The 55955-nt window shown below is 57.0% G+C and carries 55 protein-coding genes, 3 tRNA genes and 1 pseudogene (2 of these 59 running past the window's edge); 24 read left to right on the forward strand and 35 right to left on the reverse strand.

Going from position 1 to position 55955, the window contains the following annotated elements:
* The 5 genes from ACTWLJ_RS20590 to ACTWLJ_RS20610 form a co-directional block, all read right to left on the reverse strand.
* Positions 1-242: the beginning of an ABC transporter permease gene (locus ACTWLJ_RS20590; protein WP_445178230.1), read on the reverse strand. Its footprint begins 781 nt before the window's first position; 242 of the gene's 1023 nt are visible here — the first part of the coding sequence; the start codon lies at positions 240-242; its stop codon lies beyond the left edge, outside the window.
* Positions 242-1303: a microcin C ABC transporter permease YejB gene (locus tag ACTWLJ_RS20595; RefSeq protein ID WP_445178231.1), complete on the reverse strand. Its 1062-nt coding sequence runs from the start codon at positions 1301-1303 to the stop codon at positions 242-244. Before ACTWLJ_RS20595 ends, ACTWLJ_RS20590 begins: the two co-directional genes overlap by 1 nt.
* Complete coding sequence (locus tag ACTWLJ_RS20600; protein WP_445178232.1) at positions 1303-3171, reverse strand: extracellular solute-binding protein; 1869 nt, start codon at positions 3169-3171, stop codon at positions 1303-1305. Before ACTWLJ_RS20600 ends, ACTWLJ_RS20595 begins: the two co-directional genes overlap by 1 nt.
* 135 nt (positions 3172-3306) lie before the next feature.
* Positions 3307-3588 (reverse strand): peptidylprolyl isomerase, encoded by a 282-nt coding sequence (locus ACTWLJ_RS20605; RefSeq protein WP_007912303.1) that lies wholly within the window; start codon positions 3586-3588, stop codon positions 3307-3309.
* Positions 3589-3686: 98 nt separating this feature from the next.
* Positions 3687-4556 (reverse strand): lipase family alpha/beta hydrolase, encoded by an 870-nt coding sequence (locus ACTWLJ_RS20610; RefSeq protein ID WP_445178233.1) that lies wholly within the window; start codon positions 4554-4556, stop codon positions 3687-3689.
* Positions 4557-4894: 338 nt separating this feature from the next.
* Here ACTWLJ_RS20610 and ACTWLJ_RS20615 point away from each other — a divergent pair, with 338 nt between their 5' ends.
* A complete protein-coding gene (locus ACTWLJ_RS20615) occupies positions 4895-6073 on the forward strand; it encodes a hypothetical protein (RefSeq protein ID WP_445178234.1) in 1179 nt (392 codons plus the stop codon).
* Positions 6074-6141: 68 nt separating this feature from the next.
* On the opposite strand, the gene ACTWLJ_RS20620 is transcribed toward ACTWLJ_RS20615, so the two are convergent.
* Positions 6142-7212, reverse strand: coding sequence for a 3-deoxy-7-phosphoheptulonate synthase (locus ACTWLJ_RS20620; RefSeq protein WP_445178235.1), 1071 nt, complete (start codon positions 7210-7212; stop codon positions 6142-6144).
* Between the two features lie 618 nt (positions 7213-7830).
* Between ACTWLJ_RS20620 and ACTWLJ_RS20625 the strand changes: the two are divergent.
* The 9 genes and pseudogenes from ACTWLJ_RS20625 to ACTWLJ_RS20665 all read left to right on the forward strand — a co-directional run.
* A pseudogene (locus ACTWLJ_RS20625) lies at positions 7831-8586 on the forward strand (carbon-nitrogen hydrolase family protein); the annotation flags it as partial.
* A gap of 156 nt (positions 8587-8742) precedes the next feature.
* Positions 8743-9036, forward strand: coding sequence for a GNAT family N-acetyltransferase (locus ACTWLJ_RS20630; RefSeq protein WP_445181390.1), 294 nt, complete (start codon positions 8743-8745; stop codon positions 9034-9036).
* Positions 9037-9163: 127 nt separating this feature from the next.
* The gene (gene gacA / locus ACTWLJ_RS20635; RefSeq protein WP_016984198.1) at positions 9164-9805 is read left to right on the forward strand and encodes a response regulator transcription factor GacA; all 642 of its coding nucleotides are present in this window, start codon (positions 9164-9166) and stop codon (positions 9803-9805) included.
* Positions 9806-9807: 2 nt separating this feature from the next.
* The gene (gene uvrC / locus ACTWLJ_RS20640) at positions 9808-11631 is read left to right on the forward strand and encodes an excinuclease ABC subunit UvrC (RefSeq protein ID WP_445178236.1); all 1824 of its coding nucleotides are present in this window, start codon (positions 9808-9810) and stop codon (positions 11629-11631) included.
* 32 nt (positions 11632-11663) lie between these two features.
* Positions 11664-12224 carry a CDP-diacylglycerol--glycerol-3-phosphate 3-phosphatidyltransferase gene (pgsA, locus tag ACTWLJ_RS20645; protein WP_401209526.1) on the forward strand — a complete coding sequence of 187 codons (561 nt, stop codon included), beginning with the start codon at positions 11664-11666 and terminating at the stop codon, positions 12222-12224.
* Between the two features lie 60 nt (positions 12225-12284).
* Positions 12285-12360: transfer RNA gene (locus ACTWLJ_RS20650), tRNA-Gly, on the forward strand.
* A gap of 45 nt (positions 12361-12405) precedes the next feature.
* Positions 12406-12479: transfer RNA gene (locus tag ACTWLJ_RS20655), tRNA-Cys, on the forward strand.
* Between the two features lie 949 nt (positions 12480-13428).
* On the forward strand, positions 13429-16830 hold the full coding sequence (locus ACTWLJ_RS20660) for a glycosyltransferase (protein ID WP_445178237.1): 3402 nt from the start codon (positions 13429-13431) through the stop codon (positions 16828-16830).
* A 319-nt stretch (positions 16831-17149) separates the two neighbouring features.
* Positions 17150-17236 (forward strand) — tRNA-Leu (locus ACTWLJ_RS20665).
* A 238-nt stretch (positions 17237-17474) separates the two neighbouring features.
* Here the strand turns inward: ACTWLJ_RS20665 and ACTWLJ_RS20670 are convergent.
* The gene (locus ACTWLJ_RS20670) at positions 17475-17936 is read right to left on the reverse strand and encodes a hypothetical protein (RefSeq protein WP_445178238.1); all 462 of its coding nucleotides are present in this window, start codon (positions 17934-17936) and stop codon (positions 17475-17477) included.
* 261 nt (positions 17937-18197) lie between these two features.
* Between ACTWLJ_RS20670 and ACTWLJ_RS20675 the strand changes: the two genes are divergently transcribed.
* Together ACTWLJ_RS20675 and ACTWLJ_RS20680 are read left to right on the forward strand one after the other, a co-directional pair.
* Complete coding sequence (locus ACTWLJ_RS20675; protein ID WP_445178239.1) at positions 18198-19325, forward strand: saccharopine dehydrogenase family protein; 1128 nt, start codon at positions 18198-18200, stop codon at positions 19323-19325.
* A 1-nt stretch (position 19326) separates the two neighbouring features.
* Positions 19327-19818, forward strand: coding sequence for a DUF2269 family protein (locus ACTWLJ_RS20680; protein ID WP_445178240.1), 492 nt, complete (start codon positions 19327-19329; stop codon positions 19816-19818).
* Here ACTWLJ_RS20680 and ACTWLJ_RS20685 read toward each other — a convergent pair.
* From ACTWLJ_RS20685 to ACTWLJ_RS20715, 7 genes are all read right to left on the reverse strand, one after another.
* Positions 19803-20462, reverse strand: coding sequence for a paraquat-inducible protein A (locus ACTWLJ_RS20685; RefSeq protein WP_445178241.1), 660 nt, complete (start codon positions 20460-20462; stop codon positions 19803-19805). The two genes, ACTWLJ_RS20680 and ACTWLJ_RS20685, sit on opposite strands and share 16 nt — an antisense overlap.
* Complete coding sequence (locus tag ACTWLJ_RS20690) at positions 20459-21055, reverse strand: paraquat-inducible protein A (protein WP_445178242.1); 597 nt, start codon at positions 21053-21055, stop codon at positions 20459-20461. The genes ACTWLJ_RS20685 and ACTWLJ_RS20690 overlap by 4 nt, the downstream gene beginning before the upstream one ends.
* 74 nt (positions 21056-21129) lie before the next feature.
* Positions 21130-23745, reverse strand: a complete 2616-nt coding sequence (locus tag ACTWLJ_RS20695) for a bifunctional diguanylate cyclase/phosphodiesterase (protein WP_445178243.1) — start codon at positions 23743-23745, stop codon at positions 21130-21132.
* A gap of 149 nt (positions 23746-23894) precedes the next feature.
* Positions 23895-24116, reverse strand: a complete 222-nt coding sequence (locus ACTWLJ_RS20700) for a hypothetical protein (RefSeq protein ID WP_445178244.1) — start codon at positions 24114-24116, stop codon at positions 23895-23897.
* A gap of 83 nt (positions 24117-24199) precedes the next feature.
* On the reverse strand, positions 24200-24388 hold the full coding sequence (locus ACTWLJ_RS20705; RefSeq protein WP_445178245.1) for a hypothetical protein: 189 nt from the start codon (positions 24386-24388) through the stop codon (positions 24200-24202).
* A gap of 39 nt (positions 24389-24427) precedes the next feature.
* Entirely contained in the window at positions 24428-25108 is a 681-nt protein-coding gene (locus tag ACTWLJ_RS20710; RefSeq protein WP_445178246.1) for a polysaccharide lyase family 7 protein, read from the reverse strand.
* 113 nt (positions 25109-25221) lie between these two features.
* Entirely contained in the window at positions 25222-26196 is a 975-nt protein-coding gene (locus ACTWLJ_RS20715) for a ribonuclease Z (protein WP_445178247.1), read from the reverse strand.
* A gap of 249 nt (positions 26197-26445) precedes the next feature.
* Between ACTWLJ_RS20715 and ACTWLJ_RS20720 the strand changes: the two genes are divergently transcribed.
* On the forward strand, positions 26446-27585 hold the full coding sequence (locus tag ACTWLJ_RS20720; protein WP_401209552.1) for a glutathione-independent formaldehyde dehydrogenase: 1140 nt from the start codon (positions 26446-26448) through the stop codon (positions 27583-27585).
* Here the strand turns inward: ACTWLJ_RS20720 and ACTWLJ_RS20725 are convergent.
* Positions 27569-27757: a hypothetical protein gene (locus tag ACTWLJ_RS20725; protein WP_445178248.1), complete on the reverse strand. Its 189-nt coding sequence runs from the start codon at positions 27755-27757 to the stop codon at positions 27569-27571. The two genes, ACTWLJ_RS20720 and ACTWLJ_RS20725, sit on opposite strands and share 17 nt — an antisense overlap.
* A 122-nt stretch (positions 27758-27879) precedes the next feature.
* Here ACTWLJ_RS20725 and ACTWLJ_RS20730 point away from each other — a divergent pair, with 122 nt between their 5' ends.
* Both ACTWLJ_RS20730 and ACTWLJ_RS20735 read left to right on the forward strand, forming a co-directional pair.
* Positions 27880-29250: an iron-containing redox enzyme family protein gene (locus ACTWLJ_RS20730; protein ID WP_445178249.1), complete on the forward strand. Its 1371-nt coding sequence runs from the start codon at positions 27880-27882 to the stop codon at positions 29248-29250.
* A 14-nt stretch (positions 29251-29264) separates the two neighbouring features.
* Entirely contained in the window at positions 29265-30209 is a 945-nt protein-coding gene (locus ACTWLJ_RS20735; protein WP_445178250.1) for a methyltransferase, read from the forward strand.
* Positions 30210-30294: 85 nt separating this feature from the next.
* Here the strand turns inward: ACTWLJ_RS20735 and ACTWLJ_RS20740 are convergent, their stop codons facing one another.
* The 10 genes from ACTWLJ_RS20740 to ACTWLJ_RS20785 form a co-directional block, all read right to left on the reverse strand.
* Positions 30295-30579, reverse strand: coding sequence for a hypothetical protein (locus ACTWLJ_RS20740; protein WP_401209563.1), 285 nt, complete (start codon positions 30577-30579; stop codon positions 30295-30297).
* Between the two features lie 107 nt (positions 30580-30686).
* Positions 30687-30917, reverse strand: coding sequence for a hypothetical protein (locus ACTWLJ_RS20745; RefSeq protein WP_401209565.1), 231 nt, complete (start codon positions 30915-30917; stop codon positions 30687-30689).
* 119 nt (positions 30918-31036) lie between these two features.
* Positions 31037-31270 (reverse strand): hypothetical protein, encoded by a 234-nt coding sequence (locus tag ACTWLJ_RS20750; RefSeq protein WP_401209567.1) that lies wholly within the window; start codon positions 31268-31270, stop codon positions 31037-31039.
* Between the two features lie 71 nt (positions 31271-31341).
* Positions 31342-32967: an ATP-binding cassette domain-containing protein gene (locus ACTWLJ_RS20755; protein WP_445178251.1), complete on the reverse strand. Its 1626-nt coding sequence runs from the start codon at positions 32965-32967 to the stop codon at positions 31342-31344.
* A 143-nt stretch (positions 32968-33110) separates the two neighbouring features.
* The gene (locus ACTWLJ_RS20760; protein ID WP_445178252.1) at positions 33111-34139 is read right to left on the reverse strand and encodes a DNA topoisomerase IB; all 1029 of its coding nucleotides are present in this window, start codon (positions 34137-34139) and stop codon (positions 33111-33113) included.
* 72 nt (positions 34140-34211) lie between these two features.
* On the reverse strand, positions 34212-35291 hold the full coding sequence (gene modC / locus ACTWLJ_RS20765; protein ID WP_445178253.1) for a molybdenum ABC transporter ATP-binding protein: 1080 nt from the start codon (positions 35289-35291) through the stop codon (positions 34212-34214).
* A 3-nt stretch (positions 35292-35294) separates the two neighbouring features.
* Entirely contained in the window at positions 35295-35975 is a 681-nt protein-coding gene (gene modB, locus ACTWLJ_RS20770) for a molybdate ABC transporter permease subunit (protein ID WP_401209577.1), read from the reverse strand.
* Positions 35976-36743, reverse strand: a complete 768-nt coding sequence (modA, locus tag ACTWLJ_RS20775; protein WP_401209580.1) for a molybdate ABC transporter substrate-binding protein — start codon at positions 36741-36743, stop codon at positions 35976-35978.
* A gap of 228 nt (positions 36744-36971) precedes the next feature.
* On the reverse strand, positions 36972-38042 hold the full coding sequence (locus ACTWLJ_RS20780; protein ID WP_445178254.1) for an NAD(P)H-dependent flavin oxidoreductase: 1071 nt from the start codon (positions 38040-38042) through the stop codon (positions 36972-36974).
* Positions 38043-38153: 111 nt separating this feature from the next.
* The gene (locus ACTWLJ_RS20785) at positions 38154-40607 is read right to left on the reverse strand and encodes an autotransporter (protein ID WP_445178255.1); all 2454 of its coding nucleotides are present in this window, start codon (positions 40605-40607) and stop codon (positions 38154-38156) included.
* Between the two features lie 189 nt (positions 40608-40796).
* On the opposite strand from ACTWLJ_RS20785, the gene acuI reads away from it, so the two are divergent.
* Positions 40797-41780, forward strand: a complete 984-nt coding sequence (gene acuI, locus ACTWLJ_RS20790) for an acrylyl-CoA reductase (NADPH) (RefSeq protein ID WP_445178256.1) — start codon at positions 40797-40799, stop codon at positions 41778-41780.
* Positions 41781-41800: 20 nt separating this feature from the next.
* Here acuI and ada read toward each other — a convergent pair whose 3' ends face one another.
* From ada to ACTWLJ_RS20810, 4 genes are all read right to left on the reverse strand, one after another.
* A complete protein-coding gene (gene ada / locus ACTWLJ_RS20795) occupies positions 41801-42868 on the reverse strand; it encodes a bifunctional DNA-binding transcriptional regulator/O6-methylguanine-DNA methyltransferase Ada (RefSeq protein ID WP_445178257.1) in 1068 nt (355 codons plus the stop codon).
* An 87-nt stretch (positions 42869-42955) separates the two neighbouring features.
* Complete coding sequence (gene alkB, locus ACTWLJ_RS20800) at positions 42956-43621, reverse strand: DNA oxidative demethylase AlkB (RefSeq protein ID WP_445178258.1); 666 nt, start codon at positions 43619-43621, stop codon at positions 42956-42958.
* A gap of 17 nt (positions 43622-43638) precedes the next feature.
* Positions 43639-43815: a hypothetical protein gene (locus tag ACTWLJ_RS20805; RefSeq protein ID WP_445178259.1), complete on the reverse strand. Its 177-nt coding sequence runs from the start codon at positions 43813-43815 to the stop codon at positions 43639-43641.
* A 28-nt stretch (positions 43816-43843) separates the two neighbouring features.
* Complete coding sequence (locus tag ACTWLJ_RS20810) at positions 43844-44146, reverse strand: DUF1883 domain-containing protein (protein ID WP_401209599.1); 303 nt, start codon at positions 44144-44146, stop codon at positions 43844-43846.
* Between the two features lie 211 nt (positions 44147-44357).
* Between ACTWLJ_RS20810 and ACTWLJ_RS20815 the strand changes: the two genes are divergently transcribed.
* The gene (locus ACTWLJ_RS20815) at positions 44358-44714 is read left to right on the forward strand and encodes a hypothetical protein (RefSeq protein WP_401209602.1); all 357 of its coding nucleotides are present in this window, start codon (positions 44358-44360) and stop codon (positions 44712-44714) included.
* Between the two features lie 71 nt (positions 44715-44785).
* Entirely contained in the window at positions 44786-45016 is a 231-nt protein-coding gene (locus ACTWLJ_RS20820) for a hypothetical protein (protein WP_445178260.1), read from the forward strand.
* Between the two features lie 3 nt (positions 45017-45019).
* Here ACTWLJ_RS20820 and ACTWLJ_RS20825 read toward each other — a convergent pair whose 3' ends face one another.
* Both ACTWLJ_RS20825 and ACTWLJ_RS20830 read right to left on the reverse strand, forming a co-directional pair.
* Positions 45020-45301: a hypothetical protein gene (locus ACTWLJ_RS20825; protein WP_401209607.1), complete on the reverse strand. Its 282-nt coding sequence runs from the start codon at positions 45299-45301 to the stop codon at positions 45020-45022.
* Between the two features lie 138 nt (positions 45302-45439).
* Positions 45440-45628 carry a hypothetical protein gene (locus tag ACTWLJ_RS20830; protein WP_401209609.1) on the reverse strand — a complete coding sequence of 63 codons (189 nt, stop codon included), beginning with the start codon at positions 45626-45628 and terminating at the stop codon, positions 45440-45442.
* Positions 45629-45886: 258 nt separating this feature from the next.
* Between ACTWLJ_RS20830 and galU the strand changes: the two genes are divergently transcribed.
* Positions 45887-46726 carry a UTP--glucose-1-phosphate uridylyltransferase GalU gene (gene galU, locus ACTWLJ_RS20835; protein ID WP_401209611.1) on the forward strand — a complete coding sequence of 280 codons (840 nt, stop codon included), beginning with the start codon at positions 45887-45889 and terminating at the stop codon, positions 46724-46726.
* A gap of 128 nt (positions 46727-46854) precedes the next feature.
* Complete coding sequence (gene gorA, locus ACTWLJ_RS20840) at positions 46855-48213, forward strand: glutathione-disulfide reductase (RefSeq protein WP_445178261.1); 1359 nt, start codon at positions 46855-46857, stop codon at positions 48211-48213.
* Here the strand turns inward: gorA and ACTWLJ_RS20845 are convergent.
* Entirely contained in the window at positions 48210-49226 is a 1017-nt protein-coding gene (locus tag ACTWLJ_RS20845) for a DNA-binding protein (protein ID WP_445178262.1), read from the reverse strand. The genes gorA and ACTWLJ_RS20845 overlap by 4 nt on opposite strands.
* A gap of 177 nt (positions 49227-49403) precedes the next feature.
* Here ACTWLJ_RS20845 and ACTWLJ_RS20850 point away from each other — a divergent pair, with 177 nt between their 5' ends.
* The 3 genes from ACTWLJ_RS20850 (at position 49404) to ahpF (ending at position 52734) form a co-directional block, all read left to right on the forward strand.
* Entirely contained in the window at positions 49404-50342 is a 939-nt protein-coding gene (locus ACTWLJ_RS20850) for a site-specific integrase (RefSeq protein ID WP_401209619.1), read from the forward strand.
* 138 nt (positions 50343-50480) lie between these two features.
* Positions 50481-51044 carry an alkyl hydroperoxide reductase subunit C gene (ahpC, locus tag ACTWLJ_RS20855; RefSeq protein WP_007958941.1) on the forward strand — a complete coding sequence of 188 codons (564 nt, stop codon included), beginning with the start codon at positions 50481-50483 and terminating at the stop codon, positions 51042-51044.
* Positions 51045-51171: 127 nt separating this feature from the next.
* On the forward strand, positions 51172-52734 hold the full coding sequence (ahpF, locus tag ACTWLJ_RS20860; protein ID WP_445178263.1) for an alkyl hydroperoxide reductase subunit F: 1563 nt from the start codon (positions 51172-51174) through the stop codon (positions 52732-52734).
* A 173-nt stretch (positions 52735-52907) separates the two neighbouring features.
* Here the strand turns inward: ahpF and gloA are convergent, their stop codons facing one another.
* A complete protein-coding gene (gloA, locus tag ACTWLJ_RS20865; protein ID WP_445178264.1) occupies positions 52908-53429 on the reverse strand; it encodes a lactoylglutathione lyase in 522 nt (173 codons plus the stop codon).
* A gap of 139 nt (positions 53430-53568) precedes the next feature.
* Between gloA and ACTWLJ_RS20870 the strand changes: the two genes are divergently transcribed.
* The gene (locus ACTWLJ_RS20870; RefSeq protein WP_445181391.1) at positions 53569-54087 is read left to right on the forward strand and encodes a DUF4946 domain-containing protein; all 519 of its coding nucleotides are present in this window, start codon (positions 53569-53571) and stop codon (positions 54085-54087) included.
* A 210-nt stretch (positions 54088-54297) separates the two neighbouring features.
* Here ACTWLJ_RS20870 and ACTWLJ_RS20875 read toward each other — a convergent pair whose 3' ends face one another.
* Together ACTWLJ_RS20875 and ACTWLJ_RS20880 are read right to left on the reverse strand one after the other, a co-directional pair.
* Entirely contained in the window at positions 54298-54663 is a 366-nt protein-coding gene (locus ACTWLJ_RS20875; protein WP_401209627.1) for a histone-like nucleoid-structuring protein, MvaT/MvaU family, read from the reverse strand.
* Between the two features lie 234 nt (positions 54664-54897).
* Positions 54898-55955: the 3' portion of an EAL domain-containing protein gene (locus tag ACTWLJ_RS20880; RefSeq protein WP_445178265.1), read on the reverse strand. It continues 481 nt past the right edge of the window; 1058 of the gene's 1539 nt are visible here — the last part of the coding sequence; its start codon lies off the right edge, out of view; its stop codon occupies positions 54898-54900.

The following is a 55955-nucleotide window of genomic DNA, read 5'->3' on the forward strand; positions in this document are numbered from 1 at the left end:
TCGCTGCGGTAATCGGCCTGGAACGGCAGCTGTCCGCCGAACTCCTGCTCGGTGTGGCGCTTGAATACCGGGAAATACCATTGGCCCTGATAGCTGACGACCAGCGGTTTGTCGTTGGCGATCATTTCGCCGCCGAGGCTCAACAGAAACAGGCCGATGAACAGCCACAGCGACCACCAGCCGCGACGGTTTTTCTTGAATCGCTCGAATCGGCGACGCCCAAGAGGCGAGAGCTTGAACATCAGGCGTTCCTCGCGGCGAAGTCGATACGCGGATCGACCAGCGTGTAGCACAGGTCGCCGATCAGTTTTATCAGCAGGCCGAACAGGGTGAAGATGAACAACGAGCCGAATACCACCGGGTAGTCACGCGAGACCGCAGCTTCGTAGCTCATGCGTCCAAGGCCGTCGAGGGAGAAAATCACTTCGATCAACAGTGAACCAGCGAAGAACACACTGATGAACGCCTGAGGAATTCCGGAAACCACTAAAAGCATCGCGTTGCGGAATACGTGTCCGTAGAGCACGCGGCGCTCGCTCAAACCTTTCGCTCGGGCAGTCACCACGTACTGGCGGGTGATTTCGTTGAGGAACGAGTTCTTGGTCAAAATTGTCAGGGTCGCGAAACCGCCGATCACCAACGCAGTTACCGGGAGCACCAGATGCCAGAAGTAGTCGGCGATCTTGCCGAGGGTTGATAGTGATTCAAAGTTATCCGAAACCAGTCCGCGCACCGGGAACCAGTTCAGCGACGTGCCGCCGGCAAATACCACGATCAGGAACATCGCAAACAGAAACGCCGGCATCGCATAGCCGATGATGATCGCCGTGCTGCTCCAGATGTCGAAATGGCTACCGTGGCGCACGGCTTTGCGGATGCCCAACGGGATCGACACCAGATAGGTGATCAACGTCGCCCACAGGCCGAGGGAGATGGTCACCGGCATTTTTTCGAGGATCAGGTCGGTGACCGTAGCACCGCGAAAGAAGCTTTTGCCGAAATCCAGCTGCGCGTAGTTCTTCAGCATCAGCCACAAGCGTTCGTGGGCCGGTTTGTCGAAGCCGTATTGTTTTTCGATGTCCTTGATCAGTTGCGGATCGAGGCCGCGGCTGGCGCGGGAAGTGCTGCTCATGGTCTCGCTGGAACTGCCGCCGACACTGGCGCCGCCAATCCCTTGCAAATGGGCGATGGCCTGTTCGACCGGGCCACCGGGTGCGGCCTGGATGATCACGAAGTTGACCAGCAAAATGATCACCAGCGTCGGGATGATCAGCAGCAGGCGCCGCAGTATATAAGCCCACATCAGTGAGGCCCTCCGGGTCTGCCACGGCCGATTTTTTCGGCGGTCATCTGCTGGTTGGTCAGCGGAGTACTGCTGATTTCCCACCAGCTCTCGATGGCTTCGTCATTACTGGCCTGAGTCGCCGGCATGCCGAAACGATTCCACCAGACGGTCGAGGTGCCCGGCGGGTAATAGTTGGGAATCCAGTAGTAATTCCATTGCAGCACCCGATCCAGCGCATGGGCGTAGTGCAGCATGTCGCTCTGGGTCGAGGCGCGGATCAGGCCGTTGATCAAGGTATCGACCGCTGGATTCTTTAGCACCATGTAGTTGTTGGCGCCGGGATCGTTGGCTGAAACCGAGCCGAAGTAGTTGAGCAGCTCACCGCCCGGTGACGTGGTGACCGGATAGCCGGTGACGATCATGTCGTAATCCCGGCTCATCAGGCGATTGACGTATTGCGAGGAGTCGATGCGACGAATGTTGAGGTCGATGCCGATCTGCTTCAACGAGCGTTTGTACGGCAGCAGCATGCGGTCGAGACCATTTTGGCTGACCAGAAAGGTGAAGCTCAATGGCTCACCCTGGGCGTTGACCAATTGGTCGCCATCGGGTTTCCAGCCAGCCTGCTCGAGTAGCTCCAGCGCCTGCAATTGCTTGTCGCGGATCAGCCCAGAGCCATCGGTTTTCGGCGCTTCGAAGACTTTGTTGAAAACTTCCTCGGGTACCTGTCCGCGCAGCGGTTCAAGGATGCTCAGCTCAGCCGCGTCGGGCAGTTCCCGGGCAGCAAGTTCGGAGTTGGAAAAGTAGCTCTGCTGGCGGATGTACATGTTGCGCATCATCTGCCGGTTGGTCCACTCGAAATCCCAGAGCATGGCTAGCGCCTGGCGTACGCGGCGATCCTGGAACAATGGCTTTTGCGTGTTGAACACAAAACCTTGGGCCGATTGTGGCGCCTCGGTCGCCAAGTGAGCTTTCTGCAAGCGGCCGTCGCTCAGCGCCGGGCTGTCGTAACCGATGGAATAGCCGGTGGCCGAGAACTCACGGTTGTAATCGTAGGCACCGCCGCGCAGCACCTGCCGGGCGACGTCGGTATCGCCGAAGTACTCGATGCTGAAATGGTCGAAGTTGTACAGGCCGCGACTGACAGGCAAATCCTTGCCCCACCAGTCGGGATTACGTTCGAAGGTGATGCTGCGCCCGGAGTCGACCTTGCCAACCCGGTAAGGGCCACTGCCGAGCGGCGGTTCATAGCCGCCACCGCCGGCGAAATCGCGGGTCTTCCACCAATGTTCGGGAAATACCGGCAGGGTGGCGATGTCCAGCGGCAAGGTGCGGTTCTCGTTGCTTTTGAAGTCGAAACGCACGGTCAGCGGCGCTTCCACTTCAACGCCTTTGACGTCGGCGAACTGGGTGCGATAACGCAGGCTGCCCTGAGTCATCAAAAGGTCGTAGGTGTAGCGCACGTCTTCGGCGGTGATCGGTTTGCCGTCAGCGAAGCGAGCCTTGGGATCGATGAAAAAACGCAGGGACAAGCCGTCGGCCGAGCGCTCCATCTGCCTGGCCACCAGCCCGTAGACGGTATAGGGCTCGTCCATCGAGCGCTGAGCCAGAGGCGAGTACAGCATGCCGTCGATCTGCGACACGCCGATGCCTTTGTCGATGTACGGCAGGATGTGATCGAAGTGACCGATTTCAACCGCCGAGCGGCGCATGGTGCCGCCCTTGGGCGCTTGCGGATTGGTGTAGTCGAAGTGACTGAATCCGGCCGGGTATTTGGCCGGTTCGCCATAGACAGTCAACGCATGTTGCGGTGCGGCGTTCACACCAGCGGCACTCAGCAGCAGGGCCACGGCAGTGAACATCAATGTGGGGAAAACCAGTCGCATTGTCAGCCTTAAAGCCGGGTGATCGATAAGCGCAAGTTGTACGCCAGCGGCGCGCCAGTCGCCAGCCGTATCATGTAACCGAAACACAACGGCCCACCAAAAGGCGGGCCGTTGCACAGCAAACCGGACGAGGGATCAGTCCTGGCGGCTGGTGACTTCAAGCAGGTGATAACCGAACTGGGTCTTCACCGGGCCTTGCACGACGTTGATCGGCGCGCTGAAAACCACGGTATCGAATTCCTTGACCATCTGGCCAGGACCGAACGAACCCAGATCACCGCCCTGACGGCTAGATGGGCAAGTCGAGTTGGCTTTGGCGACTTCGGCGAAATCAGCACCGCCTTCGATCTGGGCCTTGAGTTCGTTGCACTTGTCTTCGCTGGAAACCAGGATGTGGCGGGCAGTGGCTTTAGCCATGGGGAAAATCTCCGATCTATTTCAGTAAAAATGTGGAGCCTACCGGATTCAGTGGGCGATTTCCCGGCAAAGTTCCAATAGATATGCTGGGTGTCGGTTTACAGGCCTGCTGCCTGCAAGCGCGTGGCGTGTTCAGTATAGAGGTCGATCGGGTCGGGGCTCAGTTGGCGAAAGCCATTTGTGCGTCGCAGGCTGTCGAGGTGATTGAGTGGATAGTCGGAACGGATCACGTTGCCCAGATGCGAACTGAAGCGGCCGACAAAGCCGTCGTTCTGCCCTTGGTCTGCGACAAAGTGGCCAGAAAGTGCGCGGCACAAGTTCTGCACCGGATCGAGGCTCGCAATCAAATCATCTTGCAGCGTGCCACTCCATGAATAGTAGTGAACACCATTCACCTGCTCGGCCCCTTGTCCGCCCCAGACAGACGGCAGGCCTTGAGGGTATTTCCGGTTAAACAGGCCTACACCTTCGGTCGTAAGGGCATTGAGCGCCGCGACAGCACTTTGTGGCAGAGCCGACTGGCCACTGAGCAGGGACAGAAAATGCGCAAAGTGTGTAGCGAGATCTTGTGCGACATGCTCCGCGAGACGTCCTGGAATCAGTGCTTTGCGCAATGAGTCCGCCAGTTCCGAACCGTGGTTGGGGCCACTGACCGAGGTCACCGAAGCGACCTGGTCTGGCGCAAGTGCGGCTGCATAACGAGAAGCCAAAGCGCCTTGGCTGTGCCCGATCAGGTTGACCCGTGTAGCACCTGTCCCTTGCAGTACCCGTTGGATTTGAGTCAATAACTGTTGTCCGCGGACTTCATTGTCATGGGTGGCGGACAGCTGCGGGACAAACACCTGCGCGCCTGCATCCCTGAGCGCTTGCTTGACATCATGGAAGAGTTCGAAACGGCCGATTCGGTCAAATCCGAACAGGCCATGGACCAACAGGATCGGGTGGCGGGTTGTTGCATTCCGTTGCATGTTTCTACCTCTTTTGCAGAACTTCATCGGTGATTTCGGTGTGCCACTGTAAAACACCCCGATAGGCAGACGATGTCTGAAGATGCCCTGATATCGAGGGGAAATTGGACTAAATTACGTACGATTTTTCGGCGGTGTTTGAGGGGACTGTCGGAATATTCAGCAATCTTTAACGCTGTTGTGGCGTATTCATTGGCGGAGGCCTACGTGCTCCGGTGCGTTTGCCCGTCGCATGCAAGGCATTGAGCTGACAGCGCTTGCCTGAAGGGTGGTGTTCAATGGATGTCGTTCGACGCCGCCTTCAATGGGCGGTGTTTATCCAAGGAATGGAGGCACGAATGACAATGCACGAAGCTAATAGCGACTCTTCTGTGAAGCTGGCAGCGGATGGGATCAATGTACTCAGCGAGGTTGGTGAGAACGCTAACCTGAGTTTCAAGATGGAAAGTGGGAACCTTGAGTTCAGCTATCGGGCCACTCGACTTGCGGTCACACCGAGCGTCTTGCAGTTGCCTGCTCCAATGACCGAAGTGCTTGAGGGCGGCATGCTTGATCCCAATCTGAGTAAAGCGTTTGTCAAAGTTGCGCCTTATCCGAACATGGCGTGCGGTGACAAACTGGTCTTGAGTTGGCGCGGCATTGATGACGAAGGGATGACTCATGAATATGAGACTGCCCGGCATATCAGTGAGGGGCGGGTAGGCGAAGAAATTGTGTTCGTTATAAAGGCAGCTCAGATCGCGGTGCTGGAGCGGGGTTCGGTAGAAATTTACTGGACTCTCCACAGCGTTGCGTTGCTCGAGCCGCTGGAATCCAGTCGACTGCAATTGGATGTAGGTGATCCAGAGTCTTATCTGCTCGCGCCGATTGTCGACGAGGCGCTGGGCGAGACGCTTGATCCGGAGCGCGTGCCTGAAGGCACCAGTTTAACCCTGCAACCCTATGCCCGAATGGCCCCGGCTGATCGAGTCGTACTGACATGGAAAAGCGCATCGGGGCAGTTAGCCTTCAGTGATGTATTGGTCGTCGAGCCTTTTGTTGTTGGCCAGGCATTTTCTTTCTGGATTACCGGAGATTGCATTGCTGAACATGCCGGGGAAAAGATCGAGGTCAGCTATCGGGTGGAATCGATCGATGGCAAAGCAAGGTACTCGGCTTCAACGCGGATGTTGTTGGCACCGCTGGTTCGCGGCGAGCTTGCTGATCCAGTGGTGCTGGAAGCGCCAGACGGCGAGCTGGAAGCGGCGGACTCGGTGGACGGCGTCACAGTGGTAATTGGCAATGCTCATGCGGTGGAGGGTGAACTGGTTTATCTAAGATGCGACGGCGAGTATTTCAATCATCGCGATGATCGGGATATCACCCGGGAAAACGCCGGGCAGCCCCTGGTATTTATCGTGCCTCACCGATTCTGGCGAGAACACCGGGAAACGATAGTGAAGGTTTCTTACACGGTGGAGCGGCTGGACGATGTCAGCCAAGCCTCCGGCGAAACGCGGATACGTGTGCGGGCGTAGGTTTGAATAGACGGGCGAACAAGTGATTCAGCCTTTCCGGGCCCGGAAAGGCTGTTTCGTAATCAAGCTCAGCGTTGCAACCGGAGACGAGCAGCAGCGTTCAGCAGCAAATGCTCGGTATCGCTGAACCCCAAGCATCCGTCAGTCACCGACACGCCGTAACGCAGCGTTGGGCTGAGCGCTTGGCAGCCCTCGAACAGGTGGGATTCGAGCATCATGCCGATCAACGAGCGATCACCTTGCAGGCGCTGCTCAAGTACATCATTGAATACCGCAGGCTGACGCATTGGGTCCTTGCCACTGTTGGCATGGCTGCAATCAACCATGATCCGGCTCGGAATCTTCACACGGGCCAGGTCAGTGCGTATTTGGGCAACGCTGTTGCGATCGTAGTTCGGCCCTTGATGGCCACCGCGCAGTACCAAGTGAGTATCAGGGTTGCCTGGCGTCTGGATGATCGCCGGATGGCCCTGGCTGTCGACGCCGAAGTGCCGGTGCGGATGTGCGGCGGAGCGCATGGCGTCTACCGCAACCGTTACACCACCGTCGGTACCGTTTTTGAAGCCGACGGGCATGCTCAAACCGCTGGCCATTTCCCGGTGGATCTGTGATTCGGTGGTACGTGCGCCAATGGCAACCCAACTGAGCAAATCGTCGAAGTAACCGGCTGCCATCGGTTGCAGCAATTCAGTCGCGACGGGTAGGCCGAGACGGGTCATTTCAAGCATCAATTCACGGGACAGCGTCAGGCCAGCGGCCATGTCATCGCTGCCGTCCAGATGCGGGTCGTAGGCCAGGCCTTTCCAGCCGACGGTGGTACGGGGTTTTTCGACGTAGGCACGCATCACCAGCAGCATTTCGTCGCTGACATCATGGGCCAGTCGGGTGAGCTTTTCGGCGTATTCGATAGCGGATTGTGGGTCGTGAATCGAGCAAGGGCCGACGATAACCAACAGGCGTTGGTCTTCACCGTTCAAAATCGCGCGGACCGCTTGGCGGTGGGCGGTGATTTGCTGGGTGAGGGCATTGCTCAGGGGCAATTGTTGCTTGAGTTGCAACGAGCTGGGCAGACGCTGGGTCAGCGCTTCGTTGGCAGAATTCAGGATGGACAGCGGCAAAGCAGAGATGGACGAGTTCATATTCGGGCTTCCTGGGCTGGTGGCGGGTGCTTCCCGCTCACTCGGCCCTAGTGGGGTGTTCGACAATTGGCCGTATTGGCTACGTGTGTTTGCTTGCCACCTGTAGGTGACCGATCGGAGGCGGCAGGCTGTCCCGAGCGGAGGCTGGTAAATCGCCAAGCGGTAAAAAAGTCGTAACGGTAATAAGTGGCGTAGTTCATGTCGTGAATCCTCAAAGTGTCTGGTGTACTGCTAAAAAGGTTGGGGCCAGAAAAAACAAAACCCCCGGTCGGGAGGCCGACCGGGGGTTGAGAATTCTCTGGTAGGCGACCCGTTTGTATGGGCGCCGTTTGGGTATCAGGCGCGCCAGTGGCTAAACCAATACCCAAAATAAAAGTTTACTGGAACGCTGAGTTCATTTGCCCGGGCAGCCGCAACCGAGCGCGGGGCGCTGGCGGTAAGAAGCTGTGAAAGGGCGTTGAACATGCTGTTTCTCCAATGAATGCGCCGAGCTTACTAGAGGCGGGTACGCGTCAGCAATCACAAAATGCTATCGATTGTGCGGGGAGTTGGCTATTGCTTGAGTTCATCTACGATGTGCCTCAATCTGCGTTTTGCCCGATTTCCCAAGGAAGAACCATGTCATCGCTGACAATCGCTGCCGCTCAATCGATTTCCGTCGCAGGCGATCTAGCCACCAATATCAAACATCATTTGCTTTTTATCCAAGTGGCGGCGGAGCAGGGCGTCGAGTTGTTGGTATTTCCTGAACTGTCACTGACCGGTTATGAAGGCGAAACGGCGGCGAATCTGGCGATTGATCCAGAAGACGCGGTTTTGCAGCCGTTAAGGGATCTTGTTCGAGAACTCGGTATCACGGCCGTCGTTGGTATGCCGATCCGTCTCAAGGACACCCCGGCAGTATTGATTGGTGCATTGGTCTTGCACCCGGATGGCACGTTAGGCATCTATAGCAAGCAGCATCTGCATGCGGGCGAAGAGCTTGTATTTACCCAAGGCCATGGCGGGTCGATGCTGAACATTGGCGATGACACCGTGGCGCTGGCCGTTTGTGCCGATTTCACTCACGCCAGCCATGCCGCTACTGCTGCGCAATCAGGCGCGAATCTATACGCAGCAGGCGTCCTGATCAGCGAGAACGGTTACGCAACGGACACTGGCTTGCTGCAGGGATATGCGCGTGAGCATTCGATGGCGGTGCTGCTGGCCAATCATGGTGGAACCACGGGTGGCTGGGTTTCTGCGGGGCGCAGCGCAATATGGGCGCCTGACGGAGCGCTAATCGCCGCCGCGTCAGGCCCCGGTGATCGGTTGGTCATTGCTCAGCGCGATGACGGGGTGTGGCAAGGTCGAGTCGTCGAGGTATTGCCTGCCAGTATGAAACAGTTTCAGTTGCGCCCTGCAATGGCTGATGACTTGGCCTTTGCCCGCGATCTGACCTGCAGGAACATGTTGCCCTACTATATTAAGAACGACCTGCTATGGCAGGACGAAGCGTTCGATGTGGGTTGGGCCGGACGCGAAAACGCAATGATTGTGCAAGATGGCGCGCAAGTGGGTTTTTTCAGTCTGAGTCGCGATGCGCGAGCGCTGTACATCCGTGAATTGCAAATAGATGAGTCATTCCAGCGCATGGGGGCAGGTTCCTGGGCGATCGATCAGGTTGTTGCAATCGCCCGGAAGGAAGGGCGTCCGGCATTGCGGCTCACCGTGTTCGAAAATAATCCCGCCTGTGCTCTGTATGAGCGCAAAGGCCTGAATGTAGTGGGAAAGGACGAATTTTTTCTGAGAATGCAGCGGGATTTCAGTACAGGTGTGCTCTGAAACGCACGGCCTACAAGCCCTGCATGATGAATTGAAACTTTTTATATGTTGCTTGCCGCTAGGTCTGTCCGACTCTTTTTGCTAAGGTGTCCGGCATCCCAATAAGACCATTTCGCGAGGTGTCTGCTTGATTAGGGTGCTAGTGGTCGATGACCATGATCTCGTTCGCACGGGCATTACACGGATGTTGGCCGATATCGATGGCTTGCAGGTGGTTGGTCAGGCCGAGTCCGGGGAAGAATCCCTGATCAAGGCCCGGGAATTGAAGCCGGACGTAGTGCTGATGGACGTCAAGATGCCTGGCATCGGTGGCCTTGAAGCCACTCGCAAGCTATTGCGCAGTCATCCGGACATCAAAGTCGTTGCTGTAACGGTGTGCGAAGAAGATCCATTTCCTACACGTCTGTTGCAGGCTGGTGCCGCTGGCTATTTGACCAAGGGTGCAGGTTTGCCGGAGATGGTTCAGGCCATCAGGCTTGTATTTGCAGGGCAGCGTTACATCAGCCCGCAGATTGCCCAGCAACTGGCGATCAAGTCGTTCCAGCCGAGCAATGATTCGCCGTTTGACGCCTTGTCCGAACGCGAAATCCAGATCGCGTTGATGATCGTCGGTTGTCAGAAAGTGCAGATTATTTCTGACAAGCTCTGCCTGTCGCCGAAAACGGTCAACACCTACCGCTATCGGATTTTCGAGAAGCTTTCGATCAGCAGTGATGTCGAGTTGACGCTTTTGGCGGTTCGCCATGGCATGGTCGATGCCAGCCTCTGACCATGACTGAAACATTCGATTCCGGCGCCTTTCTTTCCACTGTCAGTGGGCGCCCGGGCGTTTATCGCATGTTCGACAGCGATGCGCGTCTGCTTTACGTCGGTAAGGCCAAGAACCTCAAGAAGCGTCTGGCCAGTTATTTCCGCAAGACCGGACTGGCGCCTAAAACCGCAGCGCTGGTGGGGCGTATCGCACAGGTCGAGACGACCATTACTGCCAACGAAACGGAAGCGCTGCTGCTTGAGCAGACTTTGATCAAGGAGTGGCGGCCGCCGTACAACATTCTGTTGCGCGACGATAAATCCTACCCCTATGTATTTCTTTCTGATGGCCAATTCCCAAGGCTGAGCATTCATCGCGGCGCCAAGAAAGCCAAAGGCAAGTATTTCGGCCCGTATCCAAGTGCCGGAGCGATACGTGAAAGCCTCAGTCTGCTGCAAAAGACCTTTTTCGTTCGCCAATGCGAAGACAGCTACTACAAGAATCGCACCCGGCCCTGTCTTCAATATCAGATCAAGCGTTGCAAGGCGCCTTGTGTCGGATTCGTCGAGCCTGAGGTCTACGCCGAGGACGTGCGCCATTCGGTGATGTTCCTGGAAGGGCGTAGTCATGCCCTGACCAACGAACTCTCCAGTGCGATGGAGGAAGCTGCGGTCAATCTTGAATTTGAGCGTGCCGCTGAACTGCGTGACCAGATCGCGCTGCTGCGCCGAGTCCAGGATCAGCAGAGCATGGAAGGCGGGACGGGGGATATCGATGTCATCGCGGCGTTCGTCAACCCGGGCGGTGCCTGCGTCCACTTGATCAGTGTGCGTGGCGGGCGAGTGCTGGGCAGCAAAAACTTCTTCCCGCAGGTCGGTATTGAAGAGGAAGTTGCCGAGGTCATGGCGGCGTTTCTCGGTCAGTATTTCATCAGCAGTCCGGAACGCGACCTGCCAAGCGAACTGATCGTCAACGTGGTGCCCGAAGACGCTGCCGCATTGATCGATGCCATTCACGAGCTGCGTGGTCGCGAGTTGACCATCAGCCACCGGGTGCGGGGCACTCGTGCACGATGGCAGCAGTTGGCCGTCACCAATGCCGAACAGGCATTGGGTGCGCGTCTCGCCAACCGTCAGCACACCGCTGCGCGTTTTGAAGCGCTGGCAGAGGTGCTGAACCTGGACGAGCCACCGCAGCGCCTCGAGTGCTATGACATCAGTCACTCCAGTGGCGAGGCGACTGTCGCGTCGTGCGTCGTGTTCGGCCCGGAAGGGGCAATCAAATCCGATTATCGTCGCTACAACATCGAAGGTGTCACGGCGGGCGATGACTACGCCGCCATGCACCAGGCTTTGACTCGTCGCTTCAGTAAATTGAAGGACGGCGAGGGTAAGCTGCCAGATATTCTTCTGGTGGACGGTGGCAAGGGGCAGTTGTCGATGGCCCGTGACGTGCTCAACGAATTGGCGGTACCGGACCTGATCCTGCTCGGTGTCGCTAAGGGCGCGACGCGCAAGGCCGGCTTTGAAACTTTGTATCTTAATGATGCTGCACACGAGTTCACCCTGCGTGGGGATTCGCCAGCATTGCATTTGATCCAGCAGATTCGTGACGAAGCTCACCGTTTTGCGATCACCGGACACCGTGCGCGACGTGGCAAAACCCGCCGCACATCGACGCTTGAAGGGATTGCAGGCGTAGGGCCAACCCGGCGTCGCGATTTGTTGAAACATTTTGGTGGATTGCAGGAGCTGTCTCGTGCAAGCATCGAAGAGATCGCCAAAGCACCGGGGATCAGTAAAAAGCTCGCTGAGTCGATTTATGCGAACCTGCATAGCGAGTAGAATGCCAACTCACCTCGTAGCCAGTTGTGCCGATGAATATCCCTAATCTGATTACCGTTCTACGCGTCCTGCTTATCCCGATCTTCATTTTGCTGTTCTATCTGCCTTACCAGTGGAGTTACATGGCTTCCGCCTCGGTTTTCGCCTTTGCGGCGGCGACGGACTGGCTGGATGGTTATCTGGCCCGTCGACTGGAGCAAAGCACGCCTTTCGGAGCCTTTCTCGATCCGGTCGCCGACAAGCTGATGGTGGCAGTGGCTTTGGTGCTGCTGGTGCAGGAACATGGCAACCTTTGGCTGACCCTTCCAGCCGCAGTTATCATCGGTCGCGAGATTGTGATCTCGGCACTCCGTGAGTGGATGGCCGAACTGGGTGCTCGCGCTCATGTTGCAGTCTCCAATCTTGGCAAGTGGAAAACCGCAGCGCAGATGCTTGCATTGGTGATCCTGCTGGGTAGTCCACGGGACTTCAGCCTCTGGGTCCTGCTGGGTTATGCCTTGTTGATGATCTCGGCTGGCCTGACGTTATGGTCGATGGTGCAATACCTGCGCGCTGCCTGGCCGCATCTGAAGACCGACGTTCAAAAGAAATAAAACTTTTTTGAATCAAGGGGTTGACGAGCCTTCTTAATTCTATAGAATGCGCATCACCAAGCGGGAATAGCTCAGTTGGTAGAGCACGACCTTGCCAAGGTCGGGGTCGCGAGTTCGAGTCTCGTTTCCCGCTCCAATTTGTACGCGGTTGTTGTTGTGCTACTGACAGCGATCGTTTTGAGGCCGAGTAGCAAAATGGTTATGCAGTGGATTGCAAATCCACCTACGCCGGTTCGATTCCGACCTCGGCCTCCACTATTAAAAGCCCCGTAGATCAGTGATCTACGGGGTTTTTTATTGCCTGCGAAAAAGTGGGGTGTTCCGCAAATTTTTGCAGATGCTCCTCCATTCGGCTGCTTAAGAACGGAAGATTTTTAGAGTTTGATCAATGCTGCTTCAAAATCCGTTGCCAGCTTTCGCATGGCCGTATCTCTGATCAATCAGGTCATCCCGACTATCCAAAAACCTGCTCTGCAGTCTCAAAATGAAGTCAAAGCAATTACTCGCAGGATCAACGGTGGTCTCGGTGGCGTGCCAGCTATCGCAAAATGAAGTTACACCACTGTGACCCACAAGATTACGAGCACGCTTTAAGTTCTTTCAGTTGGTTAGTCTTCACCGTTGCCAATCGCTGCATTTATACGAAAGTCTGCGCTTTGACATTTTTCACTCATGGATATTCATGGGTACGGACGTGCCCTGGAGTGGCATCCGCTTTAACAGCGGGATAATCGGATCAGGGGCGAGATTTCATATGGGCTATTAATTATGCTGTCGTTAAAGTATTAGTGGCCTTATCCAAGCCTTTGAAGCGCGCCATGCAGGCGACATCATTTGGATGTGAAATGATTTTTGAAGAAAATGCCGCCACTGCCGACATTAAAGATCTGGTGCTTACACTCGCCGACGAATTTTAAGACGCCTTCAGAGGATAAAGTGCCGTCGTTGTTAAGCTGCGAACAGCTGCGAGAGCTTCGTTTACTGTCGATTATTTTTTGCCAAGCGATGGGGCAGTGCTGTCACTAAAGCGGATACCTACGATCGCCTCCGCTGAGAAGGCGCATCCAGCGATGCTCTATTTTCGCCCTCTATTTAATTTGGTTTAAACATGATAATTCCACCAATAACCCAATCTGTTTGCCAGACTACTGAAGTTCAGCCAGTCATTTCGGGCAGCAGCCCGGACTTGCTCAATGGGTGCGAAGTGCTGGTTGCGCAGCAGCCACCACTTGAAGACGGTGAGCCGCCAGTAGGTGTGGTTATCCATGCGTATTATCCCGAAGTGCTACGAGACATCTTGGTTCGTTTGCTCAGGCTGCCCGAGCGACTGCATCTCTACGTAACCTGCGTGGCCGGACATGATGATGGGGTATGTGCTCAGCTAGAGGCCAGCGGATTGAGTTATTCGCTATACCGGGTATCTAACCACGGAAGGGACGTTCTGCCGTTTCTGAGGGTGCTGCCCTTTTTGCGTGCCGATAACATCCATACGCTGGTCAAGTTGCATACCAAGCGTTCGGTGCACCTGGGCGCGGAGAGCGACTGGGGCCTTGAACTTTTCGATGACCTGCTCAACCCGGTGCGTTTTCGCCGATCGCTAGAGCACCTTTGCGACCCGATGCTCGCTCCAATGCTGGGTACTCCGCGATACCAGCTGCCAGTTGCCAAGTACGTTAATAAAATCAACTACACGTTGCTTGTCACTTTGGCCGAGCGAGCGGGCATTGATCCACAGGGAATCGACGAGGCGGATTTTTTTGCTGGCACCATGTTCATGGCGCGCGTGGAAATGTTTGCGCCCCTGAAACGTATTCAGCTGGCGGAGAAAGATTTCGAAACTGAATGCGGTCAGCTCGACGGTACCTTGGCACACTCTTTAGCGCTTTTTTTCGGCGTGCTGGCCAATGTTGGCCGACAGCAGCGCAGTATTGACCTTTATCGGCGCTGGTTAGCTACTCGGCAACTGGCTGCTGTCGAGATTGAGGGGTTACCAGCGCGGCTAGCGAGCTGGACACGGCAGCCGGACGTGTTATTGGTGTTAACTGATACCACTGGCGACATCGGGTTGTTGCGTTCCAGCCTGAAAAGCATCGAGCGCCAGCTTTACGGGGCGGCGGCGATCGTGGTGCTCTCTAATGCCGAGCCAGTAGGGGTGACACCGGCGGCTAATCTTGTCTGGCTGCCGCTGGCTACATCCTGGCCGAGCCAGCTTAACGAGCTGTTGCAGGACATTGATGTTGACTGGTGTTATCTGCTGCGGGGCGGCGACGAACTTGATCCCCACGCACTGCTTTTACTGGCCGAAGGCATTGCCCTGAATCCCGGCGTCAGCGTTTGCTACAGCGATGAAGACTCACTGACCGCTACCGGCTGCCAAGACCCGGTATTCAAGCCAGATCTGAACCTGGATATGTTGCGCAGTTATCCGTATGTCGGCCGCGCACTGGCCTTCAGTCGCGAGTCCGCGTTGGCTGCAGAAGGCTTTGATCCCGCCTTCAGTGAACTGGCCCCCCATGACTTGCTTTATCGGCTGATTGAAACTCATGGACTGGGCACGGTTGGGCACCTTGCTGATGTGCTGGTGCACCAGACAATCAACTTCTCCCAGTGGCTCGGTGAGCCCCAGGTTATCGCGAACTCGGCGGCCATCGTCGAGGCGCACTTGCAGCGACTGGGCGTGGCTCATGAGCTGCAGGCCGGACCTTTGCCAATGGCTAACCGTGTGATCTACCAACACGCGGAACAGCCAATGGTCTCCATCCTTATTCCTACCAAGGACTGCCTGGCGATGCTGCTTCGCTGCATCGAAAGCATCATGGAGAAAACCAGCTATACAAATTACGAACTGATCATCGTTGATAACAACAGTGAAACCGCCGAGGCCCGGGATTGGTTCAACGGTATGGAGCACTTGAATAACCCCAAAGTACGCATCCTGCGTTACCCGCATCCTTTCAACTATGCGGCGATTAATAATTTTGCCGCCAGCCATGCCCGTGGTGAATACCTTGTACTGCTCAACAATGATACCGCGATCATTGATGGCGACTGGATTAGTGCGATGCTCCATCACGCCCAGCGGCCGGAAGTGGGGATAGTAGGCGCCAAGCTGTTATTCCTTGATGGCACTATTCAGCACGCAGGCGTGGTGCTGGGTTTGCGTGGCGTCGCAGACCACCCGTTTATCGGCGACTCAATGCAGTCCAACGGATATCTTCATCGCTTGCATCTTGATCAGAACTACAGCGCTGTAACCGCTGCCTGCCTGATGATTAGCACCGAGCTCTACCAGCAAGTGGGTGGAATGGACGAGGTCGGCCTGGCCATTTCCTATAACGACGTGGATCTGTGCCTGAAAGTCGGCCAGGCTGGGCGATTGATTGTCTGGACGCCGTACGCGGTGCTGGTTCATGAAGCCAGCGTGAGCCAGAACAAGGTCGACACGACCAAGCAAGAAGCCAAGCGCAAGCGGTTCAAGCGGGAACAGTCGGTGATGTACCAGCGTTGGCTTGCGCAAATCGCCAGCGACCCGGCCTACAACCGCAACCTGACCTTGGAGGGTAGCGGCTTCTCCTCCAAATACTACCGCGATACTGACTGGCACCCGTTCGCCAGTCGTGAGTTGCCTCATGTGTTGTGCCATCCCCTCGACTCTTTCGGCTGCGGACATTATCGGGTGCGTCAGCCCTTCGCTGCCCTGAAAGCCGCGAAACTGATCGGGGGGTGGGTGACCGACGAGGGACTTCAACCGACGGAACTGGAGCGCATGGCGCCGGATACGATCATTTTCCAGGAGCAATACGCAACGCCTGACCTGGAGTCTATGCAGGACGCCAAGTCGTTCTCCAATGCCTTCAAGGTTTACGAACTGGATGACTACATTCTTGACGTACCCGCCGGTAACTTAAATCTCGAATTACTTCCTAAAGACATCGCCAAACGCTTGAAGAAAGCCGTAGGGCTGTGCGATCGGCTGGTGGTATCGACTCAGCCGCTGGCCAATGCGCTGAAGGGTTTCAACGCTGACATCCGGGTGGTGGAAAACCGTCTGCCAAGCCATTGGTGGAGTGACCTGACCAGCCATCGCCAACAAGGCCGCAAGCCAAGGGTCGGCTGGGCAGGCGGCTCAAGTCACAGCGGCGACCTGCAAGTCATTGCCGAAGTGGTTCGCGAGCTGGCAGGGGAGGTTGAATGGGTGTTCATGGGTATGTGCCCACAGGCTCTTCGCCCCTATGTTCATGAGTTCCATAGGGGGGTGAAGATCGAAGATTACCCGGCAAAACTGGCTGGCTTGAACCTGGACCTGGCCTTGGCACCTCTGAAGGACAATTTTTTCAACATTTGCAAAAGCAATTTACGGTTGTTGGAATATGGCGCCTGTGGTTTCCCCGTGATTTGCTCAGACATCCTCTGTTACCGGGACGATTTCCCGGTGACGAGGGTCAAGAACAAATCGCAATACTGGATTGCCGCGATTCGCGAACACCTCGCCGAACCCGATGCCAGCGCCAAGGCCGGAGATGCTTTGCGCAATGTGGTACTCGATAACTGGGTGCTCAAGGACGAACATCTGTTGGCATGGCGAAACGCCTGGCTGCCGGATTGACCAAGAGGACCGCGCTACGCAACCCCGAAGCTTTCCTTTGGGGTTCTCGGTCCGGATGCCGTTAAAGATCAGTAGCCTACGAAACGTATTTGATGCTAACCTATTGATCTGCTTGAATTTATAGTGTGGTTTGCAAGTCCGCTGACGCCAGTTGGATTCAGACCTCGGCCTCCACTATAAACAAGCTCCGTAGATCCATGATTTACGGAGCTTTTTTATTTGCAGTGCGCTGCAAGATTTAGTCTTGAAATCAGCCATCGCAAACTTGCTTCACCGGGAACTGATGTATATATTTCCCCCTCTGCAACACAGCGCTACCGCCCGAATGGCGAAACTGGTAGACGCATGGGACTTAAAATCCCCCGCTCGTAAGGGCGTGCCGGTTCGATTCCGGCTTCGGGCACCATCTAAAATCAAGGGTTTGCGAGCGAAAGCTAATGCAAACCCTTGTTTGTTTCCGGGTCGCAATTTTGACACTGGTTCGCAACTCCAGGCCCGAGCGGACTCAATGTCCAGGCTTCCGGGCAATGATTCGATCAATCAAACCCTTCCATTGACCCGTGACTTCGATTCTCTGCCTTGCCTGCGTTTTTCCTTGCAGAACCCGGTTCAGGCCATAACGGTCCTAACTAGCCGGAGGTCGATCAGTGCGCCAACGAAGGTTGGGTAGCGACCGAGATGGTAAAGACCAAGACAAACAGCACGACAACTACCCAGAACATCACCATGACTGTCAGCATGACGACTTTAAGGCTCTGATATAGCTTGCGCAGCCAGTGGCCTTCGGGTCTTGCTTCTGAGCGAGTTCTGAGTACGCCTTTCAGATAGAAGCCAAGGAGGGCCAGGAGTGCACCAACGATCGCCAGCGCAGGCAGACCGGCTTCGGGGAAAATGCTTTCCCACCGATAAAATGACGATCGGCTCAGGAATATCACATAACAAATCAGGCTGCCGTATAAGAATGCTCTCCACCATTTACCGGCCAGCGCTCCGACCATCAGGCACATAATCACCATGACAGGATTCAGGAGAATATGGATCATCCACTCCAGTACGTTGGGGAAGTAGCCCGGGGAGTGGATGCTGCGCCACATGTGTTCCAACATTATTCTGGCTCCTGCCTTCTATGGCGTAAGTGCTGCTGCGGTGGTTCCGTGCCGTTGCACGGTATTGGCGTATTTTCGGGTTATTGGGTCGGGTGAGCAACGAGGTCGCGGCATTGGTCTGCTTTGCGCGCGATCATCGACATATAGGGCGAGGGTGGCAGCGTCACTTGCGTGGCTACCTGATATCAGAGAAGCTCGCGCCTCCGCGAGCCAAGCATCAAGTAAGATCGCGGTGCCATCGAGTTTTTAGGGAAGAATTGAATGACGTTCAGGGTGATGGTGGTCGGAGGCTACGGCAATTTCGGCAGTATTGTGTGCAAGCATTTGGTGATGATGCCAGGCATCGTTCTGCTGCTCTCTGGTCGAGACCCGGTAAAGCTGCAACACAAAGTCGATGAGCTGAGTTCCACATCAGGCGCAAACTGCGAAGGCTGGTGTGGCGATGCAATGGGAGCTGACTTCAAGACAGCTCTGAGTGCGATGAACATCAACCTGGTCATCCACACCGGCGGTCCGTTTCAGGGGCAATCGTACGCGGTTGCCGAAAACTGCATTGCCGCTGGTGTGAACTATTGCGACCTGTCGGATTGCCGCACCTTTGTTAACGGCGTGAGCGCACTCGATGCGCGGGCGAAACAGGCGGGAGTGGCGATTCTAAGCGGTTGCAGCTCGGTGCCGACGCTATCGTCGGCCATCATCGATCAGCATCGTCATCGCTTTTCGCGCATCGACTCCATCGAGCATGGCATTTCCTCTTCGGCGAAAATGCCGGGTCTATCGACCATTGAAGGCGTACTGGCTTACGCAGGCAAACCGATCAAACAGCTCAAGAATGGCCAAGTGCACGAAGTGTTGGGCTGGCAGGATCTGACCCTGCGCAAGATGCAAGATCTGGGCTCTCGCGTGCTGGCCAATGTCGATGTGCCGGACATGGATATTTTTGCCAGCCGCTATGGCGCCCAGACGCTAAGTTTCAAGGCGGGTGCTGGCCTCAAGCTTGGCGGCGTTGCCAATTACCTGCTTGCTCAGGCGCTGAGGACAGGACTGGTTAAAGATCACGTCCTGTGGGCCGGGAGACTGCATCGGCTGGGTATCTGGTTTGAGCGTTTCGGCGATGGTAAAAGTGCGATGTACATCGACATCAAAGGCCTCGGGATCGAAGGCAAACCATTGTCGATGACCGCTCAACTCACCGCGCTGAACGATAAAGGCCCGGAAATCCCGAGCTGCGCTGCGGTTGCCCTCGCGGAAAAAATGCTCAAAGGGTACTTGCCTGAACCTGGCGCGCGACCGTGCGTGGGTGAAATCAGCGTCAATGAGTACATGGCTGCGATCAACGATCCAGAGAACCTGAGCCTGTCCGTAGATTTTTCTGACGGGCAGCGCTGACATGCTCTATTTGAGCCTGAAATACATCCACATCATCGCGGCGATTTTCCTGTTCGGTTTCGGCATGGGCTCTTACCTGTATTTGATCGCCGCAAGTCGAACGGGCAATCCGCAAGTGATCGCGCATGTCGCCAAAATGGTCATTCGATTCGATACCTGGATCACCACGCCGGCAGGCTTCATTCAGATCCTGTCGGGTGGGCTGATGGTGAAAGTTGCCGATATGCCCATGACCACTGACTGGGTCATGACCTCATTGATCATCTATCTGTGTATAGGGACGATCTGGTTACCGGTGCTGAGACTGCAAACACGCTTGCATGCCTTGAGTTCGGCTGCGGCTGCAAGCGGGCAGGGGCTTGATGACGAGTACCGGTCTGTTTATCTGAAGTGGTTCTGGATGGGCGTTGTCGGGTTTTCCGGGATGTTTGTGATTGTACTGGTGATGGTGATGAAGATGACTCCGTGGCAGATGTTTCAGTTGCTGTTCTGAACTTGAGCCGTGAGTTGATCCGAGTCCTCTTCAGCGGGTTGATTGTCCCAAATCAGCCGAGGATCAAAACTCATCGCAGCAAGCATCGTAAACACCACCACTAACCCAAAAAACAGGATGCCCGGTCGCGGCTCGATATCCCCCAAGGTCTGGAATTTCACCAGCGCTGCGACCAGCGCGACCACCAGGACATCGAGCATCGACCAATAACCGATCAACTCGACGAAACGAAACAACTTCGAACGCTGCTTGCGTGCCCAGGCGCTGTCGCGTTGCACGGTGATCAGCAGTAGCGATAGGGCGACAAACTTGATCCCTGGCACCGCGATGCTGGCGATGAAGATGATCAGCGCGATGTCCCACGCACCGCCTTCCCAAAACTCCAGCACGCCACTCATGATCGTACTGTCGGCGCCGTTGCCGAGCATGGTGGTGTTCATCACCGGCAGCAGATTGGCTGGTACATAAAACGCCAGTGCGGCAAGCATGTAGGCCCAAGTGCGATTCAACGAGTTGGTTTTGCGTCGATGCAGCGGAGCGTCGCAGCGCGGACATTGGTGCGGCTCGTCGCTCATGTCACAGGCGAGTCCGCAGCTGTGGCATAGACACAGGTTGAGTTCGCTTGCAGTCGGCGGCCGGCTCATAGAATGTCCCAGAGATCACGAATGTCGCGGCCGGCGATCCGGATCATCATCAGGCTCAGCACCGCCAGCGCGAAGAGGCCAATACCCGGCAGCACATCGAGCAGCCCCGCCAGTTTGAAGACCGCCACCATCGCCCCCAGCAGACACACCTCCAACATGCTCCACGGACGCAGCGTTTCCAGCCAGCGCATACACAGTTTGAAGCCCGGAGCCCGGCGCGACGAGAGGGCGTAGCTCAATACCCAAATCAATAGAACCAGCTGGAACGCCGGGGCGATGATGATCGAGATCGCTGCGACCATGGCCATGAAGGTGATCGGTCCCTGACTCAACGCCAGCACCGAGTCCCACAGTGTCGCGCTGTTTTTCAGGCCTTGCATGCTGATGCTCATCACTGGATAGAAGTTGGCGAAGAGCCACAGCACCGCAGCAGTAAAACTCAGCGCCAGACGCTGTTCGACAGTCAAACCATTGAAGCGCTGAAGCACGCCGCCGCAACGCACGCAGAGGGTTTTCTGATGTTTGGCGAGCGGGACTTTTTCGTAAACGCAGTCGCAGTGCTCGCAGATAATCAAATGGTCGGGGCTTGGCATGGACGCGCTCGTCGAGCATCGATGGATATACAGATGCCTATGAATATAGGAGTGCACGGTCATTCGGCAAGTTTTCAGTGTTTCGCCCTGACCGCGGTTGCAACTGTGGCTTGCCGTGATGCTTGCAAAAGTCTCGAAAACGCCTGTTTGTCCACTGGCCGGCTCATCAGGTAACCCTGTACTTCCTGGCATTGATCCTCGCCGAGAATGCCCAGTTGCTCTTCGGTTTCCACGCCCTCGGCCGTGACTGTCAGCCCCAGCGCCTTGCCGAGCCCGATGATCGCCTGCACCACCGCGCGATCATTCTCGCCGCTGCCGATGGAGGCGATAAAGCGCTTGTCGATCTTGATCCCGTCAAAGGGATAGGCGCGCAGATAGCCCAGCGAAGAATAGCCAGTACCGAAGTCGTCCATGTTCAAGCGAACACCCAGCTCCTTTAGCGAGTTCATGCTTTTCAATGCGCCCTCGGTATCGTTGAGCATGACGTTTTCAGTGATTTCCAGTTCAAGTCGGCTGGCCGGAAACCGCGTGTTGACGAGGACTTCACGCACGTCTTCAACTACATCACTGCGGGTGAACTGGGCTGGAGACAAGTTGACCGACAACATCACGTCGTCTGGCCAGGTCAGCGCGGTTTCACACGCCTCGCGCAGTACCCATCGCCCCAGGGGTACGATCAGATCCGTTTGCTCCGCCAGCGGAATGAACAAGTCAGGACCCAGCAAGCCCTGCGTTGGATGCTGCCACCTGACCAGCGCTTCCACGGAAACGATTTCCTTGCCATCGACCTTGTAGCGCGGCTGGTAATGCAGCACCAGTTCATCACGGGTCATCGCGCGGCGCAGATCATCCTCAAGTTGCCGGCGAGTCTGAATCTGGTCGCTCATGTGCGGCTCGAAATAGCACCAGGTGTTCTTGCCATCCGACTTGGCCTGATACAGCGCAATGTCCGCACAACGAATCAGTTCGCTGGGCATGAATCCCTGGCGCCTGCTGAGGGCAATGCCGACGCTCGCACCGATGTGCAGAGCCTTGCCTTCATGCATCACGGGTTGATGCAGGCTGCCGATCAGGCGCGTACAGAATTTGTCGATCTCGTTGTGGCTGTCCATTCCGCTCAGCACCACTACAAACTCGTCGCCACCCAGCCTCGCGACCAGGTCGTGGTCGCGGGTACATTCGCGCAGACGTCCTGCGACCTCCTGCAAAACCGCGTCGCCGGCAGGATGACCTAGCGAGTCGTTGATCGGTTTGAAGTTGTCCAGATCAATCATCAACACTGACAGCGGCGAGGCGTGTTCTTTAAGCAGCAATGCGTCTTCGAGAAAACGCGCGAGTTTGTTGCGGTTGGGCAGGCCGGTCAGTGCGTCGTGCATCGACAGATGCTGGATTTGCGCGTGAGCGGCCACTTCATCGGTGATATCGCTGGCCGTGCCGCGATAACCGACCACGATGTCCTTGTCGATAATCGGTCTCGCGGAGACCCGGCAATAACGCGTCTGCCCGGTATGGTCGCGATAGGTGCAGCGCAGGTCGCTGGCATTGGCGTCTTCGGTCATCTTGCCGAGCCACAGCGAAAGCGGTGTCGTATCGCAAGACAACAATTGCTCAAGATTGCGCCCCAGCCATTGCTCGGCAGAAAAACCGGTGACCGCGCTGAAGCGGCCGGACAGGTAAGTGATGTTCTGTTGCTTGTCGATTTCCCATATCCAGTCGGAAGCCGCTTCCGCAACCGCCCGAAAGCGTTCTTCGCTGGCTTCAAGCGCCTGATTGGCGGCCTCGAGTGCCTGATTGGTCGACTGCATGGCCGAAAAGCTGCGGTCGACATATCGGGAAGAGCGCAGCGCGTGGCGAAAGAAATAGGCCGTCAGCAACATCAGCACCACCATCGTTGCACTCAGGGTGGGCAGTAATGACCAGAGCAACTGGCGTCCCGGACGCTCAAGATCCGCTATGAGGCTGTATCCGGTGCTGTCCAGCGGGACGCGAGGTTGTTTTTCGTCGATGGTTTCGTCCGGTGCAAGGTTTAGATTGTCCAGGCCATAGGCGCTGCCCAGTGCGCGCAACTTCGTCGGAGTCAACTTATCGACGAATACCAGAACCGAAGTTGTCTTCGAATCGGCTATCGGTCGCTCGTCGTTGGGCAGAATCGCCGAAGCGGTGATCAGCGCGGGCCATCCTTCGAACAACGAGTAGGTACTGATTGGCTTGGTGATATCCGCCTGGTTTTGTACCTGATCCAACAACGAGGACGCCGAAGTTTGAACAAACGCAGAAATATCGGATTGGACCAGTTGTCCCCTGATCATCGCGTATTTCGTCCGCTGATGGTCGAGCACAAACACGCCGTCATAACCGTCGCTGGTAAACAGCGTTTTTCCCATGTTCTGGTCGGTGTAGGCCCACGTCGTATCGACCGGACCGCTCAGGCGTTCGAACGCGGTCGTCCAGTCGGCATAGCTGGTGATGTAGTTTTTGGAGGCGGTAATGCGGTTTTCCAGAGCGCGAGCCGAATAGAACTGGTTCTCGCGGACATCTTCCGAATCCAGATGGCTGGCAATGGTCAGCAAGGCAACAACTGCTGCTGTGACACCGGCAATAAACAGCAGGCCGACTGCAAAAGCCAGGCGTCTGGTAACGGCACTTTGCCTAGGGGAGGAAACGCGAGCGGTAAGAGCGGAAGCATCCATTGTCTCTGCCTTTAACGAGTACCCAACGTTTAGAAGATAGCATCCGCGTAGCGTTCAAACCGATTGAGCATTCTGAGGCATAGCCTCGCAGTCGTAGCAGCGCTTCACCGAGGCTGGCCACGTTGCCAGTGCAATCAACTTGCGGTCAGCTAAGTGCCTCCACCTACACCGTCGACGGCTGCGGCGTAGCGATCTGTCGCTTCAGTGACAAGTTGCTTGCGCTCGTCTCGGTCAATGAATCCCTGCGTCAGATACTCATCCGCCAGCCGCAGTAACTCTTCGTACTGTTCTTCGGCGTTCATCCGGATTTCAGGATGTTCCAGAAGCTTGTGCCAGGTTTCCAGCGCTTGCAGTTTTCGATCTTCATACATTGGCAGCGATTCCACGAATTGTGATCGGTAGAAAACCTGTGTAGCGCCGATGTTCAGCCAATCCGACGCGTGGCAGCCATCATTCACCGCTTCGGTTGCCGATCTTTATCAGCCGGTCCGGGCTCGACTCTGGCGCCGTCCTGGCGGTCGTCATCCTCGCGACTGACCCGTTGATCATCGGTCAGTCCGGGTTCGCCTTCCTGAATATGCAGCTGGTTTTCTGGCTGATCGGTGGTGTGTTCGGTCTGGTCAGTTGTGTGGGGCGTTTTCATGCGTTCACCTCTTTGGGGTTGTCTCGTAATCTCTGGCTTTCAGCCTTGGCCGTGAACGAGCTGCAGGTCATGGATAATGCAGACCGAAGCATCACTCGCCAGCGTATCGGCGCTGTAATCGATCTGGTTGTAAACGCCGCCATGGAAGTCGAAATTCTGCGCGGCCCAGTTGTTGTCCAGTTGCGCGGGTGGTGTCGAGGTGGTCAAGCCATTGTTGGTGATGGTTATCACCACTCGACCAGTGCCGGTGACATTGATTTCAATGTCTATCGGGGTGTTCAGGCCGACGTTGCCGATGATGGTGCTGCTGACCGGCTCGGTCTGATTGAAGCTGGCGCGAAATCCCCAAGTGATCTTGTTCTTGTTCCAGAACACCTTGATCGCGGGACTGTCGTCGTCCTTGACGTGCATCTGCGCAATCACCACTTTCTGCGCCGAGTTGACCTGCGTCAGGGTCATGCGCTGCCGGTTCACATGCAACGCGGCACTGGCCAGGCTCCAGTAGATTGGCTCCTTCCACTCGCAACGGGTGCGGTGGGTGCTTTTGCTCGACGCGCCGAGCGTGGGCGCGCTGAAACGGATCGAACCATCCGGCAGGCGGCTGACAAATTCCGGTATTCGCACCAGCGCATCATTGCCCATTAATTCCAAAGCGATGGGGTTGGTGGTTGAAACCGGGACAGGAGTGGTAATCATCAAGCGACTGATATCAACAGGCATAAAGACCTCCATCTGTTCACGTCTGCGAGGTGCACCGGCACCTTGAGCCTAACTTGGCTGACGCCATCGAGAAGAAGTCGTTCCGGCGGATTTGCCGAATGGTCTGGAGGATGTTATCGCTTGCGCTCGGTCTCTACCGGTTGCAAACAACCTGTCTTGTCGATGTGATACCGCTGTAGATCGCGTGCCAGAATCAGCCGTCCGCTGTAATGCGTGGCGGCTTCTTCTCGCACATCTTCAATCGAAGGGCTGCGCTCGGGATGTGGCTGATAACGAGCGCTGAAGTGGGTCAGTACCAGATTGGGCAGGCCCACCGACTCGGCGAACCGCGCCACTGCGGCAGCGCTGCTGTGGCCGTAACTGGCGCGGGCGCGATCGATGGCGGACTGAATGAAAGTCGCTTCATGCACCAGCACATCCGCTGAGCCTGCAACGTCGGCCAACAGTTGCGGAGCGTCATTGTCACCGCAGACTATGATCCGGCGAGCGGGGCGCGAGGGGCACTGATAATGTTCGGCGCAAAACCGCCGCCCCGCATGGTCGACGTCCCGCCCATGCGCCAGTTCGCCCCAGATCGGACCGCGCGGCACTTCGTCGGCCTCGAGGCGTTGCAGGTCGAGGCGCGGTTCAGGATTGATCTCATCAAAAACGTAGCCATGACAAGGAACGCGATGCGACAGGGCCACCGTTTCGACTTTCACGTTGCCATTGCGCCACTCCTTCAGAGTATCGACGTCGTGCAAATGAAGCTCGAATGGCAGGAAAGACTGGGTGGCCGCCAGACTGAGCAGCAACCATGGATGCAATGCGCCCGGAAGAATGATTTCCAGCGGTTTGGTGCGCCCGCACATTCCCGCACTGGCCAGTAAACCGGGCAAGCCAAAGCAGTGGTCACCATGCACATGGGTGATGAAAATCGCTCGCAGCTCAGCGAGCGACAATGGCGTACGCAGCAATTGATGCTGGGTCGCCTCACCGCAATCCACCAGATACCAGCCCCGACCCGATGATTCGATCAGGGCAGTGGCGCTGACATTGCGATTGCGGGTGGGCACTCCGGCCGAGGTGCCGAGAAATAACAGATCCATGATTGATCCTCCGTTCCGAGCCATCTTACTGCGCTTGCTCGGCAGGGCTTCCCTGGTTTCGTCGCCGGAACACAGCAAACCGATAGAGAAAACGCTGACAGCAAAAGATTCCGGGGTTCTGACGTGTTGCGTATCGATTAACCGCTCGTCACTAATTGGCCCGAAATATTGGAACGCAGGCTCCTTGTGCTCACACAGATAAGTCTGAGCAGACGAAATTTTCCTTCGTCCGGCCAATGGGAGAACAACATGAAAGCAATCGTCTATAACGGCCCGCGGGATGTCAGCGTGCAGAACGTCGCGGATGCAAAAATCGAGAAGCCAACCGACGTTCTGGTGCGTATTACCACTACCAATATCTGCGGTTCCGACCTGCATATGTACGAGGGCAGGACCTCGTTTGAGCAAGGACGCGTGTTCGGACATGAGAATCTGGGCGAGGTGATCGAAGTCGGCGGCGCCGTCGAGCGCGTCAAGGTCGGCGACCGTGTGTGCTTGCCGTTCAATATTGGCTGCGGCTTCTGCGAGAACTGCGAAAAAGGCCTTACCGGTTTCTGTCTGACCGCCAACCCGGGCAGCGCCGGGGCGGCTTATGGTTTCGCCGAGATGGGCCCTTATCAGGGCGGCCAGGCTGAGTTGTTACGAGTGCCTTACGCCGACTTCAATTGCCTGGTGTTGCCGGAAGACGCACAGGAGCGTGAAGAAGATTATGTGATGCTCTCCGACATCTTTCCCACCGGCTGGCACGCCACCGAACTCGCTGGATTACTGCCCGGTGAAAGCATTGCGATCTATGGTGCGGGACCGGTCGGTTTGATGGCAGCCCACTCGGCGATGATCAAGGGCGCGTCGCAGGTTTTTGTCGTCGACGATCATCCAGATCGGTTGAAACTGGCTGCACAACTGGGTGCCACGCCAATCAACTCGGTGGAAAAGGAGGCGGTCGATCAGATCCTCAATCTAACCCACGGCAAAGGCACGGATCGCGGTTGCGAGTGTGTGGGTTATCAATGCTGTGACCGACATGGTCACGAAGCCAATCACTTGACCATGAACAACCTCGTCGCCTCGACCAAAGCCACCGGTGGTATTGGGGTAGTTGGCGTGTTTGTTCCGCAAGATCCAAAGGCGCAAAACGAGTTGGCGAAGCAGGGCAAGATGGCCTTCGACTTCGGCGCGTTCTGGTTCAAGGGCCAGCAGATCCGCACCGGTCAGGCCAACGTCAAGGCCTACAACCGACGTCTCGGCGAGTTGATCCATCACGGTCGCGCCAAGCCTTCGCAGATCATCTCTCACCGTCTGACCCTCGACGAGGGCCCTGACGCCTACAAACATTTCGATGCCCGCGAAAATGGCTGGACCAAGGTCGTGCTCAAGCCGGGCGGTTGATGGCCAGAACTTGCAGGTATTCCGTGATTGGTGCACGCACGTCGGCAACCTCGAAGTTGTGGAGGGGTTGCCAGTTCAACTGGCTCAGGACGTTTTTGCCCAGCCGGGGACCCTTCGGGTGTTCAAGCGTATCTCGATCAATCCAAGGGATCTGATCGACGAAAACGCTCATGCCAAGGTTCGATTCGTTTCCAGCGGTTACGTCGGACGCTGGTTAAAAAGATGGAATTTGCGCCAATCCCCGAGCTCTTTTGATCATGACGCCGTAGTTGCGGCCAACTTGAGGTAGACGTCATGACACTGATTGAATCCCCGGTTGGAGCCGATGTCCCGCTATCGATCGCGGCTGACAGCCCGAATCGCCAACTGTATGAAAAACTGCTCAAGGACGTGCCGGACGCTAACGTTGCGGGCCGGCGCTTCCTGCGGCGACAACTGGCTCGCGCTGCCGATCTGCCAAACGAATTGCCCACCGATGCCGAGCAAGTGCTGCAATGGTCGCAAACCCGTTGTGCGGCGGTTGCACGCGAATATGCGGAGTATCTGGCGTCCCGGCAGCAAGGTGCGCCGCGACGTTACTTCCATGACAAATCCCATGCGCTGTACTTTTTGCAGCATGTCGCACCGACCAAGGAGGTCGATGGCGCCTGGTTGGCAGGTGTCTTGAAGCATTGGCGGGATGTTCGCTTCGACGGGTTGATCGATACGTATCTCGAAGAGTTGGGCGACGGCGTAGCGCGGCAGAATCACGTAGTGATCTACCGAAAATTGCTCTCGGAGAACGCCTGTGACGATCCGCGCGACCTGAGTGACGAGCACTTTCTGCAAGGCGCCGTGCAACTGGCGCTGGGCCATTGCAGCGACGAGTTTTTACCGGAGGTTATCGGCTACAACCTCGGCTACGAGCAATTGCCGCTGCACTTGCTGATCAGTGCCTATGAACTTGGCGAGTTGGGCATTGACCCGCATTACTTTCGACTGCACGTGACCATCGATAACGCCAGTACCGGGCATGCCCGCAAAGCCGTGCAATCGTTGCTCGACTTAATGCCGGTCGGCGAAGGGCGCGATGAGTTCTATCGGCGCGTGACGTTGGGTTATCGCCTGAATGATCTGGGAATCGGCTCAACGGAAGTCATTCAAGACTTCGATCTGCATCGTGAAGTGGTGTCGATGCTTGAGCGCAAAGCGCTGTTCGGGCAGCACATGCATTCCGATTATTGCCGCGTCGAAAACCGCACCATCAATCAATGGCTGTCGACGCCGGGCCAGATGAGCGGCTTCCTGGCCGCGCTTGAGCGCAAGGGCTGGATCAAGCGCGGTGCGGCGCCCGAGGAAAGTCGATTCTGGAAGCTGATCGAGGGCAGTGACGCGGCGATGTTCGGTGTGTTCAGTGGCTATGAAAAACAACTGTTGAGCGACTGGATTGCCGATGGTTCGCAAGACTCGCAGCGTTATCCGCGTGCGCCGCGCAAGCAGGCTCAGGATGAACAAGACGAGGCAGCCGATCCGGAAATCGACATCTTGAAGCTGCGCCTCGCAGACCTGACTCCGGCTGATCAACTGCTCGCGCTGATCCCATGGCTTTCGCCGCGGTGCCACTGGCGTCCGGCCGGGCTTTACGCCACCCGACGCTTCATTCAGTTGCGTGCGCAATTGCGTTGAAACAAGGAGAACCCATGTCTGCACAAGAAACAGTCGATCGAGGGTTGCTGGAGCTTGGCCAGCGCCTGCAAAGCAACGGGTATCGATTTATTACCCCGACGCCGCTGACGCATCAGCGAGTTTATCAACGCTTTGCCACGCCATTGGCCAAGGATAAGCGTGATGTTTTCGGCTGGTCGATGCCGTTCGATAACGAGTTGTTTTCGGCTGATGAAATGCGTGCCCTGGAGCAGGCCGGAATTATCGAACAAAGTGGTTCGTTGTGGCGCAGTACGGTGCGCTGGTCGTCGCTGGGCGATCTGTTGTTTGCGCATTCGGCGTATCCAACCACGCAAAGCGATTCGGTGTTTTTTGGCCCGGACACCTATCGATTCGCCTTGGTGATCGAGGATTGTCTGCAACAGCGTTTCGAACCAATCCGGCGCGCGGCGGATATCGGCTGCGGCGCTGGCGTCGGCGCGGTGCTGATCGCCCGAGCGCGGCACGAGGCGGAGGTAGTTGCAGTCGATATCAACCCACAGGCGCTGCGCCTGACGGCGGTCAATGCCGAGTTGGCGGGTGTCAGCAATGTGACGGCGTATCACAGTGATTTGCTGGCAAGTGTTGAAGGGGATTTTGACCTGATCGTCGCCAATCCGCCGTATATGAATGATCAACATCAACGGGCCTATCGCCATGGCGGCGGAGCGCTGGGCGAGGCGTTGTCGGTGCGGATCGTCCGCGAATCATTGTCTCGCTTGACCATCGGCGGGACGTTGCTGCTGTATACAGGTGTGGCGATGCTTGCGGGGCATGACCCGTTTGCCAAGGCGATTGAGCCATTGTTATCCGGCGAGCAGTTCGGCTGCACCTATCGCGAACTCGATCCGGATGTGTTCGGCGAAGAACTGCTTGAGCCCGGGTATGAACTGGTTGAGCGAATCGCGGTAGTTGCGCTTAGGGTGACACGCTTCAAATAACGGCACTCTGCGGCTGAGTATCCAGCCATCTACAGTCGTGAAAAGGGCCGAAAAATCGGCCCTTTATGCATATTTGACTTCAGCTTCAGACAAACGCTTGTCCGGCAAAGCCTCTCGGCAGACGTTGACGGCCGGCGAGGGCGGTCAACCGCTCAGTCCACTCCGAGCGCCAGTTGGAGGCACCATGAACGGCTTGAGTACGACGGGATGCGCGGCGCGCGGCGTTACGTTGATCTTTTCGCGCATTCTTGTAGGCGTCGGTGTTGCGGCAGCTGCGGCATTTCACTCGGTTGAGTTCATTGCTCGAAGTAAGATTGCTGCCCTTGTGACCACAGGCCAGATGACCCGCTACCTTGAAATGGATAACCATGAAAAGTCTCCTTGGTGACGTGCATAAGTAGTGACCGCACGCGACCAAGGACGTTCGTTTCATCGGGCAAATTGCACACCTGGAAGCTCTTGCTTATCGGTTCAGGCTTATCTGAATCGAGGCAGCGGCCGGTCAACCGGTTTGAGCGCAGACAGCGTGCTGCGAATCTGCGGCGTGTCTTTTTCGATGTCGTTGAGGCGATCACGAATGCGCAGGGCAGTCGGGTGTCCGCCTTGATGATCGACCCAGTCGGCGATTTCCTTACAGGCGGCAGCGAGGCGCACCTGACGAACATCAAGCAGGGTGAGGAGGGTGGTGATGGACTCTTTCTCGGACATGGAACACCTCCGTTAAGAGAAACCGTTTTGGGGCAGCAAAAAGCCCGCAAGGGTGCGAGCTATCTGCCGTTGGGGCGCTGATCCTTCAGCTGATTTGAGTATAGACCCGCCCATAAATATCAGCGGCCGGAATACTCTCGAACAGTTGGCGGCGAGCTGACCTCGTTGAGGCGCCGGCACTCACGTTTTGCGTCCTCTTCAAGATCATAGCCATCGCCAATGAATCCGCCGGTGCGGGTATCGTTGATGCGATACCAACTGCTGGCTTCGGCCGGCTCGTGGAGGGTTTCTCCTTCCCGTCGACCATGAATGACGATCTTGTTGCAGCGCTTCACGACGAAAATGTCTTCCATGGCTTCACCGCGGCGGGTTCGTATCCACTCAACTATAGAAGACCTGACGAATCGTGCAAAAAATAGCCAGGTCAGTTCGTCGGTTGCAGAAGCCATTCTCCGTACTGCCAACTCAAGTGATGAGTCGGGTTCAGCGCCTGAAGAAAGTGCGGGTCGTGGGAAACCGCAACGATCGCCCCTGGAAACGTCTGCAATGCTTGTTCGAATGCTTCTACAGAGGCCAGATCCAGATGATTGGTCGGCTCGTCGAGCAGCAGCAGTTGCGCTGGCGTTTTGCGCCATAACGCCACCGCCAGTGCGGCTTTCAGGCGTTCACCGCCGCTGAGTGAGGCGCTGGGGCGGGTGACTCGTCGGGCGTCCAGTTGCAGGTGCGCCAACTGACTGCGCAGTTCGCTTTCGCTCAATGGGCTATCCAGTGCCTGCAACTGTTCAACAACGCTGATGTGATCATCCAGCAGCGTCAGATGTTGGTCGAGGAACGCTATGGGCACATGGGTAATGCATTCTCCGCTGGCAGGTTTGAGTTCAGCGGCGAGCATCTTTAGCAAGGTCGATTTTCCGCAGCCATTCGGCCCGCTGACTGCGATGCGCACGGGGCCAGTGAGCGTGAGTGTGAGCGGGCTCGAATGAACCCACGGCAAACGTGCTTCGAGCAACGTAAAGACCTGGCGCGATGCAGGGATGACACTGCCGGGCAAATTCATCAGCACGACTTGCTCAGGCAGGACCTTGGCGTAAGCCTCGCGCACTTGGGCATCGAGTTCGGATTTACGTTTCTGCTGGTCATAACGCACGTTGCCCATGACTTCCCTGGCTGCGCCTTTCATGCTCGCTCGTTCGATTCTGGAAACGTTGGCCGTTTCGGCATTGCGCTTGGAGCGGGCGGCGTGGCGCTGGATGGTGTCGTGTTCGCGTTGCAAACGCTGCTGATCGCGCCGTCGCTCGGTTCTACTGTGATCGAGCATTGCCTGGGCGGCAGCCTGATGGATCTGCTGCTGCGCCTGATACACCGAGTAGTTGCCACCGAATACCGTCGCGCCCAACGGGGTCAACTCGACAATGCGCTGCATACGTTCAAGCAATTGCCGGTCGTGGCTGATGACGATCAACCCGCCGCGCCACTGTTCCAGTTGCTGGATGAGCCACTGGCGGCCTGAGGCGTCGAGATGGTTGGTCGGCTCATCCAGCAACAGCAAATGTTGCGGACTGAGCAACGCGCCGATCAATGCCAGTCGGGCTTGTTGGCCGCCGCTGAGATTGCTTGTCAGGTCGGTGGGTTTGACGTCGAGGAGTCCAGCGTCATCGAGGCGTTGGCGCAGACGCTCGGGCAAGTCCCAGCGATCGGCGATGATCTCGAAGTCTTCTGCCGCAACACTGCCATGTTGCAGGCGACTCAGCGCATTGAGAGCTGCGGTAGTTCCGGTGGCATCGGCCACAGTCTGTCCGGGTTCGGCGATAAAGGTTTGAGCCACGTAAGTCACCGAAACCGTGCGCGTGACACTGCCCGCAGAAGGCTCGAAATACCCGGCAATCAACCGCGCGAGGACACTTTTACCGACGCCGTTGCGCCCGACAATAGCCGTAGGAATGTGATCAAACTGCAAATTCAGTTGATTGAAAATCGTCTCGCCATTGGCGAACTGAAAACCCAATTGATTCAGGGAGACGAGTGCAGACGTACGCGAGACGTGAGTCATCGGCACCTCCAAAAAATGTCGTGAACACTGACAAGCGCTACTTGGCGCGTGTCGCGATTACATTTTTGAAGGCTTAGTTGTTCACTTCTGCGGTCGTCCTGAGAGAGGAAAGGTCGATAGCCTAAACGAGGTTTTGTGCTCGATCAAGGTGCGTCGATCATTCGTTCGAGAAACATCGCCAGCGCCACTTCTTCGGATCGCAGGCCCTTGCGCACTCGCGGGCGGGGCAGTTCCGCCAACGCGCCGAGCATGAAACGCTCGACCACGGCCGGGTGGATGTAGCACTTGCGGCAGACCGCCGGCGTGTTGCCCAACTGCTTGGCGACGCCTTTCACCATCTCGACTACGTGCCGTTTTGCCTCGGCTTCCGACTCCCATTGCAGTTCGCGCAATACCGCCAATGCCAGCGCGCTGCCGGCCCAGGTGCGGTAGTCCTTGGCGGTGAAGTCGGCGCCGGTCAGGGTTTGCAGGTAGGTGTTGACGTCGTGGGAGCTGACCGTATGGCGCTCGCCGTTTTCGTCCAGATACTGGAACAGATTCTGCCCCGGAATTTCCAGGCAGCGCTTGATGATCCGCGCCAGACGCCGATCCTTGACGGTGATCTGATGCTCGATGCCGCTCTTGCCGCGAAACTGAAACTGGATCGCACTGCCGTTGACCTCGACGTGGCGGCTGCGCAGGGTAGTCAGGCCGTAGGAACGATTGTCGCGGGCGTATTGCGTATTACCAACGCGGATCAATGTTGCATCCAGCAGGGTAATCACCGTGGCCATGACTTTGTCGCGGCTGAAGCCGGGTGCGCTCAGCAGGGTTTCAAGTTGTTTGCGCAGCTTGGGCAGGGCCAGACCAAACTCGCGCAAACGCGAGTATTTATCGGCATCACGCACTTCGCGCCAGCGTGGGTGATAACGGTATTGCTTGCGGCCACGAGCGTCGATGCCGGTGGCTTGCAGGTGACCACGCGGGTCGGCGCAGATCCACACATCGCTGTAGGCCGGTGGCACGGCAAGGGAGTTGATGCGCTGGATTTCGTCGGCATCGTTGATGCGCTGCCCGTCTGGATCGAAATAAGCGAATTTGCCGCGCAGTTTTTTGCGGCTGATGCCCGGTTGGGTGTCATCGACGTAATGCAGGTCGGGCGGCAGCACATCAAGTTGCGCGGTGTCTGGCATGGCGGTGTCCCTGGCGACGAAGCGGTCTGTTACTGCGATTGACCGCACGCCATGGCCGTCGTGCCAAAGGATTTATGCCAGTACCGCGACTGCCTTGATCTGCGCCCACAATTGCTGGCCTGCGTGCACGCCAAGTTGATCCCGGGAGAACCGTGTGATCCGAGCAACCAACGGGGTACCGCCCGCGTCGAGTCGAATCAGCACATGGGCGGCGTTGTCGGCAGCTTGCTCGCTGACCACTGTCACCGGCAGCCGATTGAGAATGCTGCTGAATTCACTGTTTTGCAGCGTCAGGCTGATATCCCGTGCCTGCACTTTGCAGCGCAATGCCTGACCGACCTTCATCGGTGCGTGAGTGACACGAATAGTCAGTCGCGTATCCGGCAATTGCAGGCTGAGCAGTTGATAGTCGGCGTCGTAGTCGCTGACCTGACCTTCGATGATCACGCCGGCGTCATCGCCCATGGCCATCGGCAAGTCCAGACGCGCGAGGGTTTCGCCAATCGGGCCGCTGGCGAGGGCCTTGCCGTCACTCAGCAGGACCAGATGATCGGCGAGACGCGCCACCTCATCCTGAGCATGGCTGACGTACAGCACCGGGATGTCCAGTTCGTCGTGCAGGCGTTGCAGGTAGGGCAGGATTTCGCTTTTGCGCTGGCTGTCGAGCGCGGCGAGGGGTTCGTCCATCAACAACAGTTTCGGGCTGGTCAACAGCGCCCGGGCAATGCCGATGCGCTGGCGTTCGCCGCCGGACAGATGCTGCGGATGACGCTCCAGCAAGTGGCCGATGCCCAGCAGTTCGGTGGCTTGCGCCATATCGACCCGACGTTGCGACTTGGCAATGCGCTTGAGGCCGAATTGCAGGTTGGCCAGCACCGACAGATGCGGAAACAGACTGGCTTCCTGGAACACGTAACCGAGCGCACGTTTGTGCGGCGGGACGAAGATGCCGTTGTCGCTGTCCTGCCAGATCTCGTCGTTGATCTGGACGAAACCCTGTTCCGCTCGCTCAAGACCGGCGATACAGCGCAAGCAGGTGGTTTTGCCTGAACCGGAGGCACCGAACAACGCGGTGACGCCACGACCCGGCAAGTGCAGGTCGACATCCAGGCTGAACGCCGAATAAGCGATTTTCAAACGCGCATCTATCATCAATCAGCTCCAGCCTGCGCGGGTCTTGCGGCTGGAGTACAGCGCCAGCAATACCACAAATGAAAACACCAGCATGGCGCCCGCCAGCCAATGGGCCTGAGCGTATTCCATTGCTTCGACGTGATCGTAGATTTGTACCGAGACCACTCGGGTCTTGTCGGGAATGTTGCCGCCGATCATCAGCACGACGCCGAATTCGCCGACGGTATGCGCGAAACCAAGGATCGCCGCGGTGATAAAACCGGGGCGCGCCAAAGGCAGTATCACGCTGAAAAAGGTATCCCATGGATTGGCGCGCAAGGTCGCCGCGACTTCCAGAGGACGGGTGCCAATCGCCGAGAACGCGTTCTGCAACGGTTGCACCACGAACGGCATGGAGTAGATCACTGAGCCGATGACCAGCCCGGTAAAGCTGAAGGTCAGCGTTCCGAGGCCCAGCCATTGGGTGAACTTCCCGAGAAAACCGTTGGGTCCCATCGTCAGCAACAGATAGAAACCGATAACGGTGGGCGGCAGCACCAGCGGTAGAGCAACGATGGCCCCGATCGGGCCGCGCAGCCAGGAGCTGGTGCGCGACAACCACAGGGCAATCGGAGTGCCGACGACCAGCAGGATTGCGGTGGTCAGGGACGCCAGTTTCAGGGTCAGCCAGATCGCCGCGAAGTCGGCACTCGTCAGCGACATTTAGAGCTGGTAGCCGTAAGACTTGATGATGGCAGCGGCTTTCGGACCTTTGAGGTACTCAACCAGTGCTTTGGCGGCAGCGTTGTCCTTGCCTTTGTTGAGGATCACCGCGTCTTGCTTGATTGGGTCATGCATGCTGGCAGGCACGATCCACGCCGAACCGCTGGTGACTTTGCCGTCCTTGTAGATCTGCGACAGGGCTACAAAACCCAGCTCGGCGTTGCCAGTGGAGACAAACTGGTACGCCTGGGTGATGTTCTGGCCTTCAACGATCTTGGCTTTGGTGGCTTCGGTCAGTTTCAGCTTTTCTAGCACCTGAGTGGCGGCCAGACCATATGGCGCAGCTTTCGGGTTGGCGATAGACAGATGCTGGTATTCGTTTTTCTTCAGCACGTCCCCCTTGGCATCGACGTAACCTTCTTTCGCCGACCACAGGGCCAAAGTGCCGATGGCGTAAGTGAAGCGCGAGCCTTTGACGGTGTCGCCTTCTTTTTCGAGTTTCTCAGGCGTGGTGTCGTCTGCCGAGAGGAACACTTCGAACGGTGCGCCATTCTTGATTTGGGTGTAGAACTGCCCGGTGGCGCCGTAGGCTGCGACCAGTTTGTGCCCGGTGTCTTTTTCGAAGTCGGCAGCGATGGCCTGGATAGGCGCGGTGAAGTTGGCTGCGACAGCGACCTGCACGTCATCGGCCTGAGCGGCGCCGATGGCGAATACCGCTAGCAGGGAGGCGAGGCAGGTTGGGGCAAAGCGTGAGGCACGAGTGGTCATGTAACAGCTCCGTTGTTGGCTAGTGCAGAGGGCAGTTATTGTTAGGGGTGGACTGCGCCGATGCGAGGGGTTAACGCTATATAGTGAAATATATAGCGAAATGCCGCTAAACGGAAAGCATTGGTGAAAACGTGGTGAGTCAAAAGATCGCACCCCTCAGCAGCTCGACCTGTAGGAGCTCACGAGTGAAACGAGGCAGCGATCTTTTGATCCTGTTTTACCAGCAGATCAAGCGTGTTTGGCAGCCAGTTTCCCCAACGCGCCTTCAGCCAATTGCCGAGTCAATTCAGCGCTGCTCAAGTCTTTGCCTAAAGTGAATGCCTGACCGGCCCAAAGGTTACTGAAGTCTGCTTCATCTTTGGCGCGCAACGGCATCAATGCTCCACCAGCCAACGGGAATGGCGGGGCACTAGACGACATCGGCCCCAGTTCGCGCATTACCCGATTGAGAATGCCGCGTGCCGGGCGTCCGGTAAAGATGTTGGTGATAGCGGTTTGACTTTCCTTGGCGGTTCGCAGGGCTTTGTAATGTGAGCCACTGACTTTCGCTTCAGGAGTGAACAGATACGCCGTACCTACCTGCACCGCCGAAGCTCCGAGCATAAACGCCGCCGCAACCCCGCGAGCATCGGCAATCGCCCCGGCGGCAATCACCGGAATCGTCACCGCGTCGACAATCTGCGGCACCAGCGCAAAGGTGCCGACCTGACTGCTGAGATCATCGCTGAGAAACATCCCGCGATGGCCTCCGGCTTCGTAGCCCATGGCGATGATCGCGTCGCAGCCGTTCTGCTCCAGCCACACCGCTTCATCGACGGTGGTTGCTGAGGAGAGGATTTTTGCACCGGTAGCCTTGACCCGATCCAGCAAGGATTTTTCCGGTAGACCGAAGTGGAAACTCACCACTTCAGGGCGAAATTCCTCCAGCACTTCACACGCGGCTGCATCGAAAGGAGCTCGGTTGGAAACTGGCGTCGATGCATCGAAATCGACGCCAAGCTCTCGGTAATACGGCTCCAGCAGATTCTTCCAGTCGCGTGCGCGCTGCTCATCGGCAGCAGGCGGCTGATGGCAGAAGAAATTGACGTTGAACGGTTTGTTCGTGTGTTGGCGGATGGTCTTCAATTCATCGCGCAGTTGCTCGATGCTCAGCATGGCTGCCGGCATTGAGCCGAGGCCGCCAGCGTTGCACACAGCGATCACCATCGACGAGTTGGTGGCCCCGGCCATCGGGCCCTGGATGATCGGCAACTCAATGCCGAGCAGATCAAGAATGCGGGTATCTGGCCATTGGCTCATGGGAATAACTCTCCGACGACAAAACAGGGCAGGGGCGCTGGCCCGGTTTTTTTAACAGCAAACCCGGATGCAAGGCCAGCCCTGTTTTTCCGTTTCAGCGTTCGCACGCGCTTAGCGGCGATGCAGTCCGCCACCGCCGCCCCCACCGAACGAATGATTCATGAACTGCGAAGAGTTGCTGAAATTGTTGGTCCGCTGATTGCCGAAGTTACGAGCAGCGGATTCGCGGTTGAGGTTCTGCAACTGGGCATTGTTGTTGACCGGCGCCGTTCGTGTTGCGCCACCCTGGACCATCGACTGCCAGCCGCTGTCGGTCTTCTTGTAGACGTTGCCGTCATGGCCGGCGTACACGTTGTCTCCGTAGTGCGCCGCGCCACCGTTGCGTCCGTGAATCCCGCCATATTGAGTGGTGTTGCCAGTGTTGGGGTTGTACACGGCACCGCGATTGGCCGTGACCTGAGTACCGTTGCGGGCATTGCCTGCGGTGACTCGCTCGCCGGCAATTGCTCCGCCATTGGGTCCTGCCACTACGCCGCTGCGTCCGGCCGCATAGTTGCCGTTGTAGACATTGTGCACCGCGCCACGCTGGCCGGCGGCCGCAACCCCGGTGCGCGAGTTATAGGAAGAACCTACCTGACCCGCCCAGCGATTGCCCGTCCAGGCGTTGTAACCCGCACCCGTGCGGCTGACAGTCGCTCGATCACCCCACTGGTGATAAATGTTGCCGGTAGTACCAGCCCATCCGCCTGGCCCCCAGGCAACCGCGCCGCCGTGATAGCCGTAAGCAGCGCCACCCCACGCCAATGGCGCCGGATACAAGTGCGGGCCCCAGGCATAACCCCAGCCGTAATTGCCCCACCACGGATAGGCGCCCCAGCCCCAACCCATGGCAGCGGTATTACCACCCCAACTCCAGCCGAAACCGAAACCGAAGGTCCAGCCGGTCCATGGCGTATAGCGGATGGCGACGCCGAAACCGTAAGTAACGGGCGGGCCGTACCAGACGCTACCGACCCACGGCGTGTACGGATAACCGGTGCCGTAAACCACCACGCCGGTGTTCGGGTCCAGCGTCGAGCCTTGATAACCGGGGGTATAACCGACCACTACGGTATCGCCGCTGGACTCATAGACTTTGACGTAGGTGAGGTAATGCATCGGCGAGCTTGGCGGAATCGAATAGATCACCGCCGGCACCGAACTGGCGACTGTCCACGGGCCATTCACCGTTGGCGCGGTGAACCAGATGCCGTTTTCCACCGCATACCAACTGTTGTTGTCGACACGGATGATCGGCGTGGCGCTGTTGATCACGTATTGCAGCGGTGTGTTGTTGATGGCTTTGAGTTGTGGCTCGCCGTCGAATTGCGGCGTGGTCATTTTTACTGCGCTTTTCTTGATCGCCGAGGTCTGCGGAATAGTGGCGGCAATTGCCGCTTCCTTGGCCTGAGGTGTTCCGGCGACCGAGGCTTTGACGTTCTCTTTCGGACTGTCGTCGGGGATGTTGGTAAAGTCGGCTGGCAGTTTGTCCGCCGGGGTAAACGTCCACGGGCCATTCATGTCTGCGGCGCGAAACCAGCGCCCTGAGATCAGCACGTAACTGTTCTGATCACCGATTTCCTTGAAAATGTGCCCGGTGGTGTTGCTGACATACAGCAACTGCGTGCCCTGAATCGGCAGCCACTGCGCGGCGCCGTCGGTAACGATCAGTTCGGTAGGCGTTGTCGCGATGAAAATCTTCGGCTGGGGTGGTTTGGCGAGACTTGGCACCTTGTCTTTCGGATCACTCTGTCCGGTCAGCAAGTCCACCTGACGACTCTGAATCGCGGCCTGCTTGGCTTTCTCCAGATCGGCGGGCGGTGGTGTTGCCAGGCGGGTGTACTCGCCATTGATCTGGTCGGCAACCATCCAGCCATCGAAGACATGCAGATAATGCTTGCCCTGCGCATCCTTGAGCAGCAACGGCCGGGTGTTAATCACTCGTTGCAGCGAGGTGCCATCGACCGCGCGATAGGCCGCGTCTCCATCGATGTAAACCAGCATGGCTGGCACATCGGAACTGATGATCGTCGGCGGTGTGTTTTCCAGCGCCGCACTGTCAGCCTTTTGCTCTGCCGAAAGGACGCCGACCGCCGCTTCCAGTTGATCGAGGGAAATGGTTTTCTTGCGCTTGTCGGCGTCTTTTTGCAGTGCCGCCAGCCAAGTGCCCGATTGACTGGCGTCGGCAGGGAAATCGGCCTTGATGATTTTGTATTGATCGAGTGCGACCCAGCGCGTGGCCTTGTCGACCAACGTATGGGCGCTGAACTGCACGATGCCGTAAGTCGACTTGCCATCGGCTCCCGTGGCTTCAACAGCAGCGCGGGCATTGAGCGTGTAGCCGTCCCAGCTATCGAGCTGCGGTTGATACACGGTCAATTTGGCATTGCCGCTGGTGATGACCTGCGGCCAGCTCGGTTCGGCGGGGGCTGTTTGCGCAGCAGCTGGCGCGGGTGCCGCCCAGGCATTGCTCAATGACAGCAGACAGAGCATCAGCATTACAAAAAACCAACGCGGGTAAGACATTGTCAGCTCCGTCGACAGGACTACTTTGGCAGAAATCGCAGGGTTAGCGAGGCCGTCGGAAAAGCATAGTCGCCCGCCACAGAAATTCCCGTCGGATTTGCGCATTGGCAGAAAGTCGGGTGGGGCAATGTGTTTCTTTGTGTTATTTCAAGCACACGAGCATTGGAATCCATTCATTGAGAGGCAGTCATGTTCAACGCCATCCTGATCAACAAAGACGACAACGGTTATCGCGCCGAACTGGAACAGATCAACGACGAGCAGTTACCGGAAGGCAACGTCACCGTGCAAGTCGCGTACAGCACGCTGAACTTCAAGGACGGTCTGGCGATTACCGGCAGCAGCCCGGTGGTGCGCAAGTTTCCGATGGTGCCGGGGATCGATCTGGCGGGTACGGTCGAAGTCAGCTCGCATCCCGACTATAAAGTCGGCGATCAGGTGCTGCTCAACGGCTGGGGCGTCGGCGAGGGTCATTGGGGTGGTCTGGCGCAGAAGGCGCGACTCAATGGCGACTGGCTGATTCCATTGCCTAAAGCTTTTACCGCTGCGCAAGCGATGGCCATCGGCACGGCTGGCTACACGGCGATGCTGTGCATCATGGCGCTTGAGCGCAACGGCGTTACGCCTGAGCAGGGTGAGGTGTTAGTTACTGGCGCGAATGGTGGGGTCGGCAGCTTTGCCATAGCCTTGCTGAGCAAGCTCGGTTATCGCGTGGTCGCATCCACGGGCCGGGTTTCCGAGCACGAATACTTGCAGCGTCTGGGCGCCAGCGAAATCATCGACCGTGCGACCCTGTCCGCACCGGGCAAACCGCTGGCCAAGGAACGCTGGGCGGCAGTAATCGACTCTGTCGGCAGCCACACACTGGCCAACGCCTGCGCCAGCACCCGCGCGGAAGGCACCGTTGCAGCATGTGGCCTAGCCCAGGGCATGGACTTTCCGGCGTCGGTCGCGCCATTCATTTTGCGTGGCGTGACGCTGGCCGGGATCAACAGCGTGACCCAGCCCAAGGCGCGTCGTGTGCAAGCCTGGGATCGTCTGGCGAAGGATCTGGATTTCGCCTTGCTGGACTTGATCAGTCAGGAAATCAGCCTCAGCGAAGCCATCGATGCCGCACCGAAACTGCTGGCCGGTCAATTGCGCGGCCGAGTTGTAGTGGACGTCAATCGCTGACGGGTTTAGATCGGCATCCATCAGGGCTGGGTTTCGCGTTGCAGTAACTCGCGTTTGCGCTCCACACCCCAGCGATAGCCGGAAAGATTGCCGTCGCTGCGCACCACTCGATGGCAAGGAATCGCCACTGCCAACCGGTTGGCTCCGCAGGCCTGCGCTACTGCGCGTACGGCTTTCGGGGCACCAATTCGCTGGGCAATGTCGGCGTAACTGGCGGTGCTTCCGGTTGGAATCTCGCGCAGTGCCTGCCATACCCGCTCCTGAAATGCGGTGCCTCTGACGTCGAGTGGCAGGTCAAGGCCTATGGCCGGCGCTTCGATGAATCCCACGACTTTCGCGATTAGCTGTTCAAAATCGTTATCAGCGCCAATCAGGTTTGCTCGCCGAAACTGATCCTGCAGATCACAGACCAATTGATGCGGATCGTCTCCCAGCAGGATCGCGCAGACCCCGCGTTCGCTTTGCGCCACCAGAATCGCCCCGAGCGAGCACTGGCCGACAGCGAAGCGAATGTCGTTGTTCTGTCCGGCGGCACGATAGTCGCCGGGCGTCATGCCGAGCAATTGATCCGCGGCTTCATAGAAGCGGCTGTTGGAGTTGAAACCAGCGTCGTATAGCGCAGCGGTTACCGAGCCGCCATTCGCGAGCCGTGCGCGTACTTTGCGCGAGCGATGGGCTGCGGCATAACCCTTGGGCGTCAGGCCGGTGGCAGCTTTGAACACGCGATGGAAGTGAAATGGGCTGAGACCTGCGGTCTCGGCGAGTTCATTGAGTGCGGGCAGGGTTTCGGCGGATTCGATTTGTCGGCAGGCTGTCGCGACAGTGGCGGCATGCTGCGCGGTTACTTCACTCTGGTCCTTGCTTGCGCGTTTGCTCGGGCGATAACCCGCAGCCTCGGCGTCTTCGGCAGTGGAGAAGAATTCGACGTTCTGCGGTTTCGGCAATCTCGAAAGACTGCTCGGACGGCAGTAAACGCCAGTTGTTTTGACCGCATACACAAATTGCCCGTCCGCCGTCGAGTCGCGTGCGACCACAGCGGTCCAGCGTGGGTCATCTTCAGTCTTGATGGTTTGCGAAAGCGTTTTCATGGCGGGTAATCCGTTGACCTGTTTGATTCAGGTTAACCAGCGGCAATTACTGCAACACTCCGGGCCTTGCGGTCAAACTTTTCGCGGTCAGCCAGCTATGCGAAACGTCAGATTGATCCGCTGTTCGGCCAAGCGTGGATGATGACCTTGTTTGATCGGCAAAACACCGTGATAGCGCAGACGATCGACTCCGCCCCAGACCACCATATCGCCGTGCAGCAACGGAATTCGCTGAGGCTTGTCACCACGGGCGAAACCACCGAACAGAAACATTGCGGGTAGGCCGAGCGAGAGGGAAACGATCGGTGCGGCGTAGGCTTTTTCGTCTTTATCCTGATGCAAAGACATCTTCGCACCTGGGATATAGCGATTGATCAGGCAGGAATCGGCGTTGAAGTCGGCAAAGCCTGCCTTCGAAGCAGCATTGCGCGCCAGTTCACTGAACACCTCCGGCATCTCCGGCCAGAGAAAGCCGCTGAGCGGATCTACCGTCGAGTAGCGATAGCCGCTGCGATCGGTGATCCAGCCCAATGCCCCACAACTGCTGGTGCCCACGGACATGCTGAAACCACCGGGAGTCACCATGTGGCGCAGTGGTGCTGCGAGGAGAATCGCTTCCAGCGCCGTCAGAATTTGATCGACGCAGGGCAGGGCGAAGCCTCGGAGCACCCACGATTGCTCGCCGATCTGATCAGCTCGGGGCTGTTGTTCGGCTTCGGTATCGGCAAACAGATCGAAGGTCGTCGGGTGCATGGCGCGCTCGCCAGTGTTTACAGCGCCTTGCTGACGCTGATGTCGGTGATGACATCGTCGCCCTGGTCGTGCATTGCATCAAGCACGGCTTTGGCTTCTTCGGCGGTGCCGTTTTCCAGTTGTGCGAACTCGAAGCGGCGTTCACCGTTGAGTTTGTATTTGATGACGTATTTGGTCGTTTGGGCCACGGTCATGCTTACCTGTCTGCGTTGGCGGGGCGGCTCAGCTGAGTTTGGTGCTGGAGCGGCGAATGATCTTGATCGAGTGCGTCAGAGTCGGCTTGCGCGTGACGCTGATGGCCTTGCGGTTCACGGTGTCGATCGTGATGTTCCAGAAACCGGTGCTCGGCGCGGTAATACGGGCCGGGAAAGTGTCGAAGGCACCGCCGTGATAGGTGTGACGGCCGCCGTTCTTGAACGAGCGGAAGTTGGCGTCGTTCATCAGACGGATGTTGCAGGTTTGCGAGCATTGGATGACGACGATGTCGTCTTCGTTGAGGTGCTCGCGCTGGTGAATATATTTCATGGGCGCCTCCAGAAGGGCTTTTTCTACAAAATCAAAACGATAGCATGGGCGATTGGCGCAGTTTATCAGCCCGCACGGGTTATTATCCCGCCGTCGGGCGTCGCTTTGACAATTAAAAACAGTTATTCGCGATTCGATGCGGGTTAAATGGACCGGACCTTGGAGAAAAACAGCATTTATGCTGTCGGAGGGTCTTTATTGGAGGATTTGTATGAAGTGGGGAGTGGTGTGTCTGCCGTTGATATTGGCGATGGGTGGTTGCGCGAACGTTTCCGAGATCAACGAAACGTTGCCGACCATGAGCGTGATTTCCGGCAAGAAGCCCCATGAATATGCTCAATGTTTGTCCGAGAAGCTGGCTGATAGCCGCGGCGCGCTGCAAATGCAGCCGCACAAGGACGGCGTTCGGGTAATCGTTCCGGGCAAGTTTTCGTCTGGCCCGGCGGCGGTGTTTGATATCGAAGATCGCTCCGGCGGCAGCAGTATCAAGCTGCATGAGCGGATGTCCAACGTGCCATTGCGCCCTTGGGATGTTCGTAATGCTGCCACCGCGTGCATTTCTGGCTGATAAACTGTCAGCAGTCAGCATCGATGCCGTCAAAGCCCTGCTTTGACGGCATTTTCATTTCTGGAGACGCGATGAAGCGAGAGCAAGTGCGGGAGCGGCACGCAGAGGGCCTTATTTCTGCCACCCATGTGATTCAAAACCCGGCGAATCCGGGTGAATGGATCGTGTTTTTCAAGAAGAGCGCCGGGCGCAGCTACTTCCTGGTGGACGACAACGACGAAGTCGAGTCTTTCAATCGGCTCGATGACCTGATCGAAGTGGTGCGCGGGCTCGGGATCAAATTCGCCGAAATCCACATGTAAGGCCTATTTGCAGACCACCACCACACTGCGGGTTTTGTAGTTCCCTACGTCAACGCCCAGGGTCTTGTCGCTTTCCTTGGGGGCAGGCGTGCCGTCGGTGCCGACGATGCGATAACCGGTGCCCGCGCAGGACGCATCAGCCTTTTCATAGCAGGCAGCCCAGGAATTGGCCTCGCCCGAGCAATCAATGGTGAGGCCTTGTTCGCCGTTGTGCAGGTAAGTGGGTTGTGAGGTGGCGCAGCCGCTCAGGGCCAATACTGCGATCAGTGGCAATAATCTGTTCATGTTTATGTCGTCTTCAGCGAGGGGGCTAGACGCTCTGACAGCGCCGCCATGAAAAGGTTATAGCGATTGGCCATTCATTTGTGTATCGACACAAAAAAGCCCTGCGCTCGGGCAGGGCTTGGGGCGGTTCGCAGCAGATCAGTCGTCCTGATCTTTGCCACGGCGCTTCGCCGATGCTGGAGTGTCGGTGAACACCGAGGCAACATCAGTCGCCATTTGCTCGCTGTCGAAAGGCCCGGCGATGTGTTCGCCATTGGTAGTGGTCAGCGTCCACTTGCCGTCTTTCTTGTCGATCACGTACCCGTTGATGATTTTTACCGCGGCCATCTATCTGTCTCGTTCGCTGGTTCAAAGGCGCCATGATACCGGCAAATGCTCGCATTGGGGGATGATCAGCGTATGGTTATCCAGTTTGCCGGCGTCTTTGAGCTAAGCTGATTTCGCTGCCTGAGGTCGCCAACGGAACTATCGGCAAGAATATTTCTCTATGATGGCATCGGTTAGCCAGTGCGGGGCATTGTAAGGTGCACGCCGCCTGATTAGACTGCGCCGAAACTCGTACACACAGCCCTTTCAAGGACTTATATGATCAAGAAATGCTTGTTCCCAGCAGCCGGTTACGGTACTCGCTTCCTGCCAGCGACTAAAGCCATGCCCAAAGAAATGCTGCCGGTGGTAAACAAGCCACTGATCCAGTACGGCGTTGAAGAAGCTCTGGACGCTGGCCTGACTGAAATCTCGATCGTGACCGGTCGTGGCAAGCGCGCTCTGGAAGACCACTTCGATATCAGCTACGAGCTGGAAAACCAGATCAAAGGCACCGACAAAGAGAAATATCTGGTCGGTATCCGCAAACTGCTCGACGAGTGTTCGTTCTCCTACACCCGTCAGACCGAAATGAAAGGTCTGGGCCACGCGATCCTGACCGGCCGTCCACTGATCGGTGACGAACCGTTCGCCGTGGTACTGGCGGACGACCTCTGCGTAAACCTCGAAGGCGACGGCGTTCTGACCCAGATGGTCAAGCTGTACAAGCAGTTCCGCTGCTCGATCATCGCCATTCAAGAAGTCGACCCTGAGGAAACCAGCAAGTACGGCGTAATTGCCGGCGAGATGATCCGCGACGACATCTACCGTGTTCACAGCATGGTTGAAAAACCAAAACCAGAAGATGCACCGTCGAACCTGGCGATCATCGGCCGTTACATCCTGACCCCGGACATCTTCGACCTGATCGAACAGACCGAGCCAGGCAAGGGCGGCGAAATCCAGATCACCGACGCCCTGATGAAGCAAGCCCAGAACGGCTGCGTAATGGCCTACAAGTTCAAAGGCAAGCGTTTCGACTGCGGTGGCGCTGAAGGCTACATCGAAGCAACCAACTTCTGCTTCGAGAACTTCTACAAGACTGGCAAGGCTTACTAAGAGCGCTTGATTCGTCTGTACAAAAAGCCACCTTCGGGTGGCTTTTTTGTTTTCTGCCCCCATAACGCTGGCAACGCTTGCCCGACTGATACCAGCAGGTATGCTGATCGCCTGCCGAGGAGATAGAAATGGCCTACGATTTTGACCTTTATGTGATTGGTGCCGGTTCCGGTGGTGTGCGTGCTGCGCGTTTTGCTGCCGGGTTTGGTGCGAAAGTGGCCGTGGCCGAGAGTCGTTATCTGGGCGGTACCTGCGTCAACGTTGGTTGCGTCCCGAAAAAACTGCTGGTGTACGGCGCGCATTTTGCCGAAGACTTTGAGCAGGCCTCAGGGTTCGGCTGGAGTCTGGGTGAAGCCAATTTCGATTGGGCAACCCTGATTGCCAACAAAGATCGCGAGATCAATCGCCTCAACGGGATTTATCGTAATCTGCTGGTCAATAGCGGCGTGACCTTGCATGAAGCACACGCGAAGATCACTGGTCCACACGAGGTTGAGGTGAATGGCGAGCGCTTCACCGCCAGGAATATTCTGATCGCCACCGGTGGCTGGCCGCAGATTCCGGAAATTCCGGGGCACGAACATGCGATCAGCTCGAATCAGGCGTTCTTCCTTAAAGAGCTGCCAAAACGCGTATTGGTCGTTGGCGGCGGTTACATCGCGGTCGAATTCGCCGGGATTTTCCACGGCTTGGGCGCCAACACCACCTTGCTGTATCGCGGTGATCTGTTCCTGCGCGGTTTCGACGGTGCGGTGCGCAAACACTTGCACGAAGAGCTGACCAAGCGCGGCATGGACCTTCAGTTCAACGCAGACATCGCACGCATCGACAAACAGGCCGACGGTTCGCTCAAGGCTACCCTCAAGGATGGTCGCGTACTTGAAGCAGATTGCGTGTTCTACGCCACGGGTCGTCGTCCGATGCTCGACAACCTCGGGTTGGAAAATACCGATGTGCAGTTGGACGACAAGGGTTTCATCAAGGTCGACGAGCAATATCAGACCACCGAGCCATCGATTCTGGCGCTGGGCGATGTCATCGGCCGTGTGCAACTGACACCTGTGGCACTGGCTGAAGGCATGGCGGTGGCGCGGCGTCTGTTCAAACCGGAGCAATATCGTCCGGTGGATTACAAGATGATCCCGACGGCGGTGTTCAGTCTGCCGAACATCGGCACTGTCGGTCTGACCGAGGAAGAAGCTCGGGAGCAGGGGCATGATGTGGTGATCTTCGAAAGCCGTTTCCGGCCAATGAAGCTGACCCTGACTGAATGTCAGGAGCGCACGTTGATGAAGCTGGTAGTCGACGGCAAGACTGACAAGGTGCTCGGCTGCCACATGGTGGGTCCGGATGCCGGAGAGATCGTGCAGGGTCTGGCGATTGCCTTGAAGGCGGGCGCGACCAAGCGTGACTTCGACGACACAATCGGGGTGCACCCGACGGCCGCCGAAGAGTTTGTCACCATGCGTACGCCGGTCGGCGCTTAAGCATCTTTCGATTTGGCTTTGTCTGGCGCCGCCGCAACGGTGGCCGCCAGACGCAAGCTGTCTTCCAGGCTCGCCTGAGCTTTGCTCAATTCCTTTTCCAGTGACTGATTGAGCTGCGATTGCTCGTCGGCGTTCTGTTTGAACGTCTGGCTTTCCAGCAGCGCCACACGCAAGCGTTCCTGGAGGAGGGTGCGTTCGCTGTCGACGCGGCTGGTTTGTTCCAGCAATTGATCCTGACGCTGATTGCTGTGCTTGAGTTGATCCTGCAACAGGCTCAGCTCACGAAGCGTGCCGCGATTTTCAGTCAGCAGGCGTTCGTTATCGCGGTGCAACTGAGTAATCTCATCCTGGCGCACCAGCGAGCTTTGTTGCGCCTGACGCAACTCCATCTGCAATTGCTGCACTTGCCCTTCGTGGCGGCTCTGTTCCTGCTCGCGCTGTTCTTTGGTCGCGTTGCGGTAATGCTCCAGCGCGTCGCGGGCATGCAGGTGCTTCTCTTCCAGTGAGCGGATCTGCTCGTCCTTGTCCTGTAAGCGTAATTCGAAATCGGCCAGCGCCTGATTCAGACCGGCGTTGCGGGTTTGTTCGGTCTGTAGCATCGAGCGGGTGTTTTGCAGGGCTTCGGATTCGCGCTCCAGTGCTGCGCCACGAATGTCGTGTTCCTGTTCGAGCTTTTCCAGTGTCAGGCGGGTCTGCTTCAGCTGGGTTTCGAGCGCGTCACGCTGTTCCTCAAACTGCTCGCGAGCTTGTTCGATTGGCTCTTGCGCCTGCTCTTTCAGGCGATGCGCAAGGCGTGAAACCAGCGCCATCAGCTCATCATCAATAGGCTCGACGCTGGCTTCAACCGAAGTGCTGCCGTCATCCAGCTCCTTCAAATAACGATGGATCGTGGTTTTCGAGCCGGTGTTGCCCATTTCAATGCGTACTGCATCGATGCTTGGGTGTTCGCCGCGAGCCAGAATCGCTGTGCGCGCGATCTGCACCAGTGCTTTGGTAATGCCGCCACGGGCCATGTGAACTCCTACAATTACGTACTGTGGTACATGCCACTAAAGTACGCAGTGTACCATGCTAAAAATAAGTTTAAATGAATGATTTATATAGTGCGGGATATACTGGTATTACCCAATGTCATGCGCCAAAATGCGCTTTTCAACCCAGTAATCAGTACAGCTGCGAGAAATCTGCCCATGAGCGATCTGGATCGCTATCTGCAAGCCGCCACCCGTGACAACACTCGCCGCAGCTATCGCGCGGCGGTCGAACACTTCGAAGTGACTTGGGGAGGATTTCTGCCGGCGACGGCCGACAGCGTTGCGCGTTATCTGGTGGCGCACGCGGGTGTGCTGTCGATCAATACGCTGAAGCTGCGTTTGTCGGCGCTCGCTCAGTGGCATAACAGCCAGGGCTTTGCCGATCCGACCAAGGCGCCGGTGGTGCGCAAAGCGTTCAAGGGCATTCGTGCGCTGCATCCGGCACAGGAGAAACAGGCCGAGCCGTTGCAGTTGCAGGATCTGGAGCGCGTGGTTGATTGGCTCGAGCAGGAAGCCCTGACGGCCAAACAGCAACAGGATCGCCCGTCATTGCTCCGGGCATATCGCGACCGGGCGCTGATCCTGCTCGGTTTCTGGCGTGGCTTTCGCAGTGATGAGTTGTGTCGCCTACAGATCGAGCATGTGCAGGCGCACGCTGGCGGGGGGATCACTCTGTATTTGCCGCGCAGCAAGGGCGACCGCGAAAACCTCGGGCAGACTTATCAAACCCCGGCGCTCCTGCGGTTGTGCCCGGTGCAGGCTTACATCGAATGGATCACCGAAGCCGCGCTGGTACGCGGGCCGGTGTTTCGCGGTATCGACCGCTGGGGCAATTTGAGCGAAGAGGAGCTGCACGCCAACAGCGTGATTCCTTTATTGCGCCAGGCTCTGGAGCGAGCGGGCATCGCCGCCGGACGCTACACCAGTCATTCCCTGCGTCGCGGCTTCGCCACTTGGGCCCATCAAAGCGGTTGGGATCTGAAGTCGCTGATGAGTTACGTCGGCTGGAAGGATATGAAGTCGGCAATGCGCTATGTTGAAGCCAGCCCCTTTCAAGGGATGGCTCGGATTACGGATAAACCGGCTTCGCCCTAGATATCGTTTTCTTCTATTAATACAGTCAGCTAATAGCGAAAACAAATCAGCAGCATCAGGTTTGCCAATGAGCCATCCGTCGAGTGAGTGGGTAGGATTCACCCCATCAACTTCATAACCCCTGACGGAGAGTCATCGATGCCTATCATCAACAGCCAAGTAAAACCGTTCAAAGCTACCGCGTTCAAAAACGGCGACTTCGTTCAAGTATCGGACGCTGACCTGAAAGGCAAGTGGTCGGTAGTGTTCTTCTACCCAGCCGACTTCACCTTCGTTTGCCCAACCGAGCTGGAAGACCTGGCTGACAACTACGCTGCTTTCCAGAAGCTCGGCGTAGAGATCTACAGCGTTTCCACCGACACCCACTTTGCTCACGCTGCCTGGCACAACACTTCGCCAGCCATCGGCAAAATCCAGTACACCATGATTGGCGACCCGACTCAGGTGATCTCCCGCAACTTCGACGTGCTGATCGAAGAAGCTGGCCTGGCTGACCGTGGCACCTTCGTGATCAACCCTGAAGGCCAGATCAAAATCGTTGAACTGAACGATGGCGGCGTTGGCCGTGACGCTTCCGAGCTGCTGCGCAAGATCAAGGCTGCTCAGTACGTTGCTGCTCACCCAGGCGAAGTTTGCCCAGCCAAGTGGAAAGAAGGCGAGGCCACTCTGGCTCCGTCTCTGGACCTGGTCGGCAAGATCTAAGTCTGTGACACGCTACTCAGGGCGGAACTCCGCACCTACTCAGTAAGCTGCACCGCCCTCAAGAAAAGCCCGGGCGAGATTCGCTCGGGCTTTTTTTCGCCTCAAATAAACAAAGGAAATCGCCCGTATGTTGGACGCCAATCTTAAAGCCCAGTTGAAATCGTACCTGGAACGGGTCACCCAGCCGATCGAGATCGTTGCGTCTCTCGACGACGGTGCGAAATCCCGTGAAATGCTTGAACTGCTGAAAGACGTTGCCAGTCTTTCGAGCCAAATTACTCTGATCGACAGCGGTGACGATGCACGCAAGCCATCGTTCTCGATCAACCGCCCGGGCGCTGACATCAGTCTGCGTTTCGCCGGTATCCCCATGGGTCACGAGTTCACTTCGCTGGTGCTGGCCCTGCTGCAAGTCGGCGGCCACCCATCGAAAGCCAGTGCTGAAGTGATTGAGCAGATTCGCTCGCTCAAAGGCGAGTTCACCTTCGAGACTTACTTCTCGCTGTCCTGCCAGAACTGCCCGGACGTGGTTCAGGCGCTGAACCTGATGGCCGTGTTGAACCCGAACATCCGCCACGTCGCCATCGATGGCGCGTTGTTCCAGGACGAAGTCAACGATCGCAAGATCATGGCCGTGCCGAGCATCTACTTGAATGGCGAGAACTTCGGTCAGGGCCGCATGGGCCTGGAAGAAATCCTCGCCAAACTCGACACTGGCGCCATCGAGCGTCAGGCCGATAAAATCAGCGCCAAAGCGGCTTTCGACGTATTGGTCGTCGGCGGCGGCCCGGCCGGTGCTTCCGCAGCGATTTACGCTGCCCGTAAAGGCATTCGTACTGGCGTTGCTGCGGAGCGTTTCGGCGGTCAAGTGCTGGATACCATGGCCATCGAGAACTTCATTTCCGTACAGGAAACCGAAGGCCCGAAACTGGCGACTGCACTGGAAGAACACGTCAAGCAATACGACGTGGACATCATGAACCTGCAACGCGCCGACAAGCTGATTCCGGGCAAAAACGGCGAGCTGCATGAAGTCCATTTCGCCAGCGGCGCGACCTTGAAGGCTAGAAGCGTGATTCTGGCGACCGGTGCGCGGTGGCGTGAAATGAACGTGCCGGGCGAGCAGGATTACCGTAACAAAGGCGTGGCGTACTGCCCGCACTGCGACGGCCCGTTGTTCAAAGGCAAGCGTGTGGCGGTGATTGGCGGCGGTAACTCCGGCGTCGAAGCGGCCATCGACTTGGCGGGTATCGTGGCTCACGTGACCTTGCTGGAGTTTGACGTTCAACTGCGCGCCGATGCAGTATTGCAGCGCAAATTGCACAGCTTGCCGAACGTCACCGTGATCACCAGTGCGCAAACCACTGAAGTGACTGGCGACGGGCAGAAGGTCAACGGTCTGCGTTACAAGGATCGCAACACTGACGAACTGCGTACTGTCGAGCTGGAAGGGATTTTCGTGCAGATCGGTCTGCTGCCTAACACCGATTGGCTCAAAGGCACCATTGAGCTGTCACCGCGTGGAGAGATCATTGTCGATAACCGTGGCGAAACATCGATCCCCGGCATCTTCGCCGCAGGTGACGTGACCACCGTGCCGTACAAGCAGATTGTGATTGCAGTGGGCGAGGGCGCCAAGGCTTCGCTGAGTGCATTCGATCACCTGATCCGCACTTCGGCCCCGGCATAAGCGTCAGGCCTGAAACGAAAAAACCCATGAGCGATCATGGGTTTTTTTGTGCCTGCACCGAACAACTGTGGGAGCGAGCTTGCTCGCGAAAGCAACATTACAGTCAACACTGATGTTGTCTGCCGCGACGCCTTCGCGAGCGAGCTCGCTCCCACATTGGTTTGTGCTGTCAGTTACAGCGGTGTTGGCTGAATAATCTCAACCCAATAGTTATCCGGGTCTTTGATAAACGCCAGGCTCTTCATGCGGCCATCGCTCAAGCGCTTCTGGAAGTCGCAGCCCAGCTCTTCGAAGCGTGCACACGCGGCAACGATATCCGGCACCGAGATGCAGATGTGGCCAAAACCACGCGGATCAGTATTGCCGTTGTGGTAGGCGAAATCGGCGTCGTTTTCGGTGCCGTGGTTGTGGGTCAGTTCCAGAATGCCGGGAATCGACTTCATCCATTCAGTGCGGGCAGCGGCGTCGGCCGGGATCTGTGCCTTGTCGACCAGCGCCAGAAAGTACAGGCTGAACTCGGCTTCCGCGAAGTCGCGCTTTTCAACCAGCGAGAAACCCAGAACGCGGGTGTAGAAATCCAGCGACTTGGTGATGTCCTTCACACGCAGCATGGTGTGGTTGAATACGAAGTTGCGGGTTGCGCTGTCCGGGGTGGCGGTAACGCCAGGAAAAGTGTTCAGTTCGTGCAGGCTCATAGGCCCTCCGTAACAATGGGGCGAGTGAATGGACGCAATGATACGCATGCCTGCCGGCATCGCCAAACCGAATACGCGGCTTGCCCTGAGCGCGGACGGGCCTCAGACTTTGCGGATCAATCTGCGAGTGCTTCCGGTAATGATCCGACCGTTCAAATGGCTTTTGGTTTTTGTCAGCTTGTCTCTGATATCGGGTCCGCTGTTGGCGGATGAGCCGATAATCACTTGGCCTGTCGGGTGGGAAGTCGAGACAGTGCCCGCTGCGACGCCTCAGGTTTCCCGGCAACGCGCGGTGAAAAACGACGCGGATGGCAATCAAGTCATGGTGATGGAGTTGACGATGACTCAGGTGGAAAGTGGCCATCAAGTCAACTTGCAGGGAGTCTTGCTGGAAATGCGCAAGTCGATCCAGAAGGACTTTTTCCAGGGCGGTTATCAGAGTGTCTGTAACCGAGTGCATCCGGCGACGCTGGGTTCCTTGTCGGCACTGGAAACCACTTGCACGATCACTGAAAACGGCCGGCATGTGTTGTCGCAAACATTGGTCGCAGCCGTTGACGCCGATAAGGCTTACGTACTTTCTTACGCGGGTCAGGCAGAGGTTTATAAGGCCAGCGAAGGCGAAATAGTGGCGGCGAGAAACAGTCTGAAACTTTAATCATCTGTTCTGTGCCGCAGCGAGTGTTAGATACGCGAACGGATTAAGCACAAAGTTTAATTCCGGCTCCGTTGGCAACATCGTGGCGCAAAATGTTTAGCGCTATGAGCAAGGTACATCACAACTTTCTCGGCGAAATTCGTTGTTTTTGTTAAATAATGTCAATAAAAAAGCCCCGCATGATGCGGGGCTTTTGGTGTTGGCGAGAGATTAACCGCGCAACCAGGAGTCAACGGTGGCTGCACCGTATTGTTCCTTCCAGGCTTTCAGCCCGCGATGATTGCCACCCTTGGTTTCAATCAATTCGCCGGTGTGCGGGTTGTGGTAAACCTTGACCACACGAGCACGACGGGTTTTAGGCGCTGCGGATGTCTGCAGGGCGGATTTGGCCGGGTTCGGATCGAGGATGGCGATGATGTCTTTCAGGCCTTTGCCGTAGTGTTTCATCAACCCTTGAAGCTTTTCTTCGAATTCGATTTCTTTCTTGAGCCCGGCATCGTTCTTCAGCGATTCCAGCTGCTTGAGCTGTTCCTGAAGGGCTTTTTCAGCTGCACGAAATTCAGCGAGTCTGGACAATATCTTTACTCCAATAGTGTGTTTGGCTGATACCAACCGCAAACAAAGCTATAAGCCAAGAGCCTTGAAGCGACTCGGTGATAATGGCTCACCTGCGAATCTAGCGTCAGGCATGAAAAATTGTAGTAGTTAATGGTGCAAGAGTAAATCCTGAGTTTTTCTTCATGTAACGAAAGCATACTTTTGTATCAAATTGGTGCGCCCGGTCGGCGCACCTGTCTAGAGATCTCTTAGTTAATGGTGCTTTAATGCGTTAATGAAATCTGCTGCCGGCATTGGTTTGCCGAACAGGTAGCCTTGCAGAAAGTTGACGTGATGGTGGGCGGTCAAATAATCGGACTGCGCCTGGGTTTCCACGCCTTCGGCGACAATCCCAAGATCAAGCTTGGCCGACAGTTCGATGATGCTGTCCAGAATATGCCGCGATAACGCGTCGATACCGATCATGGCAACAAAACTCTGATCAATCTTCAGGAAGTCGACATTGAATTTGCGCAGGTAAGCGAGGCTGGAGTGACCGGTCCCAAAGTCATCGATGGCGATTCTTACGCCCAGCGCATGCAATTGGTCGAACAATTGCCGGGTGATGTCGCTCGGCTCGATCAGTTCGCGTTCAGTCAACTCCAGCACCAGGTCGATGCTGCCGGGTGCGAAAGCTGCAAGGAACTCGCGACAGTCCCCCACCAGTTCAAGATCCTGACAATGGTTTGCCGTGATGTTGATACCGATATGGAATGGCGCGGGCAGAGTCGAGGAGATCGGCCCAAGCAGGGCGGCAGTCTGTCGCATCAAGGCGCGGGTCATCGGTACGATCAGGCCAGAATGCTCGGCGAACGGTATGAATAGATCCGGGCGTACCAGACCCTCCTTGGGATGGTTCCAGCGCATCAAAACTTCGGCGCCCGACCATAATTTGCTGTCGCCGTGTACCACCGGCTGAAAGTACGGAATGAATTCGCCTGCCTCCAGCGCCCGCTGCATCTCGTGGCTCGGTGAAGTAGAGCGCTTCTGCACCATGTGGCCGATAGCGCCTGACACCACGCCAAAAAACATCAACAGGCTGAAAAGCGGCGGATATTCAACGAGCATGTAACGCCAGGTTTCGCCCTCGGGGAAACCTGCGGACACACTGAAGGCATAGCGCGAAGAATTCAGCGTGCTTTGTGCCACCGGCAGCTCTGGCGGAGCACCTTCATGCACTTTGCCATCGGCAGCCAACCAATCGTCGCCGACCTGCAGCAACAAAAGCGTATGCCGGCCGATCAGCCGCAGAATGTTACTCAAGTGGTAGC

It is taken from the genome of Pseudomonas sp. McL0111 (genome assembly GCF_052567255.1).

Bases quoted from the DNA above. Each gene is read 5' to 3' on its own strand.
- ACTWLJ_RS20595 (WP_445178231.1), bottom strand. From the start codon at position 1,303: ATGTGGGCTTATATACTGCGGCGCCTGCTGCTGATCATCCCGACGCTG.
- ACTWLJ_RS20600 (WP_445178232.1), bottom strand. From the start codon at position 3,171: ATGCGACTGGTTTTCCCCACATTGATGTTCACTGCCGTGGCCCTGCTG.
- ACTWLJ_RS20605 (WP_007912303.1), bottom strand. From the start codon at position 3,588: ATGGCTAAAGCCACTGCCCGCCACATCCTGGTTTCCAGCGAAGACAAG.
- ACTWLJ_RS20610 (WP_445178233.1), bottom strand. From the start codon at position 4,556: ATGCAACGGAATGCAACAACCCGCCACCCGATCCTGTTGGTCCATGGC.
- ACTWLJ_RS20615 (WP_445178234.1), top strand. From the start codon at position 4,895: ATGACAATGCACGAAGCTAATAGCGACTCTTCTGTGAAGCTGGCAGCG.
- ACTWLJ_RS20620 (WP_445178235.1), bottom strand. From the start codon at position 7,212: ATGAACTCGTCCATCTCTGCTTTGCCGCTGTCCATCCTGAATTCTGCC.
- ACTWLJ_RS20630 (WP_445181390.1), top strand. From the start codon at position 8,743: ATGATTGTGCAAGATGGCGCGCAAGTGGGTTTTTTCAGTCTGAGTCGC.
- uvrC (WP_445178236.1), top strand. From the start codon at position 9,808: ATGACTGAAACATTCGATTCCGGCGCCTTTCTTTCCACTGTCAGTGGG.
- pgsA (WP_401209526.1), top strand. From the start codon at position 11,664: ATGAATATCCCTAATCTGATTACCGTTCTACGCGTCCTGCTTATCCCG.
- ACTWLJ_RS20670 (WP_445178238.1), bottom strand. From the start codon at position 17,936: ATGTTGGAACACATGTGGCGCAGCATCCACTCCCCGGGCTACTTCCCC.
- ACTWLJ_RS20675 (WP_445178239.1), top strand. From the start codon at position 18,198: ATGACGTTCAGGGTGATGGTGGTCGGAGGCTACGGCAATTTCGGCAGT.
- ACTWLJ_RS20680 (WP_445178240.1), top strand. From the start codon at position 19,327: ATGCTCTATTTGAGCCTGAAATACATCCACATCATCGCGGCGATTTTC.
- ACTWLJ_RS20685 (WP_445178241.1), bottom strand. From the start codon at position 20,462: ATGAGCCGGCCGCCGACTGCAAGCGAACTCAACCTGTGTCTATGCCAC.
- ACTWLJ_RS20690 (WP_445178242.1), bottom strand. From the start codon at position 21,055: ATGCCAAGCCCCGACCATTTGATTATCTGCGAGCACTGCGACTGCGTT.
- ACTWLJ_RS20695 (WP_445178243.1), bottom strand. From the start codon at position 23,745: ATGGATGCTTCCGCTCTTACCGCTCGCGTTTCCTCCCCTAGGCAAAGT.
- ACTWLJ_RS20700 (WP_445178244.1), bottom strand. From the start codon at position 24,116: ATGTATGAAGATCGAAAACTGCAAGCGCTGGAAACCTGGCACAAGCTT.
- ACTWLJ_RS20705 (WP_445178245.1), bottom strand. From the start codon at position 24,388: ATGAAAACGCCCCACACAACTGACCAGACCGAACACACCACCGATCAG.
- ACTWLJ_RS20710 (WP_445178246.1), bottom strand. From the start codon at position 25,108: ATGCCTGTTGATATCAGTCGCTTGATGATTACCACTCCTGTCCCGGTT.
- ACTWLJ_RS20715 (WP_445178247.1), bottom strand. From the start codon at position 26,196: ATGGATCTGTTATTTCTCGGCACCTCGGCCGGAGTGCCCACCCGCAAT.
- ACTWLJ_RS20720 (WP_401209552.1), top strand. From the start codon at position 26,446: ATGAAAGCAATCGTCTATAACGGCCCGCGGGATGTCAGCGTGCAGAAC.
- ACTWLJ_RS20725 (WP_445178248.1), bottom strand. From the start codon at position 27,757: ATGAGCGTTTTCGTCGATCAGATCCCTTGGATTGATCGAGATACGCTT.
- ACTWLJ_RS20730 (WP_445178249.1), top strand. From the start codon at position 27,880: ATGACACTGATTGAATCCCCGGTTGGAGCCGATGTCCCGCTATCGATC.
- ACTWLJ_RS20735 (WP_445178250.1), top strand. From the start codon at position 29,265: ATGTCTGCACAAGAAACAGTCGATCGAGGGTTGCTGGAGCTTGGCCAG.
- ACTWLJ_RS20740 (WP_401209563.1), bottom strand. From the start codon at position 30,579: ATGGTTATCCATTTCAAGGTAGCGGGTCATCTGGCCTGTGGTCACAAG.
- ACTWLJ_RS20745 (WP_401209565.1), bottom strand. From the start codon at position 30,917: ATGTCCGAGAAAGAGTCCATCACCACCCTCCTCACCCTGCTTGATGTT.
- ACTWLJ_RS20750 (WP_401209567.1), bottom strand. From the start codon at position 31,270: ATGGAAGACATTTTCGTCGTGAAGCGCTGCAACAAGATCGTCATTCAT.
- ACTWLJ_RS20755 (WP_445178251.1), bottom strand. From the start codon at position 32,967: ATGACTCACGTCTCGCGTACGTCTGCACTCGTCTCCCTGAATCAATTG.
- ACTWLJ_RS20760 (WP_445178252.1), bottom strand. From the start codon at position 34,139: ATGCCAGACACCGCGCAACTTGATGTGCTGCCGCCCGACCTGCATTAC.
- modC (WP_445178253.1), bottom strand. From the start codon at position 35,291: ATGATAGATGCGCGTTTGAAAATCGCTTATTCGGCGTTCAGCCTGGAT.
- modB (WP_401209577.1), bottom strand. From the start codon at position 35,975: ATGTCGCTGACGAGTGCCGACTTCGCGGCGATCTGGCTGACCCTGAAA.
- modA (WP_401209580.1), bottom strand. From the start codon at position 36,743: ATGACCACTCGTGCCTCACGCTTTGCCCCAACCTGCCTCGCCTCCCTG.
- ACTWLJ_RS20780 (WP_445178254.1), bottom strand. From the start codon at position 38,042: ATGAGCCAATGGCCAGATACCCGCATTCTTGATCTGCTCGGCATTGAG.
- ACTWLJ_RS20785 (WP_445178255.1), bottom strand. From the start codon at position 40,607: ATGTCTTACCCGCGTTGGTTTTTTGTAATGCTGATGCTCTGTCTGCTG.
- acuI (WP_445178256.1), top strand. From the start codon at position 40,797: ATGTTCAACGCCATCCTGATCAACAAAGACGACAACGGTTATCGCGCC.
- ada (WP_445178257.1), bottom strand. From the start codon at position 42,868: ATGAAAACGCTTTCGCAAACCATCAAGACTGAAGATGACCCACGCTGG.
- alkB (WP_445178258.1), bottom strand. From the start codon at position 43,621: ATGCACCCGACGACCTTCGATCTGTTTGCCGATACCGAAGCCGAACAA.
- ACTWLJ_RS20805 (WP_445178259.1), bottom strand. From the start codon at position 43,815: ATGACCGTGGCCCAAACGACCAAATACGTCATCAAATACAAACTCAAC.
- ACTWLJ_RS20810 (WP_401209599.1), bottom strand. From the start codon at position 44,146: ATGAAATATATTCACCAGCGCGAGCACCTCAACGAAGACGACATCGTC.
- ACTWLJ_RS20815 (WP_401209602.1), top strand. From the start codon at position 44,358: ATGAAGTGGGGAGTGGTGTGTCTGCCGTTGATATTGGCGATGGGTGGT.
- ACTWLJ_RS20820 (WP_445178260.1), top strand. From the start codon at position 44,786: ATGAAGCGAGAGCAAGTGCGGGAGCGGCACGCAGAGGGCCTTATTTCT.
- ACTWLJ_RS20825 (WP_401209607.1), bottom strand. From the start codon at position 45,301: ATGAACAGATTATTGCCACTGATCGCAGTATTGGCCCTGAGCGGCTGC.
- ACTWLJ_RS20830 (WP_401209609.1), bottom strand. From the start codon at position 45,628: ATGGCCGCGGTAAAAATCATCAACGGGTACGTGATCGACAAGAAAGAC.
- galU (WP_401209611.1), top strand. From the start codon at position 45,887: ATGATCAAGAAATGCTTGTTCCCAGCAGCCGGTTACGGTACTCGCTTC.
- gorA (WP_445178261.1), top strand. From the start codon at position 46,855: ATGGCCTACGATTTTGACCTTTATGTGATTGGTGCCGGTTCCGGTGGT.
- ACTWLJ_RS20845 (WP_445178262.1), bottom strand. From the start codon at position 49,226: ATGGCCCGTGGCGGCATTACCAAAGCACTGGTGCAGATCGCGCGCACA.
- ACTWLJ_RS20850 (WP_401209619.1), top strand. From the start codon at position 49,404: ATGAGCGATCTGGATCGCTATCTGCAAGCCGCCACCCGTGACAACACT.
- ahpC (WP_007958941.1), top strand. From the start codon at position 50,481: ATGCCTATCATCAACAGCCAAGTAAAACCGTTCAAAGCTACCGCGTTC.
- ahpF (WP_445178263.1), top strand. From the start codon at position 51,172: ATGTTGGACGCCAATCTTAAAGCCCAGTTGAAATCGTACCTGGAACGG.
- gloA (WP_445178264.1), bottom strand. From the start codon at position 53,429: ATGAGCCTGCACGAACTGAACACTTTTCCTGGCGTTACCGCCACCCCG.
- ACTWLJ_RS20870 (WP_445181391.1), top strand. From the start codon at position 53,569: ATGATCCGACCGTTCAAATGGCTTTTGGTTTTTGTCAGCTTGTCTCTG.